This is a genomic window from Variovorax boronicumulans (assembly GCF_030812215.1).
Lineage (GTDB): Bacteria > Pseudomonadota > Gammaproteobacteria > Burkholderiales > Burkholderiaceae_C > Variovorax > Variovorax boronicumulans_C.
Genome location: NZ_JAUSSG010000002.1, coordinates 1 through 56611, shown reverse-complemented (window position 1 = coordinate 56611; position 56611 = coordinate 1). Strand labels below are relative to the sequence as shown.

At 62.9% G+C, this 56611-nt stretch carries 52 protein-coding genes and 2 pseudogenes (1 of these 54 cut by a window edge); 29 read left to right on the top strand and 25 right to left on the bottom strand.

Annotation, left to right across the window (positions count from 1 at the left end):
- The 4 genes in view from araD to J2W23_RS06420 are tightly spaced (at most 46 nt apart) and all read left to right on the top strand, a layout consistent with a single transcriptional unit that may run on beyond the window.
- On the top strand, positions 1–185 hold the 3' portion of the coding sequence (gene araD / locus J2W23_RS06435) for an L-arabinonate dehydratase (protein ID WP_307648123.1). Its footprint begins 1543 nt before the window's first position; the window shows 185 of its 1728 coding nt (coding positions 1544–1728); the start codon falls outside the window, past its left edge; its stop codon occupies positions 183–185.
- Positions 186–231: 46 nt separating this feature from the next.
- On the top strand, positions 232–942 hold the full coding sequence (locus J2W23_RS06430) for a ribonuclease activity regulator RraA (RefSeq protein ID WP_307648122.1): 711 nt from the start codon (positions 232–234) through the stop codon (positions 940–942).
- A gap of 35 nt (positions 943–977) precedes the next feature.
- On the top strand, positions 978–1958 hold the full coding sequence (locus J2W23_RS06425; RefSeq protein ID WP_307648121.1) for a Bug family tripartite tricarboxylate transporter substrate binding protein: 981 nt from the start codon (positions 978–980) through the stop codon (positions 1956–1958).
- A 33-nt stretch (positions 1959–1991) separates the two neighbouring features.
- On the top strand, positions 1992–3098 hold the full coding sequence (locus tag J2W23_RS06420) for an SMP-30/gluconolactonase/LRE family protein (RefSeq protein ID WP_307648120.1): 1107 nt from the start codon (positions 1992–1994) through the stop codon (positions 3096–3098).
- 77 nt (positions 3099–3175) lie between these two features.
- On the opposite strand, the gene J2W23_RS06415 is transcribed toward J2W23_RS06420, so the two are convergent.
- Both J2W23_RS06415 and J2W23_RS06410 read right to left on the bottom strand, forming a co-directional pair.
- Positions 3176–4693: a tripartite tricarboxylate transporter permease gene (locus J2W23_RS06415; RefSeq protein ID WP_176656875.1), complete on the bottom strand. Its 1518-nt coding sequence runs from the start codon at positions 4691–4693 to the stop codon at positions 3176–3178.
- Between the two features lie 16 nt (positions 4694–4709).
- Positions 4710–5198, bottom strand: a complete 489-nt coding sequence (locus tag J2W23_RS06410; RefSeq protein ID WP_307648119.1) for a tripartite tricarboxylate transporter TctB family protein — start codon at positions 5196–5198, stop codon at positions 4710–4712.
- A gap of 271 nt (positions 5199–5469) precedes the next feature.
- Here J2W23_RS06410 and J2W23_RS06405 point away from each other — a divergent pair, with 271 nt between their 5' ends.
- Entirely contained in the window at positions 5470–5886 is a 417-nt protein-coding gene (locus J2W23_RS06405) for a MarR family winged helix-turn-helix transcriptional regulator (protein ID WP_307648118.1), read from the top strand.
- Positions 5887–6046: 160 nt separating this feature from the next.
- On the top strand, positions 6047–7798 hold the full coding sequence (locus J2W23_RS06400; RefSeq protein WP_307648117.1) for a chloride channel protein: 1752 nt from the start codon (positions 6047–6049) through the stop codon (positions 7796–7798).
- Positions 7799–7873: 75 nt separating this feature from the next.
- Here the strand turns inward: J2W23_RS06400 and J2W23_RS06395 are convergent, their stop codons facing one another.
- Both J2W23_RS06395 and J2W23_RS06390 read right to left on the bottom strand, forming a co-directional pair.
- A complete protein-coding gene (locus J2W23_RS06395) occupies positions 7874–8068 on the bottom strand; it encodes a hypothetical protein (protein WP_307648116.1) in 195 nt (64 codons plus the stop codon).
- Positions 8069–8418: 350 nt separating this feature from the next.
- Positions 8419–10002 (bottom strand): tannase/feruloyl esterase family alpha/beta hydrolase, encoded by a 1584-nt coding sequence (locus J2W23_RS06390; RefSeq protein ID WP_307648115.1) that lies wholly within the window; start codon positions 10000–10002, stop codon positions 8419–8421.
- A gap of 101 nt (positions 10003–10103) precedes the next feature.
- Here J2W23_RS06390 and J2W23_RS06385 point away from each other — a divergent pair, with 101 nt between their 5' ends.
- Entirely contained in the window at positions 10104–10799 is a 696-nt protein-coding gene (locus J2W23_RS06385; protein ID WP_307648114.1) for a Crp/Fnr family transcriptional regulator, read from the top strand.
- Positions 10800–11460: 661 nt separating this feature from the next.
- Positions 11461–12321, top strand: coding sequence for a prephenate dehydratase (locus J2W23_RS06380; protein ID WP_307648113.1), 861 nt, complete (start codon positions 11461–11463; stop codon positions 12319–12321).
- A 131-nt stretch (positions 12322–12452) separates the two neighbouring features.
- Here J2W23_RS06380 and J2W23_RS06375 read toward each other — a convergent pair whose 3' ends face one another.
- Together J2W23_RS06375 and J2W23_RS06370 are read right to left on the bottom strand one after the other, a co-directional pair.
- Positions 12453–12746 (bottom strand): type II toxin-antitoxin system RelE/ParE family toxin, encoded by a 294-nt coding sequence (locus tag J2W23_RS06375; RefSeq protein WP_307648112.1) that lies wholly within the window; start codon positions 12744–12746, stop codon positions 12453–12455.
- A gap of 7 nt (positions 12747–12753) precedes the next feature.
- A complete protein-coding gene (locus J2W23_RS06370; protein ID WP_307648111.1) occupies positions 12754–13038 on the bottom strand; it encodes a ribbon-helix-helix protein, CopG family in 285 nt (94 codons plus the stop codon).
- A gap of 568 nt (positions 13039–13606) precedes the next feature.
- Here J2W23_RS06370 and J2W23_RS06365 point away from each other — a divergent pair.
- Positions 13607–14596 (top strand): annotated as a pseudogene (locus J2W23_RS06365) (NERD domain-containing protein); the annotation flags it as partial.
- Between the two features lie 377 nt (positions 14597–14973).
- Here the strand turns inward: J2W23_RS06365 and J2W23_RS06360 are convergent.
- Both J2W23_RS06360 and J2W23_RS06355 read right to left on the bottom strand, forming a co-directional pair.
- On the bottom strand, positions 14974–15795 hold the full coding sequence (locus J2W23_RS06360) for an alpha/beta fold hydrolase (RefSeq protein ID WP_307648110.1): 822 nt from the start codon (positions 15793–15795) through the stop codon (positions 14974–14976).
- Positions 15796–15980: 185 nt separating this feature from the next.
- A complete protein-coding gene (locus J2W23_RS06355; RefSeq protein WP_307648109.1) occupies positions 15981–16940 on the bottom strand; it encodes a LysR family transcriptional regulator in 960 nt (319 codons plus the stop codon).
- A gap of 98 nt (positions 16941–17038) precedes the next feature.
- Here J2W23_RS06355 and J2W23_RS06350 point away from each other — a divergent pair, with 98 nt between their 5' ends.
- From J2W23_RS06350 to J2W23_RS06320, 7 genes are all read left to right on the top strand, one after another.
- The gene (locus tag J2W23_RS06350; protein WP_307648108.1) at positions 17039–17710 is read left to right on the top strand and encodes an RraA family protein; all 672 of its coding nucleotides are present in this window, start codon (positions 17039–17041) and stop codon (positions 17708–17710) included.
- 47 nt (positions 17711–17757) lie between these two features.
- The gene (locus tag J2W23_RS06345; protein ID WP_307648107.1) at positions 17758–19107 is read left to right on the top strand and encodes an amidase; all 1350 of its coding nucleotides are present in this window, start codon (positions 17758–17760) and stop codon (positions 19105–19107) included.
- A gap of 48 nt (positions 19108–19155) precedes the next feature.
- Positions 19156–20133, top strand: coding sequence for a Bug family tripartite tricarboxylate transporter substrate binding protein (locus tag J2W23_RS06340; RefSeq protein WP_307648106.1), 978 nt, complete (start codon positions 19156–19158; stop codon positions 20131–20133).
- A 64-nt stretch (positions 20134–20197) separates the two neighbouring features.
- The gene (locus tag J2W23_RS06335; RefSeq protein WP_307648105.1) at positions 20198–21238 is read left to right on the top strand and encodes a Bug family tripartite tricarboxylate transporter substrate binding protein; all 1041 of its coding nucleotides are present in this window, start codon (positions 20198–20200) and stop codon (positions 21236–21238) included.
- Positions 21239–21919 carry a 5-oxoprolinase subunit PxpB gene (gene pxpB / locus J2W23_RS06330; RefSeq protein WP_307648104.1) on the top strand — a complete coding sequence of 227 codons (681 nt, stop codon included), beginning with the start codon at positions 21239–21241 and terminating at the stop codon, positions 21917–21919. It begins immediately after the preceding gene.
- Positions 21916–22938, top strand: a complete 1023-nt coding sequence (locus J2W23_RS06325) for a 5-oxoprolinase subunit C family protein (RefSeq protein ID WP_307648103.1) — start codon at positions 21916–21918, stop codon at positions 22936–22938. Before pxpB ends, J2W23_RS06325 begins: the two co-directional genes overlap by 4 nt.
- Positions 22935–23711, top strand: coding sequence for a LamB/YcsF family protein (locus tag J2W23_RS06320; protein WP_307648102.1), 777 nt, complete (start codon positions 22935–22937; stop codon positions 23709–23711). The genes J2W23_RS06325 and J2W23_RS06320 overlap by 4 nt, the downstream gene beginning before the upstream one ends.
- An 11-nt stretch (positions 23712–23722) precedes the next feature.
- Here J2W23_RS06320 and J2W23_RS06315 read toward each other — a convergent pair whose 3' ends face one another.
- From J2W23_RS06315 to J2W23_RS06305, 3 genes are read right to left on the bottom strand one after another with little or no spacing between them, the layout of a single operon-like run.
- A complete protein-coding gene (locus tag J2W23_RS06315; RefSeq protein WP_307648101.1) occupies positions 23723–24361 on the bottom strand; it encodes a 4-carboxy-4-hydroxy-2-oxoadipate aldolase/oxaloacetate decarboxylase in 639 nt (212 codons plus the stop codon).
- A gap of 46 nt (positions 24362–24407) precedes the next feature.
- Positions 24408–25388, bottom strand: coding sequence for a Bug family tripartite tricarboxylate transporter substrate binding protein (locus J2W23_RS06310; RefSeq protein WP_307648100.1), 981 nt, complete (start codon positions 25386–25388; stop codon positions 24408–24410).
- Positions 25389–25429: 41 nt separating this feature from the next.
- Positions 25430–26119 (bottom strand): RraA family protein, encoded by a 690-nt coding sequence (locus J2W23_RS06305; RefSeq protein ID WP_307648099.1) that lies wholly within the window; start codon positions 26117–26119, stop codon positions 25430–25432.
- 93 nt (positions 26120–26212) lie between these two features.
- On the opposite strand from J2W23_RS06305, the gene J2W23_RS06300 reads away from it, so the two are divergent.
- Positions 26213–27109, top strand: coding sequence for a LysR family transcriptional regulator (locus tag J2W23_RS06300; RefSeq protein ID WP_307648098.1), 897 nt, complete (start codon positions 26213–26215; stop codon positions 27107–27109).
- 26 nt (positions 27110–27135) lie between these two features.
- Here J2W23_RS06300 and J2W23_RS06295 read toward each other — a convergent pair whose 3' ends face one another.
- The 4 genes from J2W23_RS06295 to J2W23_RS06280 are packed head-to-tail and all read right to left on the bottom strand — an operon-like array spanning position 27136 to position 30121.
- Positions 27136–27537 (bottom strand): hypothetical protein, encoded by a 402-nt coding sequence (locus J2W23_RS06295; protein ID WP_307648097.1) that lies wholly within the window; start codon positions 27535–27537, stop codon positions 27136–27138.
- 30 nt (positions 27538–27567) lie between these two features.
- Complete coding sequence (locus tag J2W23_RS06290; RefSeq protein ID WP_307648494.1) at positions 27568–28788, bottom strand: pyridoxal phosphate-dependent aminotransferase; 1221 nt, start codon at positions 28786–28788, stop codon at positions 27568–27570.
- A 2-nt stretch (positions 28789–28790) separates the two neighbouring features.
- Positions 28791–29459, bottom strand: coding sequence for an RraA family protein (locus tag J2W23_RS06285; RefSeq protein ID WP_095744374.1), 669 nt, complete (start codon positions 29457–29459; stop codon positions 28791–28793).
- A complete protein-coding gene (locus J2W23_RS06280) occupies positions 29456–30121 on the bottom strand; it encodes an RraA family protein (RefSeq protein WP_095744375.1) in 666 nt (221 codons plus the stop codon). Before J2W23_RS06280 ends, J2W23_RS06285 begins: the two co-directional genes overlap by 4 nt.
- Before the next feature lie 105 nt (positions 30122–30226).
- Here J2W23_RS06280 and J2W23_RS06275 point away from each other — a divergent pair, with 105 nt between their 5' ends.
- A complete protein-coding gene (locus J2W23_RS06275) occupies positions 30227–31135 on the top strand; it encodes a LysR family transcriptional regulator (RefSeq protein ID WP_307648096.1) in 909 nt (302 codons plus the stop codon).
- A gap of 9 nt (positions 31136–31144) precedes the next feature.
- Here J2W23_RS06275 and J2W23_RS06270 read toward each other — a convergent pair whose 3' ends face one another.
- Positions 31145–32077 carry a LysR family transcriptional regulator gene (locus J2W23_RS06270; RefSeq protein ID WP_307648095.1) on the bottom strand — a complete coding sequence of 311 codons (933 nt, stop codon included), beginning with the start codon at positions 32075–32077 and terminating at the stop codon, positions 31145–31147.
- A gap of 104 nt (positions 32078–32181) precedes the next feature.
- Here J2W23_RS06270 and J2W23_RS06265 point away from each other — a divergent pair, with 104 nt between their 5' ends.
- The 7 genes from J2W23_RS06265 to J2W23_RS06235 all read left to right on the top strand — a co-directional run bounded on the left by J2W23_RS06265 (position 32182) and on the right by J2W23_RS06235 (position 39283).
- Positions 32182–32718: a thiamine pyrophosphate-binding protein gene (locus J2W23_RS06265; protein WP_307648094.1), complete on the top strand. Its 537-nt coding sequence runs from the start codon at positions 32182–32184 to the stop codon at positions 32716–32718.
- Entirely contained in the window at positions 32718–33314 is a 597-nt protein-coding gene (locus J2W23_RS06260) for a thiamine pyrophosphate-dependent enzyme (protein ID WP_307648093.1), read from the top strand. Before J2W23_RS06265 ends, J2W23_RS06260 begins: the two co-directional genes overlap by 1 nt.
- 38 nt (positions 33315–33352) lie before the next feature.
- Entirely contained in the window at positions 33353–34831 is a 1479-nt protein-coding gene (locus J2W23_RS06255; protein WP_307648092.1) for an aldehyde dehydrogenase, read from the top strand.
- A gap of 37 nt (positions 34832–34868) precedes the next feature.
- A complete protein-coding gene (locus tag J2W23_RS06250; protein ID WP_307648091.1) occupies positions 34869–35864 on the top strand; it encodes a Bug family tripartite tricarboxylate transporter substrate binding protein in 996 nt (331 codons plus the stop codon).
- Between the two features lie 29 nt (positions 35865–35893).
- Positions 35894–37339 carry an FAD-binding oxidoreductase gene (locus tag J2W23_RS06245; protein WP_307648090.1) on the top strand — a complete coding sequence of 482 codons (1446 nt, stop codon included), beginning with the start codon at positions 35894–35896 and terminating at the stop codon, positions 37337–37339.
- 75 nt (positions 37340–37414) lie between these two features.
- A complete protein-coding gene (locus J2W23_RS06240) occupies positions 37415–38575 on the top strand; it encodes an acyl-CoA dehydrogenase family protein (protein ID WP_307648089.1) in 1161 nt (386 codons plus the stop codon).
- A 111-nt stretch (positions 38576–38686) separates the two neighbouring features.
- A complete protein-coding gene (locus J2W23_RS06235; RefSeq protein WP_307648088.1) occupies positions 38687–39283 on the top strand; it encodes an alpha/beta hydrolase in 597 nt (198 codons plus the stop codon).
- 94 nt (positions 39284–39377) lie between these two features.
- Here J2W23_RS06235 and J2W23_RS06230 read toward each other — a convergent pair whose 3' ends face one another.
- The 3 genes from J2W23_RS06230 to J2W23_RS06220 form a co-directional block, all read right to left on the bottom strand.
- A complete protein-coding gene (locus J2W23_RS06230) occupies positions 39378–40400 on the bottom strand; it encodes a tripartite tricarboxylate transporter substrate binding protein (RefSeq protein ID WP_307648493.1) in 1023 nt (340 codons plus the stop codon).
- Positions 40401–40533: 133 nt separating this feature from the next.
- The gene (locus J2W23_RS06225; RefSeq protein WP_307648087.1) at positions 40534–41022 is read right to left on the bottom strand and encodes an aconitase X swivel domain-containing protein; all 489 of its coding nucleotides are present in this window, start codon (positions 41020–41022) and stop codon (positions 40534–40536) included.
- Positions 41023–41027: 5 nt separating this feature from the next.
- Complete coding sequence (locus J2W23_RS06220) at positions 41028–42269, bottom strand: aconitase X catalytic domain-containing protein (protein WP_307648086.1); 1242 nt, start codon at positions 42267–42269, stop codon at positions 41028–41030.
- Positions 42270–42469: 200 nt separating this feature from the next.
- Between J2W23_RS06220 and J2W23_RS06215 the strand changes: the two genes are divergently transcribed.
- Positions 42470–43369, top strand: coding sequence for a LysR family transcriptional regulator (locus J2W23_RS06215; RefSeq protein ID WP_307648085.1), 900 nt, complete (start codon positions 42470–42472; stop codon positions 43367–43369).
- 93 nt (positions 43370–43462) lie between these two features.
- Here J2W23_RS06215 and J2W23_RS06210 read toward each other — a convergent pair whose 3' ends face one another.
- The 4 genes from J2W23_RS06210 to J2W23_RS06195 all read right to left on the bottom strand — a co-directional run bounded on the left by J2W23_RS06210 (position 43463) and on the right by J2W23_RS06195 (position 46596).
- Complete coding sequence (locus J2W23_RS06210) at positions 43463–44440, bottom strand: Bug family tripartite tricarboxylate transporter substrate binding protein (protein WP_307648084.1); 978 nt, start codon at positions 44438–44440, stop codon at positions 43463–43465.
- A gap of 43 nt (positions 44441–44483) precedes the next feature.
- Positions 44484–45131, bottom strand: a complete 648-nt coding sequence (locus J2W23_RS06205; protein ID WP_307648083.1) for a 4-carboxy-4-hydroxy-2-oxoadipate aldolase/oxaloacetate decarboxylase — start codon at positions 45129–45131, stop codon at positions 44484–44486.
- A gap of 75 nt (positions 45132–45206) precedes the next feature.
- On the bottom strand, positions 45207–46103 hold the full coding sequence (locus tag J2W23_RS06200) for a LysR family transcriptional regulator (protein WP_307648082.1): 897 nt from the start codon (positions 46101–46103) through the stop codon (positions 45207–45209).
- 307 nt (positions 46104–46410) lie between these two features.
- Positions 46411–46596, bottom strand: coding sequence for a hypothetical protein (locus J2W23_RS06195; protein ID WP_307648081.1), 186 nt, complete (start codon positions 46594–46596; stop codon positions 46411–46413).
- A 362-nt stretch (positions 46597–46958) separates the two neighbouring features.
- On the opposite strand from J2W23_RS06195, the pseudogene J2W23_RS06190 reads away from it, so the two are divergent.
- The 3 genes and pseudogenes from J2W23_RS06190 to J2W23_RS06180 all read left to right on the top strand — a co-directional run.
- Positions 46959–47267: pseudogene (locus J2W23_RS06190) on the top strand (DNA helicase II); the annotation flags it as partial.
- 1004 nt (positions 47268–48271) lie between these two features.
- Positions 48272–51676: an AAA domain-containing protein gene (locus tag J2W23_RS06185; RefSeq protein ID WP_307648080.1), complete on the top strand. Its 3405-nt coding sequence runs from the start codon at positions 48272–48274 to the stop codon at positions 51674–51676.
- Positions 51627–53132: a hypothetical protein gene (locus tag J2W23_RS06180; protein WP_307648079.1), complete on the top strand. Its 1506-nt coding sequence runs from the start codon at positions 51627–51629 to the stop codon at positions 53130–53132. The genes J2W23_RS06185 and J2W23_RS06180 overlap by 50 nt, the downstream gene beginning before the upstream one ends.
- Positions 53133–53419: 287 nt before the next feature.
- Here the strand turns inward: J2W23_RS06180 and J2W23_RS06175 are convergent, their stop codons facing one another.
- A complete protein-coding gene (locus tag J2W23_RS06175) occupies positions 53420–54880 on the bottom strand; it encodes an argonaute/piwi family protein (protein ID WP_307648078.1) in 1461 nt (486 codons plus the stop codon).
- Between the two features lie 4 nt (positions 54881–54884).
- Positions 54885–56201, bottom strand: coding sequence for a DUF4365 domain-containing protein (locus J2W23_RS06170; RefSeq protein WP_307648077.1), 1317 nt, complete (start codon positions 56199–56201; stop codon positions 54885–54887).
- Positions 56202–56611 lie beyond the last annotated feature (410 nt).

Genomic DNA, 56611 nt, shown 5'->3' with positions numbered 1-56611 from the left:
ACCTGGAGATCAGCGACGACGAACTCGCGAGCCGCAAGGCGCTGTGGACGCCGCCGCCGCCGCGCTACGAGCGCGGCTACGGATGGATGTTCACCCGCCACATCAAGCAGGCCAACGAAGGCTGCGACTTCGACTTCCTGGAGACCACCTTCGGCAAGCCCGTGCCGGAGCCCGACATCTTCTGATCCGCCAGTCCTTCCCCATCAATTCGACCGAGAACGGAGACCCCACGTGAATCCCGCCACCCGCGAGCAGCTCATGAAGGTGAGCACCGCCACCCTGTGCACCGCCCTGTTCAAGCGCGGCCTGCGCAACCAGTTCATCCAGGACGTGCGGCCGCTTAACCCCGGCCTGCCCAACATGGTGGGCGAGGCCTTCACGCTGCGCTACATGCCGGCACGCGAGGACCTGAACCCGATCGGCGTCTTCCTCGACCGTGACCACCCGCAGCGCCAAGCCGTGGAGCAGTGCCCCGAAGGCGCCGTGCTGGTGATCGACAGCCGCAAGGACGCGCGTGCCGCCTCGGCGGGCGGCATTCTCGTCACGCGCCTCATGAAGCGCGGCGTGGCTGGCGTGGTCACCGACGGCGGTTTCCGCGACAGCCCCGACATCGCGAAGCTCGGCTTTGCGGCCTACCACCACCGCGCGAGCGCACCGACCAATCTCACGCTGCACCAGGCCATCGACATCAACGTGCCGATCGGCTGCGGCGATGCGCCCGTGTTCCCCGGTGACGTGATCGTGGGCGATGCAGAGGGCGTGATCGTGCTGCCCGCCCACCTGGCCGACGAGCTTGCCGCCGAGGCCACCGAGATGACGGTGTTCGAAGACTTCGTGCAGGACATGGTGATGGAGGGGCGCTCCATCCTCGGCCTGTATCCGCCCACGGAAGAACGGAGCCGCACCGACTTCGCGGCGTGGCGCCAAGCCAGGGGCCGTTGAGCACCATTCCCTTTCCACCTCGAGGAGACAACAACATGCGTTTCACCCGCCGCGCCGCCGCGCTGCTTCTGGCCGCGCTCGGCCCCGTGGCTGCCTGGTCTCAGGCCCCGGAATGGCCCGCCGCCAAGCCCATCGTCTACGTCGTGCCCTTCACGCCGGGCGGCTCCACCGACATCGTGGGCCGCACGCTGGCCCAGAAGCTGGGCGAGAGTCTCAAGCAGTCGGTGGTGGTCGACAACAAGCCCGGCCAGGCCGGCGGCATCGGCGCCGCCTACGTGGCCAGGGCCGCGCCCGACGGCTACACGCTCTTCGGCGGGACCATCAGCACGCACGCCATCAACGCCAGCCTCTACAAGAAGCTGCCCTACGACCCGATGAAGGACTTCGAGCCCGTCTCGCTGGTCGCGCGCCTGCCCAATGTGCTCATCGTCAACAGCCAGCTCGGCGTGAACTCGGTGGCCGAATTGGTGGCGCTGCTAAAGAAGGACGAGAGCAAGCGCATCTTTGCCTCCTCCGGCGCCGGCACTTCCACCCACCTGGCCGGCGAGATGTTCGCCGATCTCATCGGCGTGAAGCTCACCCACGTACCGTACAAGGGCACGCCGCCGGCCCTGACCGACGTGGCCGCAGGGCAGGTGCCCTTCATGTTCGACCAGGTGACGGCCGCATTGCCGATGGTCAAGAGCGGCAAGCTCAAGCTGCTCGCCGTGACCACCGGCAAGCGCATCGCGCTGGTGCCCGAGCTGCCGACCATGATCGAGTCCGGCATTCCCGGCTTCGAGATGTCGTCGTGGCAGGCGGTGTATGCGCCCAAGGGCACGCCCGCGCCGATCGTGCAGCGCCTCAATGCCGAGATCGTGAAGGCGCTCAAGCAGCCCGACGTGCGGGCCAGGCTCTCGGATCAGCTGGCGATGGAGATCGTCGGCAGCACACCGGAAGAGCTGCGCGACTTCATGGCCAGGGAAATTCCGCGCTGGGCCGAACTGGTGAAGAAGTCGGGCGCGGTGGCCGATTGATCGAATCTTCGCAACCCCACAAGGAGACCTCCGATGCAGAACGAAATCAACGATCGACGACGCCAGTTTCTGAGAACCGCCGCGGGCGCGGGTGCCGCGGCGCTCAGCGGCCTGGCCGGTGCGCAAGCCTTCGATTTCAAACCCAACCAGCGCTACCCCGATCCGTCCGTGCTGATCCTGGACCCGAGCTTCGCCAAGTACCGGATCTACAGCAGCACGGTGGAGCAGCTCGGCACGGGCATGCGCTGGGCCGAGGGCCCTGTCTACTTTCCCGAGCATGGATACCTGCTCCTGAGCGACATCCCGAACAACCGGTTGATGAAGTACGACGAGAAGACCGGCAAGTTCACCGTGCACAAGACAGGCGTCAACTACGCCAATGGCAACACCCGTGACCGCCAGGGGCGGCTGATCACCTGCGAGCACTCGGTGACGCGGCGCGTGGTTCGCACCGAGAGGGACGGGCGCATGACGGTGCTGGCCGACAACTACGAAGGCAGACGCCTCAATGCGCCGAACGACGTCGTCGTCAAGTCGGACGACACCGTCTGGTTCACCGACCCCACCTTCGGCATCAACGGCGAGTGGGAAGGCTTCAAGGCTGCGCCCGAGCAGGCGACGACCAACGTCTACCGCATCGCGAAGGACGGCAAGCTGACCGCGGTGATCACCGATCTGGTCAATCCGAATGGCCTGGCGTTCTCGCCCGACGAGAAGAAGCTCTACGTCGTCGAGTGGAAGGGCACGCCGAACCGCAGCATCTGGAGCTACGACGTATCGCCGGACGGCACGGGCGTTTCGAACAAGACCAAGCTGATCGATGCCGACGGGCCGGGCGCCTTCGACGGCTTTCGCGTCGACCGTGAAGGCAATCTCTGGTGCGGGTGGGGCTACACGGGTGCGCTGGCGACCGAGCCCAGCGACATCGGTGGTGGGATGAAGGCCTACCTGCCGACCGCCAGGTCGGAGGAGATGGACGGCGTGAAGATCTTCAATTCGCAAGGCAAGCCGATCGGCTTCATCCGCCTGCCCGAGCGCTGCCCGAATCTGGAATTTGGCGGGCCGAAACGCAATCGCCTCTACATGGCGAGCAGCCATTCACTCTATGCGCTCTACGTGGAGGCTCACGGCGCCGTCTGAACGGTGTCGAGTTTCGCGGACGCAAGCGCGAATGAAGGCGGCAGGCGGCGGCCCACACCAAGTCGCTACAAGCGCATCTAGGTCTCCTCCACGAACGCCTCTTCGCGTTTCGACCGGATGGACGGCAGCAGCACGACCAGCAGCAGCAGCACCGCCGCGATCAGCAGTCCCGCGGAGATCGGCCGCGACACGAACACGCTCCAATCGCCGCGCGACAGCAGGAGCGCACGGCGCAGGTTCTCTTCCATCATCGGCCCGAGGATCAGGCCCAGGAGCAGCGGCGCGGGCTCGCAACCGAGCTTGATGAAGGTGTAGCCCACGACACCGAAGATCGCCACCAGCCAGATGTCGAACACGTTGTTGTTGGTCGAGTACACGCCGATGGCGCAGAACAGCACGATGGCCGGAAAGAGCCACTTGTAGGGAATGGTCAGCAGCTTGATCCACAGGCCGATGAGCGGCAGGTTCAGGATCACCAGCATCAGGTTGCCGATCCACATCGAGGCGATCAGGCCCCAGAACAGTTCGGGGTTGCTGGTCATCACCTGCGGGCCGGGCTGGATGTTGTGGATGGTCATGGCGCCGACCATCAGCGCCATCACCGGATTGGGCGGAATGCCCAGCGTGAGCATCGGGATGAAGGAGGTCTGCGCCCCCGCATTGTTGGCCGCCTCGGGGCCGGCCACGCCGCGGATGTTGCCCTTGCCGAAGGGCACCTCGCCCGGCTTGAGCTTGATCTTCTTCTCGAGCGTGTAGGCCGCAAAGGCCGACAGCAGCGCGCCGCCGCCCGGCAGGATGCCCAGCGACGAACCGAGCGCGGTGCCGCGCAGCACCGCCGGGAACATGCGCTTGAAATCTTCCTTGGTGGGCATGAGGCCCGAGACCTTGGCGGTGAACACCTCGCGCTCGTCCTCGGGGCGGGCGAGGTTGGCAATGATCTCGCCGTAGCCGAACACGCCCATGGCGATGGCGATGAAGCCCAGGCCGTCGGTGAGCTCGGGAATGTCGAAGCTGTAGCGCGCCACGCCCGAGTTCACGTCGGTGCCCACCAGGCCCAGCAGCAGCCCGACCATGATCATGCAGATGGCCTTGAGCAGCGAGCCCGACGCCAGCACCACCGCGCCGATGAGGCCGAGGATCATCAGCGAGAAGTATTCGGCCGGGCCGAACTTGAAGGCGATCTCGGTCAGCGGCGGAGCGAACGCCGCCAGGATCAACGTGCCCACGCAACCTGCGAAGAACGAGCCCAGCCCAGCCGCCGCGAGCGCGGGCCCGCCGCGCCCCTGCTTGGCCATCTGGTGCCCGTCGATCACGGTGACCACGGAAGACGACTCGCCCGGCAGGTTGACCAGGATGGCCGTGGTCGAGCCACCGTACTGCGAGCCGTAGTAGATGCCCGCGAGCATGATGAGTGCGGCCACGGGCGGCAGCGCATAGGTTGCCGGCAGCAGCATGGCGATGGTGGCCGTGGGGCCGATGCCCGGCAGCACGCCGATGAGCGTGCCCAGCAGGCAGCCGATGAAGGCATAGATGATGTTCTGCAGCGACACCGCCGTGGCGAAGCCCAATGAGAGGTTGTTGATCAGGTCGGTCATGGTTCCGGCTCCTCGCTCAACCGCTGATGAAGGTCGGCCACACCTGGAACTGAAGCTTCAGTCCCACGATGAAGGTCAGGTAGCTGCCGATGGCGAGCACCGTTGCGAGGATCAACGAGAGCTTCATGGAGAAGTTCGCGCCCGCCATACAGGCGACGACCACAAGCGCATAGATCGCGACGATCAGGCCCATCGCAGGCAGGCCGAAGCTGTGCAGGCCCGCGAGAAGGATGCCGAACAGCAGGTTCGCGCCGATGATGAAGCCCAGCGGCTTCCATGCGATCTTTCCGACTGGCTCGCCGTCGGCGGTCTTGATGGTGAACGCGCTGGAGATCACCACCAGTCCCAGCACCGTGAGCAGCGTGCCGATGATCAGCGGGAAGTAGCCCGGGCCCATGCGCGCCGCGCTGCCCACGTTGTAGTTGGTGGCGCCGAGGGCGAAGGCCGCACCGACGCAGGTGAACATGACGCCCGAGAAGAAGGTCTTCTGGCTCTTGATCTGCATAAGCAATCTCTCTCTCGAATGGGAATGGGATTGGTAAGGAAGGACAGGAACAGCAACATCGCGGCCCGCGCAGTGACTCGAAGAGCGGCACGGACCCAAGGAATGCACATGGCAGGCAAAGGCCGGCGCGGTATCGCCGGTTCGCCGGTCAGGCTGCGGACAGGTATGTCATGTTATGAGGTTTATTACATCACATCGTGAGTAATAACCCTCTGAAGCATGGGCCCGCGCTGCTACATTGCCCTCCGTTCGCACATCACTTGGAAATGCAATGGCCAGCCAACGGGGAAGCATCGAAAAACAGCACCTGGAGGCGCTGTCCGATTTCAGATTCAGGCTTCGCAGCTTTCTTCGCTTCAGCGAAGACGCCGCGAGGGCCGAGGGCATCACGGTGCTCCAGTATCAGTTGATGCTGCACACCCAGGGATTCCCGGGACGGGAATGGGCCACGGTCAGCGAGATCGCCGAGCGGCTGCAGGCCCAGCATCACGGCGTCGTAGCGCTCGTCTCGCGTTGCGAGGAGGCCGGCCTCGTGAAGCGCAGACCCAGCACCACGGACCGACGACAGGTCGAAATCCACCTCTTGGCCGCGGGGCGAAAAAAACTGGAGAGACTCGCTGTCTTGCACAAAGATCAGGTTGCTTACCTGGCCGAGGTTGTCGCACTCGCAAGCAGAGGCGGCGCATAGCAGGGGCAGTGGAGAGTCGATTCCACATCTATCATGACGTGATATATTTGGTTTGCTTCATGTTTGGGTACACCCGTGACCGAAGGCAGAAGCTGCCAGCGTGTAGGCCGGGTCGCACGGCGCGGTCAAAGACGCTGCAGATCGACCCTCTTGAACCGCCATGTCCACACCTTCTCATCCTCCGCGCGGCGACTTCGCCCTCAATGCCCGCCTGCTGCGCATCACCGCCATGGCCATCGTCATCGGCGCCATCAGCACCGTGGCCGCGCGCGTGCTGCTCGACCTGATCCGCTTCTTCACCAACCTCTTTTTCTTCCAGACCTTCTCGCTGGCCGACCGCTCGCCGGCCACGCACACGCTGGGCGCCTGGGTCATCGCGGTGCCGGTGATCGGCGGGCTCATCGTGGGGTTGATCGCGCGTTATGGCTCCGACAAGATCCGCGGCCACGGCATTCCCGAGGCGATCGAGGCGATCCTGTTCGGCAAAAGCAAGATGTCGCCGAAGGTCGCGCTGCTCAAGCCGCTGTCCTCGGGCATCGTGATCGGCAGCGGCGGGCCGTTCGGCGCCGAGGGGCCGATCATCATGACGGGCGGCGCCATCGGCTCGCTGATCGCGCAGTACTTTCACCTCACCGCCGCCGAGCGCAAGGCGCTGCTGGTGGCGGGTGCCACCGCCGGTATGACGGCCGTGTTCGGAACGCCCGTGGCCGCCGTGCTGCTGGCGGTCGAACTGCTGCTGTTCGAGCTGCGCCCGCGCAGCCTCTTGCCGGTGGCCGTGGCCTGCGCGGTCGCGGGCTTCACGCGGCCGCTCTTGATGGATGCGGGTCCGCTGTTCCCGCTGCAGACCGCTGTGCCCGGTCCGCTCGCGATGCTCTCCTGCATCGTTGCCGGCCTCCTGTGCGGGATGCTCTCGGCGTCACTCTCGATCTCGCTCTACAAGGTGGAGGACCTCTTCGGCAAGCTGCCGATCCACTGGATGTGGTGGCCGGCCATCGGTGGCTTGGCGGTCGGCATCGGCGGCTACTTCGAGCCGCGCGCGCTGGGCGTGGGCTACGACGTCATTGGCGACCTGCTGCACAACCACCTCGCGCTCGGCGTGGTGGCCGCGCTGCTCGCGGTGAAGGCGATCATCTGGGTCATCTCGCTGGGCTCGGGCACCTCGGGCGGCGTGCTGGCGCCGCTGTTGATGATGGGCGCGGGCCTCGGCGTGGTGCTCTCGCACGTGCTGCCCGGCAACGACCCGATGCTGTGGCCGCTGGTCTGCATGGCCGCCACGCTCGGCGGCGTGATGCGCGCGCCGCTCACCGCCACCATCTTCGCCTTCGGGCTCACGCACGACAGCAATGCGCTGCTGCCGCTCTTGACCACCTCCGCCGTGGCCTACGGCTTCACCGTGCTCACGATGCGCCGCTCGATCCTCACCGAGAAGATCGCGCGCCGCGGCTATCACATCTACCGCGAGTACGGCATCGATCCGCTGGAGCGCCATTCGGTCGAGGAAGTGATGACGCGCGAGGTGCGCAGCATCGACGCCGCGCTGCCCGTGGGCGAGGCGCTTGCGCAGTATTTCGGCGAAGGTCAGGTGCATCGCGCCTACCCGGTGCTGCGCGGCAGCGCGGTGATCGGCATGGCCGACCGCGCTATGCTCGCGGCGTTCAGCGTGGGCACGGTGGGCGATGCCTGCGAAGGCTCGGCGCCGCTGCCGTTCGCGCTCGCGGGCGAGAACTGCCGCGTGGTGGCGACGCGCCTCGCGCGCCTCCGGTTGGAGCGGCTGCCGGTCGTGAAAGATGCGCAGTCGCTCGCGCTGGTCGGCCTCGTGGCGCGCAGCGACCTCATCAAGCCCTCGCTCGCGCATTTCGACGAAGAAGAAAAGCGCGAGCGCATGCGCGGCCTGCCCTGGCAGGCTACGTGAACCCTCCAACCTCGGGCTCGTCGACATCGGCCGAGATCCGACGGAGCGGGGCGGTCGCGCCTTTGCGCTTCGTACTCATCTTGGCGGCTGGATGTTGAACGTGACCCGCACCTGGTCGAGCCTGGCTTGCGCATTCCAGTAGCAAGCTGCCAACTGCTCCTGCGTCGGCTCAGGGTATCCATCTGGAGGGCGCAAAGCATTGCCTAGCCGCTCGAAGGCGGCTTCCCAGGCGAGCTTCGCGATCGCACGTCCATCCGGCGAAGTGGGCATCTTTTCCTCCGGCCATTTTTTGTGGGCCTGAAATCATAGACCGGGCAAGTCGCTGACCCCGGGTCCGAGGCCGGCGTTCCGCGCTTGCCAGCACTGTGATCAGAGCCAAGATGAGCTTCGCTGAATGCCGCGCCGCGGCGGCAAGTGGTCCAGTTCGGTCAGGACGGCGATGGATGAGCCCGGCGCGCGAACTGCTGATGTGGAGGACGTGCGTCCCTCGCAGGCGTTCCGTTCCGCGCAAGCGCTGTCGGATTCCGTGTCGAGCGCGTCCGCGCACACGTCGTAGACCGGCCGCGCGAGTCGGCGGCCGGACACACGGAAAGTGGGGCCAATTCAGCAAATGAAGACGCTCAAGAACTCTGGCAGCTGTAGCTGTCCGCCGAATTCACGTCGCCGCTGCCCTTGTATTTCGGAAAGGTCGGGTACTTGCACAAGGGGCGCGCAAGTATTGGAGCTTTGGTCGTCGAATCCAGCTTGGTCGCCACGATGTTTTGAGTGGAGGGCTTTGTGCCCCTCTCTCGCCACTTTGCGACTGCGTCCACAAGGTCGACGGTGTCAGGACCGACACCGCCGGCGCAATGCTGAACGCCGGGCTGGAGGAAGAACTCCATCGAGGCATCCCGCGTGGATGCGCCGCCGACCGCGGTCGCTACATCGGTGAAGTACTTGATCGAGCCCTTGTAGCTGATTGCCCAGTCGTTCGTTCCATGGGCAAGGATCATCTTGCCGCCCTGTCCGAAGAAGGAGCGAAGGTCCGGCGTCGCATCGAGCGTGGTGGCCGCGAGCCGCAGTCCCGCGGAGTAGAACTCCGGATCGAAGCCAAGCACATTGAAGGCAGGATCGCCCGTGACCCAGTACTTAACGAGGCCGCTCCCGAACTGGAACTGGAGGCCGGTGCCGCCTATGGCGGAGCCCGTCACCCACAGGGGCCAGCCCTGGTCTTCGCCGCCAGGTCCCCAGCCGGGGTAGACGGTCGTCCCGTCCTTGCGCTTGAGTTCGGAGTAGATTGTGTTGGCAGTCGCGATCTGTGGGTCGCTCAGGCATGTGTCCGCATCGCCTGCCGTGCAGCGCAACACTGCTGGGTTGAACGTGCAGGCTTCCTGGTTGCTCACGATGCCATCGGACACACCATCCAGCGCGTCGCACTGCGCGGTGACGGTCTTGCCGATGAGCGAGACCTTCGCATCGCTCAATTGCCCGCCCGGCGCGGCAAGCGCCTTTCCGTTCGCAACAAAGGCCTGGAACAGTTCGGTGAAAGAGTAGGCCGGCGCACGCACGACGATGCCGTCGAAGTCGTTCGGGAAGCGCGTGGCCTGGATCAATGCCTCCCTGCCGCCGTTAGAGCAGCCCTCGAAATAGCTGAACTCGGCATCCGAGCCATAGCGCTTGCGAACGATCTCCTTGGTGACCTCATTGACCGAATGGATCGAGAGATAGCCGAAGTCCGCCTGAGCCGTGGGATTGTTCAAAAAGACTGAAGCGTCCAAGCCGTCACCCTGGCGCCCGCCATCCGAGGCCACGAGTACGTAGCCGGCAGTTGCCCCACTTGGTGAGACGGGCGTGATGCTGATGCTGCCGTCCCAACCGCCGCCGCCGGCATACAGGAGCTTGTTGTTCCACACAGTGGGCAGATGCACTTCGAAGTTGAGCGTGCCGTGCAGGGTGCCCGTGATCTTGCAGTACTCCGCGGCTCCTGCTGCCGCCGGGACGAGCGTCGCCTCTTTGAGCGCTGCGCCGGCAAGCGAAGCGCCGGCGAAGATCGAGCACTTCTCCTGCGCCGTCGCAACTGGTGTCGGCGGTGGTGTTTGCGTTGGCGCCGGTGTCGGGAACAGCACCGGCCAGTTGCCTGCCCTGTCACTTCCGCCTCCGCAGGCGGTCAGCAGGATGGGAATGCTCAGCAGCGCGTAGCCTGCCATCGATAGAGGGTTTCTCATGATTTGTCTCCTGTTCGTACTGCCACATAAACTCAGACGACTCAGGCCGTCGCCTGCGCAGTGCATGCTAGGCACTAAGGCCGAGGAAGAAAGTCTTTCCGATGACAAATCACGCGCAGACCATCTCGATGTTGCGAGCGGCTGCTTGGGCCGGCGGACTGACGCGCGAGCAACTTCAGCGCGTCGAACTGGAAACGCAGGACCGCTTTTATTCGGCTGGTGAGATCGTCTGCCGCAAATCAAGCGCGGCGACGCACTGGATCGGGATCGTCGAAGGGATGGTCAAAGTGGACGTCCTGTCGGCGGACGGCCGAAGCACCACATTGACCGGGGTCACCAATGGCGGTTGGCTCGGGGAAGGTTCCGTGCTCAAGGGGGAGTTGCGTCCCTACGGCGTTGTCGCGCTGCGTGACACCCGCATTGCGTTGATGCCGAGCCAGACCTTTCACTACTTGGTCGCCAACAGCTTGAGCTTTTGCCATTTCATGATCGATCAGCTCAACGCAAGGCTCGGTCAATTCATTGCGCTGGCCGAGAGCTATCGGATGCACGACATCAGTTCGCGCGTGGCAGGCTGCCTGGCTGAACTCTTTAATCCTCAACTCAACCCCCAGACCCATCCAGTCCTGCATATATCGCAGGAGGAGATTGGCCGGCTGGCCGGAATTTCCCGCCAGGTCGCCCATCGCGCCCTGCACGAGTTGGAGGAGGCGGGCTTGCTTCACATCCGCTACGGAAGCATCGACGTCTTGAACGTCGATGGCCTGCGGGTGTATGCGCGCGAGCACTCGGAGTAAGGACCTCGTGCAATTCGATGTAAGCGCACGGTGAAGTCATCTTGATTGCCTGAGAGTCGGCAGGCATCGTGTCCGCGCTGAATGATGTGGATGCAATAGATGGTGTGGTTAAGCGGGCGACCCGTCGCAAGCACAGCGCGCGGTTCAAGGCTGAGGTCCTTGAGGCTTGCCGGCAGCCGGATGCTTTTGCCGCGGTGATCGCGAGGTTGACAGCGCGCCTGTGGCCTGTGGAGTGGCGGACGGGCCACTCAGCATGTCATCGCTGCGGAGGGGAGGGCGCGTGGGTGCCAACCAGGCATCGTGCTTTTCTCCTTGCTCCGTCCGCCAGCGCCCTTTTCGGGCTGCAGCCAGCCGCGTGATCGGGGCTCCGTGCAAGCGTGGCCTTCGCGAGGTGCTGCTGCCGGCGCTGCCTTCGCATCTGTCTTGCCGCGGTTTTGCGCAGCACGCAACGTGGTAGCCGGCGGCGCTCGCAATCCTGGGCACGGCAGCGTGCGAGAAAGTGCATGCCGCGCACGCGTTGCCGAGCGCGCCCGCCGTCTGGATCATTGCGGCCTCCGTCGTGAAGACGTGCAGGCCTCCAACGCCGCGATCTCGATGCGGCGTGCGCTGGAGACCCGTGCGCTTCTCTCCACCGTTGTTGTTGCCCGTGCCGTTCAAACTCATGAAAACCCTTTCCCTGTGCGCCGTCACGATGGCCACGCTTGCCATGGGCGTCTCTTCGATCACCAGCGCCCAGATCGCTTACCTGGGACCGGCAGGCAGCTGGACCCACCAGGCCTGCATGGACCTGTTCGGCGACGCGAACCTGGTCGCGCTCGACAGGCAGGCGCTCTTCAAGGCCCTGCGCGCGAAAACCGTCGCCAAGGCCTGCGTGCCCGCCACGACGTCGGTGGTCGGGGCCACGCCCTATCTGGACGACGTGCTGGCGCTTGAGACCGTGCATGTGGTGGGCGAGTACCCGAAGGCACTGGGCTACAGCCTGCTGGTCAAGCCCGGCACCCGCAAGGAGGACATCCGCACGGTGCTGGCGCACCCCGTGGCGCTGGAGGAGGTCGAGCCCTGGCTCGATTTGGAGATGCCAGACGTCGAACGCCAGCCGGCGGCCAGCGGAGGCGCTGCGGCGAAGTCGGTGGCGGAAGGGGCAGCGTCGGGCATGGCCGCCATGGGACCGCCCGGCGCGGCCCGACTCTATGGCCTCGTGCCGATCGTCAGCGGCATCGAGGAGGGGCCTCACAACACGACGCGCTGGTGGGTGCTGGGGCATGCGATCCCGGCACCCAGCGGCCATGACAAGACGACGCTGCTGCTGACCGTCGACGAAGAGGGCTTTCAGCGATCGCTGCAGGCGCTCGCTAAATCGGCCCGGGTCCTGGCCGTCTACGAACGCCCGGGCAGGCGATCGCTGGATGGACACCGCTATGTCATCGACGTCGTGGGCCATGCCTCACAGCCGGAGATCGCGAGGTTGCTGGCGGAGCATGCGGAGTTCCGGCTTCTCGGCTCCTACCCTCGAAGATATTGAATATCCCGGGAGGCGCGCGCGCCGTGTGTGGGATCTCGACTCGGTCGTGCGTCGCCTGGGTCGAGGCGAGAGCGGGAGGGGAGGGTGAGCGGCGTTCGAAGCGCGAGGTCGAGGCGCAGGCAGGCCGCCCTTCAGTGCTTGAACCCGGACTCGCGCTGGGCTCGCAGTGCCAGGATGAAGACGGTCTCGATCCCGGCGAGGTAACGGTACAGCGCCACATAGCCGCGGTTGCCCTTGCCGATGATCAGCTCGCGCTTTCCGCCTGCGACGGGGCAGCCGATCAGCGGGCTGCGCGCAAGGATCTGGATGGCCTCGAGAATCTCCGCGACCCGGTTCGCTGCATCGGCGACCTGGTGCTGTTCCAGATGGTCGATGAAGCGGTCGATGTCGTCCAGAACCTCTGGCGCCAGCTCGATGCGGACCATGGGCCGGTCAGATCCCCGGCCTGCGCGCCAGAGGCCGGCGAGGTTTCTGGCCGGCCGCGCGTGCCTTCAGGTAGGCCGCAGCATCCTCCCAGGCGACCGATTCGCCAGTGCGCTGCAACGCAGCCCATCGCTTGTCTGCGATTCGATGCAGTTCCTCGTCCAATTCGCTGCGCTCGACCATGTCGGACAGCGCGTCCAGGATGAACGCATGCGAAGACCTGCCCGACCTCGCAGCCGCAGCCGCGATGCGGGCCTTGAGCTCATCTTCAAGGCGGATGGTCGTTGTCGACATGTTGATGGACCTCATGACATTGGCAGTTGCGCATACTGTAGCACACTTGTAGCACATCGGACCTTCAACTGCTGTGCCGGTCCGGCCGCGACAGGCTGGATCATCTGGGGGGCTGCGATCGCAGCCGGAGTGCTGGAGGAGCATGCGGAGTTCCGGCTTCTCGGCTCCTATCCGAGGCGGTATTGAACGCGCGCACGGCGCCGCAGCGCTTTGCGGGGAGTGTCTGCCCGGCGACGATTGAGTGGAGGCCCGGTCGCCTCGCATCGTTCTTGCGCCCTACGGGCCACTTCTTGGATGGTGATGGGAAGCACTCCAAATCGTCGACGAGCCATGTTGGCGCCGCGAACGAAGCGCAGCGAGCCGCATGCGAAGGCTTGGATCAAGTCGATGACGCTGAGCTGGGTGTCTCGGATGAGTGGCTGGCCAAGGCCTGCGTCATCATGCGGTGCCAGCCTCGCCTCGGGGCTGCGCAGAGGCGCAGGGCGAACATGGTTGACTGTATCTAGCTGTTACGGGAGGTTGTGGCCTGGCCTTATCCCAGTCAACCTACTACGCGACCGTATCGTCCATGGCTGCACTGATCCCTGCGTTGAGCAGCTGCGTCGCGCGGATGACCTCGGGCGAGCGCCGCTTGGCGGAGCGGCTGCAGCAGAAGCTCGACGAAGACTACCTGCTGTGGTTTGACGTTCCGATCAGGCCCAAGCAATGCCATCCCGACTTCGTGGTGCTGCACCCGCGTCGCGGGTTGCTGATCCTCGAAACCAAGGATTGGCGCCTGGAAACCATCCAGAAAGCCAGCCGCGGTGACTGGTTGAACGCACCCGATGGCGTTCCCAAGAGCGTTCCCAATCCGATCGAGCAAGCCCGACATCAATCCCTGCAGGTTGTCGATGCCCTCAAGCGCGATGCGCAGCTGATTCAGCACGAGGGCAAATGGCAGGGCATGCTCACCTTCCCGTGGAGCTACAGCGTCGTTTTCACCCGCATCACGCGCAAGCAGTTCGACGCCGCCGGGCTTGGAAGTGCGATCGAGCCGAACCGGGTTGTCTGCTCCGATGAGATGCTGGAGGACGCCGAGCCCGAGGCCTTCCAGAGCCGGCTCTGGGACATGTTTCCGCAGTTGATGCGCGGCGCCCTGTCGTTACCCCAAATCGACCGGGTGCGTTGGAACCTGTTTCCCGAGGTGCGCGTCCCCGAGCAAGGCGCGCTCTTCGACGATGCGGACGACAAGGCGACGATTCCCGACTTCCTGCGCGTGATGGACCTGCAGCAGGAACAGCTGGCACGCAGCCTGGGCGACGGCCACCGGGTCATCCACGGCGTCGCAGGCTCTGGCAAGACCACGATCCTGGGCTACCGCGCCGAGTACCTGGCCAAGGCCTCGACGGACCTGCACAAGCCCGTGCTCGTCCTTTGCTACAACGAGCCGCTGGCGGTCGAGTTGCACGCCACCATGCAGGCCAAGGCATTGGCAGACCGCGTCCATGTCCGCCACTTTCACAAATGGTGTCGGGACCAACTCGTGGCGTTCGGTCAGCCGTTGCCGCCCAACGGCCTTGCCGTGGGTGCCAAGATGGACGGGGGCTTCCACCCAAGTCGCGGGTCCTTCCTGGGAGTGCGCTGCACGGGTAATTCGAACCGCGAGTGCGGACTGTTCGGCGCGCCTCCCAAGGGGGTTAAGTGAAGATCGGCTAGCGCGGCAGCAAGCCAAGCCCAATCCGCATCAACATCTGCGCGAGATTAAGAACGTTGATGGTAGGGCGCCCTCCTGAATTGTCTTGCGTTGCTGCGCTTCATTGGCCTCTCGCGCATGACGAGCCAAGCAAAGCCGATTTTTTTCGCTTGGCGGCATGGTGGAAATGGCGAGATACAGCGATGGCAGATCGGTGAAGTTCAATACAGAACAACCAGCGTGCGGTTGTTCTCTATGAGCCGTCATGAGGTTGACCCAGGGCGGACTAGAAGCACAGCTATTTCCTTCCACATTGCAACCGGATTGGAGTACATCGGAAAGTGACCACAAGCGCCGATCTCGCTCAGTCGGACGCCATGTCGCTCGATGTGCGACAGGTACGAAAGCGAGGCGTTCTGCTCGCCGTACATGAACATCCTGGGGCAAGGCAACCCAAGAAACTTCTTCATGAGATCCGCGTTGTCCGAAAGCTCAACCATCGAGCGAAAAATCGGGCCGACCGCGCCCGCTCTTACCTTGTGACGCAGGCTAGCTGCGTAGAGGGCGCTCGCATAGGCTGGCGACTGCAGGGTGCGTGCAATGAACTCGTCGAAGAAGTGCTCCGCATCGTCGGCCGGATAGTGGGTGATCTGCCGGCTCAGGAAGCAATCCTCGGGCGCAATGTTGCCTTCGATATCCACGAAGCTGAGCACCCGATCGGGGTGGCGATCCGCCAGCATCAAGGCCGTCAGGCCGCCCATCGAGTGGCCAACGAGGTGAAATCGATCGATGCCCAAGCGATCCAGCATCTGCTCGGCAGTCTTCACCAGGAATGGAATGGAGACTCGCGAAAGATCACTGCATTCGCTTGCTCCGCAACCGGGTGCGTCGTAGGCGAGAAAGGGATGCCCATCGAACGCAGCGTGCCGCACGATGTCGGCGTAGTCTTCCTTGGTCGATCCAAATCCATGCAGGAAGACGATCGGAGAAAGATGCCCCTCGCGATGGATCGCGGCGACACTCAACTCGACGTCATCGACCGGGAAATTGAAGTGGGTATGGATGAATTCCTTGTTCGCGCTCACGGTATGCACTGCTCTGTCGATCAGCAAGATTGCTCGAAGTGCACTCTGAGGCTTCGTTCGCGCTTTGTATATTTCGAACAGGCAAACGAATTCATAGGCCAAACGTATGGCTGCCCGAACTGGAGCGAGCGTTCAATGAACTGCCGGAAGATACGCAATGGCGCGCGGCAGATTCATCGAGACCATCAGGGCAGGCGAGCGGGCATCGACCTCGTGTCGCCGGCGGCAGAGGGCGGGTTGTCGACAAAGAACTGCGCCGACGCAAGGACCGCCTTGACGAGATCGACGACGACCTCGACGCCCGCCGGTTGCTTCTCGACAAGGTAGGAGACGTAGTAAGCAATGGACGGAAGCGGGGGATCCGATTCGATCAGCTTCAGCGTTCCCTGCTTCAGGTTTTCCATGACGACCGGAACCGGCAGCGCAGCGACGGCGTGGCCGTCTCGCAGGATCTTCATGATCATCACGAGCGAGTTGCATGTGTCCAGGCGATGCAGATCCGTACCGGCTGCACTGAGCCAGTTTCTTGCAACCTCGTGCAGGATGGAGGGCTGGGGGTTCGTCACCAGCGGAACGGACGCCGCGTCGGCCGGCGAGAAAGGCAGATGCGCAAGCTCCACGGATGCACTGGCCACCCATGCGACCTGAACCCACCCAAGCAACTCGTCGATCACATGGGGGCGTGCGGAGGGACTGGTCTGCAAGGCGATGTCGAGCTCGCGCCGGTTGAGTTTTTCGTGGAGCACCTGGCTGCGTTCGATGCGCAGCTCGACCCTCAAGGCGGGATAACGAACCTTCAGTTGACGAAGAATCTCCGACACCGCCACGGCCGCCGACGACTCGTCTGCACCCATTCGCAACACACCATCGAGCGGCGGAACGTCGTGCTCGCTGCACTTCTCCAGCTCCGAGCCGGATGTCAGCAAGCGCTTGGCGTGCTCCAGAACTTCGCGCCCGGCTGGCGTCAACTGGACGCCTTGCTGGCTTCGGCTGAGCAGGGCCATGCCCAGCACTTCTTCGAGTTCCTTCATGCGCGCGGTAATGGCGGGCTGACTGACGAACAAATGCTTGGCCGCCGCATTGACCGTGCCCAACGTCGCAGCCCAGTAGAAGGCTTCGAGCTGCCTGAATGTGATGCGCAACATCAATTTAGTTTATAGCCCTGGGTCGAGATTTGTGTCTTTTCGCGCCGGCGGGTGCCTCCTAGAGTTCGCTCCATTGCAACCGACCACTGGGAATCAATGTGTTTGTACTGAATCACCTTCCTCCGCCTGTCGACCCGGCACTCCTCGAACTGCTCGTGCGCGCCGAACCTGCTGTCATCGGCCACTTCCGGCATACGGGTTTCATGGTGCCGGCGATCCGGGCTCATTTCCAGGACCGCCGCGTCGCCGGCACGGCCATCACGGTCCGGGTACCGGGAATGGATGGCGCCATGGTTCACTACGCGATCGGCCAGGCGCGGCCCGGTGACTTCATCGTGATCGATCGTTGTGGCGACGAAACCATCGCGACCCTTGGCGGCGCGGTGGCCTACGCGGCGAAAGTGGCCGGAGTGGCGGGCATCGTTGTCGATGGACTGGTCACCGATCTCGGCGAACTCCGGCAGTACGGCGTCCCGGTCTGGTCCAAGGGCACTTCGGCCGTCACCGTCAAGAGTCTGGGCCTGGGCGGCGAATTCTGTGTGCCGGTGACCTGCGGCTCTGTGGCGGTGACGCCGGGCGACGCCATCCTCGCGGATGAGAACGGCGTCCTCGTCATTCCGGTTGCCGACATAGAGGCCAGCGCACATCGCGCTCTGAAGATGATGAGCGATGAGAAGCTCACGCTGAAGCGGCTGGATGGTGGCGAGAAGTACCCTGACATCATGGGAACCTCGGCGCTGATCGCCAAGGCCATGGGAGCGCAGGCATGACCGTCGCTTCCCAGATCCTTGCCGAAGGCTTTCCGAGCGTGGTCTCCATGGGCGAGATGCTGCGCTCTGGCGCCTGCACATCCCTGGACCTCACCGAGTACGCATTGCGGCGGATCGACGAGCTCGATGGGCGGCTGCACGCCTTTGTAGAGATCTACGCGAAAGAGGCACTGCTTGCCGCCGAGGCGGCGGACCAACTGATCCGAGCCGGCCACTGGCTGGGGCCTCTGCACGGCATACCCGTCGCATTGAAAGACAACATCGACGTCAGGGGGCGCCCAAGCACGGCCGGTTCGACACTGCTCTCGGACAACACGGCCAAGGCCGACGCATGGATCACGCAGCGCTTGCTCGAATGCGGTGCCATCGTGGTCGGAAAGACCCACATGGTGGAGTTTGCGCTCGGCGCATGGGGAGCAAACGAGTTCATGGGCGCACCCCGCAACCCCTGGGGCCGCGGCGCGCATCTTTCGCCGGGAGGCTCCAGCAGCGGCTCCGCGGTGGCGGTAGCGGCCGGCATGGTGCCGCTGAGCGTCGGCACCGACACGGGTGCGTCGGTGCGGGTACCCGCGGCGTTGTGCGGCGTGACGGGCTTCAAGCCCACCATCGGACGTCTGCGAAGCGAGGGTGTGGTGCCGCTGAGCACCACGCTGGACAGCGTGGGCGTTCTCGCGCAGACCGCCGAAGACGCTGCCCTGATGTTCGCCGAGCTGACTGGTGATCGGCATGCGTTTCCGACATCGCAAGTCAACGCTGGCGCTACGCCATCTCTGGAGGGGTTGCGCGTCGGCTTCCTCGATGCAGCCGATCTGGATGGTCTGCAGCCCGAGATCCATGTCGCGTACATGCGCGTGCTGGATACGTTTCGCGCGCAGGGCGCTCATCTGCGCAAGCTGGTGTTGCCGACCAGTTTCGACGACTTCGCCGATGTGGCGAGCACCATCCTGCTGTCCGAAGCGGCCGCGAGCTGGGGGCATCTCGCCGCGAACTCGTCTTTGCAGATGGATGCGTCCGTGCGTCCCAGAATTCTCGCCGGCGCCAGGTTCACCGCGGCGAAGTACGTCTCGGCCTGCAGAAGGCGTGAGGAACTGCAGGCGCAGTTCGCCGATTCGCTCGGCGACCTCGATGTTTTTCTCACGCCGACCTCGCAATGGACGGCCCGCCCTTTGAGCGATGTCGACCATGCGAATCCACCCGTGCGCTATGCACGCATCGGAAATCTCCTGGATCTCTGCGGCATCTCCGTGCAGGCGGGGGAGGACGAGAACGGACTTCCTATCGGTCTGCAGATTGCAGGTCCCACGAACGCCGACGCTCGCGTGCTCGATGCGGCGCGCGGCTACCAGGCATGTACCTCGTGGCACCAGCGACGCTGGAGCCCCGGAAGCGAGCGCTGATCGCCAGCGCCGACGCCGTCTTTTTTTCAACTCACGTCCGCAATCATCATGAAGACCCTCATCCGAACACTCGTCGCAACCTTCGCGGTCGGTGCGACTCTTGGGCAGAGCGCGATCGCAGCCGAGGATTTCCCTTCCAAGCCGATCCGGATGGTGGTGCCATTCCCTCCGGGCGGAAGCATCGACATGGTGGCGCGGTTGATCGGCCAGAAGCTGTCCGATGAGCTCCACCAGCCAGTCATCGTGGACAACCGGCCCGGCGCCAGCGGGAACATCGGCATGGACGCGGTCGCCAAGGCGCCCAAGGATGGCTACACGCTGGTGATGGCGCCGTTCAGTGTGGCTACCAATGCGCACCTGTTCCTGAAACTGCCGTTCGATCCCCTGAAGGACCTCGCGCCCGTCATACGGGTGGCAGACCAGCCCAACGTGCTTGTCGTCAACTCGACGAACGTGCCGGTTCAGAGCGTTGCGGAGCTGGTTGCACAGCTGAAGGCCAAGCCGGGAAAGCTCAGCTTCGGCACATCTGGCATCGGCAACCCGCAGGACCTGTCCGCCCGGATCTTCATGAGTGCCACGGGAACCGACATGGTCAATGTGGCCTACAAGGGCGGGGCGCCCGCGCTGGCCGATTTGCTGGGTGGGCATATCGACCTCATGTTCGAGACGTCGCCCACGGCCGTTCCTTACGTGAAGAGCGGCAAGCTCAAGGCGCTGGCGGTGACCAGCGACAAGCGTCTTCCCTCGCTGCCCGACGTTCCCACGGTCGCCGAGGCGGGTGTCCCGAACTACAAGGCGATCTACTGGATGGGCCTGCTGGCCCCGAGTGGCACGCCCGCACCGATCATCCAGAAGCTCAATGCGGCAACGCAAAAGGTGCTGGCCACACCTGACGTTCAGAAGCAGCTCAGCGACATGAGCTTGTATCCCTCGGGTGGTTCGTCCGCGGAATTCGCGTCATTCATCCAGGCGGAGTCGGCGTTCTACGCGAAGCTGATCAAGGACCTCAACATTCCGCAGCAGTAGCAGCGCTGTCGCGCGCCTTGGGCCGAAGACCGGCCCTTCATGTTTCAGCCCGGCTCTCCTCGAAATGCGACGAGCCGCAGACTCGTCGCGAGCGAGCGGTGTCGACATTCGTCTCCATTTTCTGGATCGCATCATGATTTCCATTGTTCGCCGTGCCATCGCCTCGTTGCTGCTCGTGTGCGTGCCGTTGGCATTTGCCAGCGATTTCCCGAGCAAGCCTCTTCGCATCGTCGTTCCTTACCAGCCGGGCGGCTCGACGGATTCTCTGGCCCGGCTGCTCGGACAGAGGCTCTCCGAAGGTATCGGCCAACCGGTGCTCATTGACAACAAGCCTGGCGCCTCGGAGCAGGTTGCCGCCGCGAGCGTTACCAAGTCACCCGCCGACGGCTACACGCTGATGATGGCCACGACGATCGGGCTGGCCATCAACCCGTCGCTGTTCAGCCGGCTGCAGTACGACCCGGCGAAGGACTTCTCGGCCATCTTGCCGGTGGCCCGGATCGCCAGCGTCGTGGTGGTCAACCCGCGTCTGCCGGTCAAGACCATGGAGGAGCTCACCGCCTACCTGAAGGCCAATCCGGGAAAGATCAGCTACGGATCGGCGGGAAGCGGCGCACCCAGCCACCTCGCCATGGAGCTCTACAAGCGCGCCGCCGGGGTCGAAGCAACCCATGTTCCGTACAAGGGCGGTGCCCCTGCATTGCAAGACCTGATGGCCGGCAACATCGACGTGATGATCGCCCTTGTTTCCGAGGCCATGCCTCTGGTCAAGGCGGGCAAGCTGCGGGCGCTCGCCGTCACTTCGCCGGGACGCAACCAGCGCTATCCCGAACTCACGCCTGTCTCGGACACCCAGGGCATGAAGAACTTCGAGATCTACCTGTGGTACGCCGTGGTGGCACCTGCCGGCACGCCCAAGGAAATCGTCGGCAAATTGAACCAGTCTTTCAATGCAATCCTGAATGACAAGGAAACGAAGGACAGGCTGATCGAGATGGACATCGAGATCGCAGGCGGGGCGTCCTCCGCCGTGAGCGCGATCATGGGAGCGGAAGGCGCCAAGTGGAAGAAGGTCATCGACGATGCGGGGATCAAGGCCGACTGAATGCCTCGCCAACTTCCGATGAAGCCTCGTGTTCAGCCCTGCGGCGCGGGCGGGCTCCTGCTGGATGTTTCCAGCGGACCGTTCAGTCTTCCGGCCCAGAGACGCCTGTGGGCACTGGTCGGAGAGGCTGGGCCACTCTTGCGCTGGGAATGCTTGCGCAGCGTGGTCCTCGGTGTGAACAACCTGCTCGTCATGTTCGATCCGCTGCGCACGCATCCGCAGGCGCTGGCCCTCGAGCTTCTTCAGGCGTGGAAATCTGCACGTCCGAGCAAGGAAAGCGGACGCATGATCGAAGTGCCGGTGGTGTACGACACCTCGCGAGACTCCGAGCTGGAAGGCGTTGCCAGGCACGCGGGTCTTGGCGTGGATGAAGTGATCCGGCTTCACACGTCGGCGACATATCACGTCGCGTGCATCGGGTCTGTACCGGGGTTCGCATACCTTGTCGGCCTGCCTTCGGGCCTCAGCACGCCGAGGCACACGACGCCGCGCCCCCGGATCGCCAGGGGCACAGTGGCGATCGGCGGGGCGCAGACGGGCGTGATCCCGATGGACATGCCCTCCGGATGGCACGCGCTCGGCGCGACGAAGCTCGACATGTTCGATCCCTCGCGTGCCCGGCCTTGCCTGCTGGCGCCAGGCGACCAGATCCGCTTCATCGCGCGGGACGCGAGGCGATGATCGAGGTCCTCAGCAACGGCGGCTTGAACCTGGTGCAAGACCTGGGGCGACCGGGGCATCTTGCGATCGGCGTTTGCGGCGCCGGTGCGATGGATGCGCCGGCGCTCTCGATGGCGAACTGGATGGTCGGCAATGATGCCGCTGCGGCTGGCATCGAGATCAGCATCTTTCCGTTCAGGATTCGGTTCCACCAGCCCCTGCGTTTTTCATGCACGGGCGCGATCACGACGCTCGAGATGCGGGCGCGAAAGCTGCCGAGCTGGTGGGCGGCCTCGGTCGATGCCGGCGAGGTGCTGACCATCGCCGCCCCGGAGCGAGGCGCCAGGGCTTACCTGGCGATCGCTGGTGGCATCGACGTGCCCCGCGTCCTCGGCTCGTGCTCGACGGACCTGAAGAGTGGTTTCGGTGGGCTGGAAGGTCGCGGGTTGCGCAAGGGGGACCGGTTGGCGCTGGGGGAGGGCGGGCGTTGCGACGCAACCGACGTCACCCCGTTCGGCATCGGGCCGGCATCGCGGTTTGAATTCTTCGGCCAGGTGGCTGCTGGCGCGGCGACGATCCGCGTGCTCGCATCGGCCGAGTACCCGCACTTCACTGCGGATGCGACGCGAACCTTCCAGCAAAGCGAATATCGGCTGACCCCGGATTGCAACCGGCAGGGTTTTCGGCTTGACGGTCATGCCTTGTCGACCCGCAAACCGCTGGAGCTCCTGTCGCACGGCATCGTGCCGGGGACCGTGCAGGTTCCGCCTTCAGGTCAACCGATCGTTCAGATGGCCGAGGCCAACACATGCGGCGGCTACCCAAAGATCGCCAACGTCATCGAGCCGGACCTCTGGCGGCTTGCCCAGCTTCGCCCCGGGCAGCGCATCCGGTTCGAACTGGTCGAGCATGAAGCAGCCGTTGCAGCCATCCGCGACCAGGAGCACGAGCAGGCGCGCATCCGGCATGGGCTGGCGCTCAAGCCGTGTCCTGTGGCGAGAAAACCCGTTCAACCCAACCTCGAAAGGAAGCCCCCATGAATTCGACAAGCGTCCCGCGATCCGTGGATCTGAACTCCGACCTCGGCGAAGGCTTCGGCGCCTGGAAGATGGGGGACGACAACGCGATCCTCGAGATCGTGAGCTCCGCGAATGTCGCTTGCGGAATGCACGCCGGAGACCCGCACATCATGGCGCGGACCTTCGCGCGCGCCAAGGAACTGGGCGTGGCCGTCGGAGCCCACCCGGGTTACCCCGATCTGTGGGGATTCGGCCGCCGGGAGCTGCCATTTTCCCCCGTCGAGATCGAGCAGTTCGTCGCCTACCAGGTCGGGGCCGCAATGGGCGTGGCGGACCTCGTGGGCCATCCGATCACCTACGTTAAGCCGCACGGCGCATTGGGCAACCTGTCGCAGGTCGATGCTGCTGTGGCGGGTGCCATCGTGCGAGCCATCGCCGCGGTGGATCGCAAGCTGGTGTTGCTCACGTATCCCGATGGTCACGCCACACGCATCGCGAAAGAACTCGGCATGCGCACTTGTGCAGAGATCTTCGCCGACAGGGCCTACACCATCGACGGCCGATTGGTCTCTCGCAAGCTGCCCGGTGCGGTCTTGCATGACCCCGAAGAAGTGGCTGCGCGCGTGCTACGGATGGTCGAGGCCGGTGGAGTGGAGACCGTCGAAGGCGCCTTGCTGCGGATGGAGATCGGATCGATCTGCGTGCATGGCGACAGTCCCGGCGCCATTCAGATGGCGAGCACCATTCGCACGCGGCTGAACGATGCGGGAATTGCGGTCAAGGCCTTCACCTGACCGCGGGCCGGTCACACCAGGCCGAAGCGCTTCAACGTGTCGGCCAGGTTGAGCAGATCGATGGTGGAGGTACCTTCCTGGATTGCCTTGCGCTGTTGCACCTCCTTGGCTTCCCGCGCAAGACTCGTGGCGATTGCACTGCCGACTTCGGTTTCCGGAACCACGACGATGCCGTCCCGGTCTCCCACGACGATGTCGCCCGGATTGATCTGCACGTCGCCGATCAGAACAGGCACGCCGACCTTGCCCGGCTGGTTCTTGCCGGTCCCCTTGATCGACAGGCCGCGGCAGAACACGGGGAAGCCCAGCTCGATGATCAGGCTGGCGTCGCGCACGCAGCCATTGATGACGAGGCCGGCGATGCCGACCTTCATGGCCTGGATCGTCAGAACGTCGCCCCAGGGGCCAGCTTCCATGAAAGCCTTTGCATCCACCACGAGCACGTCACCGGGTCTGGCCTTCTGCACGGCATAGTGCAGCATCAGGTTGTCGGCAGGGCGGCAGTCCACCGTGTACGCGGGGCCAGCGAGCTTGACGGATGGGTCGATGGGCTTGACGCCGTGGTCGAGCGCTCCCTTGGCGCCTTGCGCCTCGTACACGGTTGCTGCGCCGAGGTCGCGAAGCTGGTTGATCTGTTCAGAAGTGACCACGAATACTCTCCGGAATTGAAACTGATGGGGTTTGGCGGGCGATGGCTCAGTCGACCTTGGCGCCAGAACGCTTGACGAGCGATTCCCAGTAGGGAAGCTCCTTGTCGATGAACTGGGCGAACTGCTCCGATGTACCGGAGACGTCTCGCGACCCCATGTCCGCCAGGCTTTTGGAGGCCTCGGCGCTCTTCAGGACCTTGCGCAGGTCGCGGTTCAATCGCGCCACGAGCGCAGTCGGTGTCTTGGCGGGAGCGAAGATGCCGTACCAGTTCTCGATGACGAAGTTCGGGTGACCCAACTCCTTCATGGTGGGAACGTCGGGAAGGTTTTTCGAGCGCGCGCTGCCGGTGGTTGCCAGGGCTCGAATGCGTCCTCCCCCCAGCTGTGATGCGATCGCCGTCGTTGTTTCGAAGGCGACGGGCACCTGGCCGGCAATCACGTCGGCCATGGCCGGCGCTTGCCCCCGGTACGGAATGTGGGTCATGTCCAGGTTCATCTCCAGTTTCAACAACTCGCCCATCAGATGCTGCGGACTGCCGCTGCCACCAGATGCGAAGCTGTACTTTCCTGGTTTCGCCTTGACGGCTGCCACGAGCTGATCAAGCGTCTTTGCCGACTCGGTCGCGTTGACGTACAGGACCAGCGGGACGGAGGCGACTTCGACGACTGGCGCGAGCGACTTGATCGGGTCGAGGCGAAGCTTGTACAGGTTGCGGTTGATGACCACGCCCGTGTTGTTGCCCAGGAGCAGCGTGCATCCGTCGGGCGCCGCGGCCGACACGAACTCGGTGCCAATGTTGCTGCTGGCGCCGCCCTTGTTGTCCACGATGACGTTGGTGCCCAGTTCCTTGGCCAGGCCCGGTGCGACCAGGCGCGCGAGGATGTCGGTGGTGCCACCGGGCGGGTAGGGCGACACGAGCTTCACGACCTGGCATGGATACGCCGGCTCCGCGAAGGCGACGCCTGCGAGGGCGTTCAGTGTCAGGCCGACGGCAGCCGCGCCGATCAGGGAAGGGATCGATTTCATATCTTGTCTCCGTTGCTTCTTGATATCTCAGGGGGCTGCAGTCAAGCCTGGCTCGCAAGCGTGGTGGGCGAACGCTGCAGGGTGTGATAGCCGAACTTCTTGCGCGCTTCGGCCAGCGGCATGCCTGCCAGCGCCGCATCGAGAATCTGCACCTCGACGACCCGGGTTTCCAGTGCTTTCGTGAGCACCTCCTGCATGCGCGCGTGAGGCACGACCACCACGCCGTCGTCGTCGCCGATGAGGAGGTCGCCGTTGCAGACGCGCACGTCGCCCAGGCTCACAGGCTGCTCGTAGGCCTCGACCTGGACGCGATCCTTGCCGGTCCGCATGAACTTGCCGGCGGCGTACAGGGGGTAGTCGGCTTCATCGGCTTCCGCTGTGTCGCGGCATACGCCGTTGATCACAGTCCCTCCGATCCGCTTGTGCGCGGCAAGCCGGCTCAGGATGCCGCCCCAGACCGTGCAGTCGAGCCGGCCGGCGTTGTCCAGCACGACCACGCTGCCCGGCCGCAGGCGGTCGATGTAGTCGCCCACGGTGCCCGGCTGGGCGCGATCGATCGGAGCGAAGCGGATCGTGAAGGCCTGACCGAAGAGCTTGGCCGGGCCTGCGATCGGGCGGATGCCCAATGCGCTTCCCGGCAGGTTGAAGAAGTCCAGGGCGTCGGACACTTCGGCCGTGGAGAGCGTGCGGGCCTGCGTGAGCCATTCCGGCTCTTTCACATCGGATGTCAAGGTTGTCTCCAGTAGCGGGTGAAACAAGCCTCAATGCTCAGTTAACGAAAGAGCGAATGCAATCAACGAGTTTTGACTCTAAGATCAAAAAATATGAATCTGAGAGCATTGCGCTACTTTTGCGAGGTCGTGGAAACCGAGAGCGCCAACCTTGCGGCCAGCAGGCTGCACGTCGTTCCTGCCGCAGTCAGCATGCAGATCGCCCAGCTGGAGGAGCAGCTTGGCGGAAAGCTCTTCGACCGCGCCACGCGCCCGATGAAGCTCACGCCGCTCGGGCGGTTTCTCTATCCGAAGGCGAGAGCGCTGCTGTCTGACACGCAGCGCATGCTCGAAGAAGCGAAAGAGCTCTCGCTCGGCCGTTCAGGCTGGCTCAGCATTGGGTTCACGCGCTCGACTATCTTCTCTGTGCTCCCAGATGCCGTGCGCGCGATGAAAGCAAGTGCTCCGAAGGTGCGCATCGATCTGACCGAGATACTCACCGAGCATCAGGGCGAGGCGCTGCGCAACGGCTTGATCCACGTCGGCCTGGCGCGGACCATCGGCCCGTTCGTCTCAGAGGACGATCTGGAGTGCATTCCACTGTTCAGCGAGCCGTTGCTGGCCGCGTTGCCGTCCGTCGATCCTCTGGCCCGCCGCAAGGTACTCAACCCGCGAGATCTGAACGACGCTTCTTTCATCAGCTATCCGAAGGACCCCAACAGCAGCTTCGCGCGGCATACGCTGCAGGCGCTGGAAGCCGCAGGCGTGAGGCCGCGGATTGGCTATGAGGCCAAGGAGATCCATACCGCGCTCGGTCTGGTCGCGGCGGGGCTGGGCTTCACACTGGTCGGCAAGTCGGTCGCGGACAGCAACCGCGGTGATATCCGGTTTCTACCCGTCAGGGGCGTCAAGACCATGGCCAACGTCTTTGCCATTCGTCGCAAGGGCGTTGCGCATCAGTTGGCCGATGTGTTCCTCGACATCGCATCGATGCAGTCGCTGACCCGCTGACGAAGCGGCTCATCCATCCAGCGGCATCAATTGACGATCAGCGACGTCTTCACGCAGCGTGCCCTGTGATCGACGTAATAGCCGCCGTATTCCGTGTAACGAAGGACCACCAGCTTGCAAGCGACACAGCGATAGACATCGCATCGATTGAACGGAAAGAAATCGATCGCGACGGGCGCATCGGACGAGTCATAGCGCGTACCGGCGGGGTGGAACTCTTCGAAAGTCGGCTCATGGAGTTCCGCATCACGCAACGTGCCTTGCAACTCCATGAGGTCGGCAGGCCAGCGTTCGTCGGGGATGCTTTCCCACCCCACGGCGTGGAGTAGCCGACAAGAGCAATTCTTGTCGGCGCCAAAGGCATCCGCCTCCGCCGTCAGTTTTCTGAGGTCGGCAGCCCGTAGCCGAGGGGGCGTTTCATGTGCCATGAGTTCACTCTAGCATCGGCACCCAAGGACTCAGTTGCAGGCCGAGGCGAATCGAGAAATGGCATTGCAAGCTTGCTGCAGAGCGCGGTCGTCCAGTGCATAGGCGATCCGGATGTAAGGTCCCAGGCCAAACGCACTTCCGTGAACAACGGCCACATCCGCCTCATCGAGGAGTGCGAGCGCGACGTCCTCGTCCGTGCGCAGAAGCGCACCGCCTTGCGATCTCTTGCCGATCAGACCCTCACAGGATGCGAACGCGTAGAACGCGCCGGCGGGGGTATCGCAACGAAGCCCGGGCGTGGCGTTCAATGCCTCCACCATCATGTCTCTGCGCGCCTGGAAAACCCGGCGGCTGGACGCGATGAAATCCTGCGGACCGGTGAGCGCGGCGAGGGCGGCGTGCTGCGAAATCGAACAAGAGCCGGACGTCTGCTGGCCTTGCAGCTTCTCCATGGCGTCGAGCAGCCAACGCGGCGCCGTGCAGAAGCCGATCCGCCAGCCCGTCATGGCGTAGGCTTTCGATACGCCATTCATGGTGACCGTGCGTTCCGCCAGGCGCGGCTCGACCTGGGCGATGGTGCAGAACTCGGCGCCGTCAAAGATCAGGTGCTCGTAGATGTCGTCGGAAAGCACCAGGACATGCGGGTGCTTCAACAGCACGTCGGCCAGCGCGCGCAACTCATCGCGCGAGTAGACCGCGCCCGTGGGGTTGGACGGCGAGTTGAGGATCAGCCAGCGCGTCCTGGCGCTGATGGCCTGGGACAGCTTCTCCGGCGTGAGCTTGAACCCCGAGTTGTTGTCGCAGGTCGCGATGACGGCCCGGCCGCCGCAGAGCTGGACCATCTCGGGATAGCTGACCCAATAGGGCGCCGGCACGATCACCTCATCGCCGACGTTCAGCGTCGCGGCCAGTGCGTTGTAGATCACCTGCTTTCCGCCCGAGCACACGATGGTGTCTTGCCAAGTGCAGGCCAGTCCGTTCTCGAGCTGGAACTTGCGTGCGACCGCCTCCCGCAGCGCGCGCATGCCGGCCACCTGGGTGTAGCGCGTATGCCCCGCGCCGATGGCATCGATCGCCGCGGCCCGGATGTGTGCTGGGGTGTCGAAGTCAGGCTCGCCTGCCGACAGGGAAATCACCTTCGCGCCTTCGGCGCGCCGGGCGGCAACGCGGTCCATCATCCGGTAGGTGGCCGAGGGCTGAGCGCTGGCCAGGTGCACGTTCAGCCGCTGAAGGTACGGATCGCTTTTCATCGTCACGCCGCACCTCGTTGCTGAAGGGTGTGATAGCCGAGCGAGGCGCGGGCTTCTCCGAGCGACTTGCCTTGCGCGATTTGGTCGCGAATGCTCGCCTCCACGCCCTCGATGCGGCGCGCCACTTCCGCGACCTCCCTGGCCCGGCTGCGCGGCACGACGACGACACCGTTCGCGTCCGCGACTACGATGTCGCGTGCCACGACGCGCGCCGTTCCGATCGACACGGGAACGTTGACTGCCTCCACCTGGACCCTGTCCTTGCCCGTGCGCATGAACCGACCCTTGGTGAAGAGCGGATAGCCGTCTCCCAATGCCTTGGACACGTCGCGGCAGACCCCGTCGATCACGGTTCCCGCAATCTTTCGGGCGCCGGCGTACTGGGTCATGATGTCGCCCCAGACCGTGCAGTCGGTGCGGCCGTCGTTGTCGATCACCACGACATCGCCCTCGGCGACATCGTCGATGAAGTCGCCCACGGTTCCAGGCGGCGTGCTGGCCGAGGCGTACTTGACGGTGAAAGCCGGACCGACGACGACGCTCCTGTAGTTGTCCAGAGGCATCACGTTCATGCACTGGCCCGGCAGGCCCAGCTTGTCCATGGCGTCGGAGACGCCCGGGGTGTCGAGCCCGTGAAAGAGTGCGACGAGTTCCTTGTCTTCGGCGTTCATTTGGCGGGCCCCTGGTTGATGGCTTCGAATTCCTTGTCGTGCATGACGTCGGCGACGGAGCGGCCGCGGCGCACGGCCTCGACCATGCCGTCCTGGCGGCGGGCGATCTTCTCTGCGAGATCCAGTACTTCGATGATTCGGGCGGCCGGGATGAAGACGGTGCCGCAACGGTCGGCGATCAGGTAGTCGCCTTCGTCGACGTCCACGCCGGCGATCCTGACGCGGTGCCCCGAATCGATCTGGATCACGCGGTTGCGCGCACTGATCATGGTGACGCCGCGCCCGTAGACCGGGTAGCCGATGGACTCGCTGCCGTCGATGTCCCGGCTGAGGCCGTCGATGACGGAGCCGCGGACCTTGCGGACCTGTGCGGCGTTCGCGAGGATGTCGCCCCAGCAGGAGATGCCGTCCTGGCCGCCCGCGATCACGAGGATCCGATCGTCCGTCGTGATCTCGGCGATCACGGGAGAAATCAGGTGAACCGTGGGCTTGGCGTCGGTCTTGGGACCCAGCTGGATGGTGCTGGCGCGGCCAACGATCTTGGGGCAATTCCACAGCGGCCGAAGGCCGAACGTGGCGCCCGGGAGGCCGAGGAAGTCGAGCGCATCGGAGACCGTGTTGGTATCCAGCGCGGCGAGGCGGTCAAGGGTCGATGTGGGCATTGGCTGTTGCGGTCGGGGTGGAAAGATTTGACTTTCCGTGGATGCCATTCATATGTAAATTCCGAAGATTGAATGGTTGTAATACGCCAGGGCTATGGAAAGAACATGATCAACTTCCGTCTCATCCGCCACCTGTGGCTCTTTCTCGCGGTGGCAGAGGAAGAAAACTTCAGCAAGGCGGCGGCACGGCTCGGCATGTCCCAGCCGCCTTTGACCGAGCAGATTCAGGTGCTCGAGCAAGCGCTGAAGCTCAAGCTGTTCGAGCGCTCGCGGCGCGGCGCCAAGCTCACGCCGGCGGGCGCGGCGATCCTTCCGGCGGTGCGCAAGTTCGCGCAACAGCTCGAGCGGCTCGAGCTGGCGGTGCGGGAAGCGGCGGCAGGACAGACGGGCCTGCTGACGATCGGCGCGATCAGCTCGGCGATGCTCGATGTGCTCCCGCCCTTTCTGGCGACGCTCAAGAAGCGCTACCCGGACCTGACCGTGTCCGTCAGGGAGATCGACAGCGCGGAGGCCATTCCTTCTCTCGAATCAGGCGACGTGGATCTCGCGTTCGCAAGGCTGGAAGGCGACCTCGGCGAGTCCATCGACAGCATGCCGCTGAAGCAGGACAAGCTGGCCGTGGCGCTTCCCAAGGGGCATCGCTTTTCCAGAATGGCTCGCATCCGGCTGGCCAGCCTGGCGGACGAGGACTTCGTGATGTTTTCCAGGCGCGTGAGCCCCGTCTATTTCGACGGCCTCACCGCGGCGTGTCTGGCGCACGGCTTTTCGCCGAGGGTGATCCACGAGACCCGCAGCGTCTCGTCGCAGGTGGCATTCGTCGGATGCGGGCAGGGCATCGCGCTCGTGCCCGCATCGATGAAGAAACTCGCGCCGGAGAGCGTCGTGCTTCGTCCGCTGAAGGAGAGCCTGCAAGTCGTCACCACTGCCGTGGCATGGAGCAAGACGAGAAATTCGCCGCTGTTGCAGGAGATCACGGCGCTGTTGGGCGCTGGCGTTCCAGCGCGCCTTGCCTAGAGCGGCACCTTAGTCCGCCAGCCAGCGTCCTTCCGGCCAGGCACCGGACTCGACCGCCGCACGCGCCTGTGCCACCAGGAGGTCGACTGCGCAACGCACATGACGACCCGACGGGCGATTGGCCGGCAGCGCCAGCACGATCGTCCGTGCGACGGGCGGATCTGCCAGCGGAGCGCCGGACAGCTTGCCGCTCTGCAGGTCTTCCGCCACGGCGATGGGCGGCAGGATCGTCAGGCCGTGCCCGCCGAGCACCAGGCTGCGCTGAACGCTCAGCGCATTGGTCTCCGCCGAGATGTCCAGGGTGACGTTGCTCACGGCGCATGCGTGCTCGACCAGCGTACGGATGCCGTGCGGGGCACTTGGCAGCACCAGCTTGCGGCCCACCAGGCTGGCGAGGGATATCGGCTTGTTTCGCCGAAAGCCCTCCTTCCTGGGGCCGACGACCCATAGCGGCTCTTCGATCAAGGGCGTGGCCTGCACTTCGGAAGAACGCTCGGCGCCGTAGAGCAGCGCTGCGTCCACTTCACCGGAAACCAGCCAGCGCATGAGCGTGCCGGCGTAGCCCATGGCGATCTGGATGCGAATGCCTGGGTATTCGTGTGCCAGTGCGGTCACCAACGGCCCAGAAAGCGTGTCGATGGTGCTGGGGAGAAGTCCGAGGGTGACCAACCCCGAAACGCCACCGCCGGTGCCCGCGATTTCCACGCGTGCCCGGTCCAACTCGAGCAGCGCGCGGCGCGCATAGCCGACAAGGACGTGGCCGGCTTCGGTGAGCGCCATGCCGTGGCGTTCTCGGTCGAACAGCGCGGCGCCCACATCCTCTTCCAGCAGCCGCAGCTGGCGTGACACGGCCGGTTGCACCAGGTGCAGGACTTCGGATGCGCGCGTGACGCTACCGGTTTCCGCAACAGTCAGGAATGCGCGAAGGTGCTTGAGGTCCATGGTGCTATAGCGCCCTGTGATGATGGAATGCCAAATCTCTATTTCAGATCTGATTGCATCAAATTTTATGATGCCTCATCGATCCACTCCAGATCCCATCCAGCATGAATCACTCCACCGCCTCGGCGCCTGCATGGCAGGAGGCCGTCTTCAAGGTCCTCAAGGAGGGCGGCGTCGACCAGATCGTCTACGTTCCCGACGCAGGTCATTCGCACGTGATCCGCAGCGCCATTGCAGATCCCGACATCGAGGACGTCGTCCTCACGACCGAGGAGGAGGGCGTTGCCGTGGTCTGCGGCGCGTGGCTCGGCGGCAAGCGCTCGGTGCTGCTGATGCAAAGCAGCGGCGTGGGCAACTGCGTGAACATGTTCTCCCTGCTGCAGGCGGCGGATTTCCCGTTCTTCACGCTCGTGACGATGCGCGGCGAATACGCCGAGTTCAATCCCTGGCAGGGCCCGATGGGCAAGGCAACACAGGCCGCGCTGGAGCTGATGGGCATCCACGTCTTGCGTGCATCCCACCCCGACGAGGTCGAGGAAATCGTGAGTGCGGGCTACGACGCCGCCTTCGAAGCCGGCGAAAAGGTCGCCGTGTTGCTGGGACAGAGCCTGATCGGCCGCAAGAAGTGGGAGCGCAAGTAATGAACCCCATCGCATCGAAGTCGCGTGCCGATCGCCGCGCATTCGTCGCCAAGCTGCTGTCGACCGTGCCCGACGCGCTGGTTGTCACGGGCCTGGGCTCTGCGGCCTACGACGTGTTCGCCGCCGGCGACCGTGACCTGAACTACTACCTCTGGGGCGCCATGGGCGGCGCCGCCGCGCTGGGCCTGGGCCTGGCGCTGGCGCAACCCACGCGCTCGGTCGTCGTCATCACGGGCGATGGCGAGCAGTTGATGGGCATCGGGAGCCTGGCCACCATCGCGGCCAAGCAGCCCAGGAACCTCAGCATCGTCGTTCTCGACAACGGGCATTTCGGCGAAACCGGCATGCAGCGCAGCCACTCCAGCCTGGGGACGAACCTGGTGGCGGTCGCCAAGGGCTTCGGCATTGCGGATGCGTTCGCGGTCGACAGCCTCGAGGGATGCGACGAGGTCTCGCGCCGCGTGCTGTCGCGCGACGGCGTGTCCTTTGCACAAGTCTTCATTGAAGCGAACGAGCCGCCGCGTGCGCTGCCGCCGCGCGACGGTCCGTTCATCAAGAACCGCTTCCGGTCTGCCCTCGGCCTCAAGCCGTTCTGAGACCCCAGTGCGCCCGAGCCGGCAATGAAAGAGAAGGCATGAAACGCTACGCACTGCACATCGACGGCCAGGCACGAGAGCCTCGAGGCGGCCAGTGGTTCGATACACAGAACCCCTTCACTGGCGAGACCTGGGCGCAGATCCCGCGCGGCGACGCTCGCGATGTCGACGACGCCGTGCAGGCTGCACACAAGGCATTGACGCAAGGCCCCTGGGCCGACTGCACGGCAACGCAACGCGGAGCCCTGCTTCGAAAACTTGCGGACCTCATCTCGCGCGATGCCGTCAAGCTCGCGACAACGGAAGTGCGGGACAACGGAAAGCTGCTGGCCGAGATGCAGGGGCAACTGAACTACATCCCGCAGTGGTTCCATTACTACGGCGGCCTGGCCGACAAGGTGCAAGGCAGCACGCTGCCGCTCGACAAGAAGGGGTATTTCGCCTTCACGCGGCACGAGCCGGTCGGCGTGGTGGCAGCCATCACGCCCTGGAACTCCCCGCTGATGCTGTTGAGCTGGAAGATCGCCCCTGCCTTGGCCGCCGGTTGCACGGTGGTGGTCAAACCGTCGGAGTTCACTTCAGCCTCCACGCTGGAGCTGGCGACGTTGTTCGATGAAGCGGGCTTTCCTCCGGGCGTGTTCAACGTGGTCACGGGATTCGGTGCCGAGGTCGGTACGCCGCTGGTCGATCACCCGCTTGTCAGCAAGATCAGCTTCACTGGCTCGGACAGCACGGGCCGGCTGATCAACGAGAGGGCAGGCCGCAACCTCAAGCACACAGCCATGGAGCTGGGCGGTAAATCACCCAACGTGGTGTTCGATGACGCGGACCTGGAGCAAGCCGCCTTCGGCGCCATTTCCGGCATCTTTGCCGCGACGGGGCAAACCTGCATCGCGGGCTCGCGCCTGCTGGTGCAGGACAGCATCCACGACGCCTTCGTGGAGCGGTTGCTTGCGGTGGCGCGCACGGCCCGCATGGGTGACCCGATGGATCCGAACACGCAGGTGGGTCCGGTCACGACGCCGCCTCAGTACAAGAAGGTTCTGGAATACATCGACATCGCACGCAGCGAGGGGGCCACGGCCGTTCTGGGTGGTGCCGCCGGCGACGCGCCCGAGTGCGGCAAAGGCTGGTTCGTGCAGCCGACCATCTTCACCGGCGTTCGCAACGACATGCGAATCGCACAGGAAGAGGTGTTCGGCCCGGTGCTGTCGATCATCCGATTTCGCGACGAGGCCGACGCACTGCGCATTGCCAACGATGTGCGCTTCGGCCTGGCGGCGGCTGTCTGGACGAACGACATCGGGCGAGCGATACGCATGTCCGAGAAGTTGCAGGCGGGAACGGTGTGGGTCAACACGTACCGCGCGGTGAGCTTCATGGCCCCGTTCGGTGGCTACAAGGATTCCGGCCTGGGGCGCGAAAACGGCATCGACGCGATCCGCGAGTACCTGCAGACCAAGTGCGTGTGGATCAACAGCGGCGCCGTCGCGGGAAACCCCTTCGTCATGCGCTGACACGGACGAATCAACAAAGAAGAACGGAGACAAGACGATGAGCAACCCGAAGCTATCTCGACGAGATCTGATCAAGTGGGGCCTGGCTGCTGCGCCCTGCAGCCTGGTGCAGCCCGTGTTCGCGCAGGCGGTACTGCCGAAGGGGCCGATCACGCTGGTGGTTCCCTTCGCGGCGGGCGGGGCAACAGATGTCGTCTCCCGCCTCGTTGCGCAAAAACTGTCGGAGCGCATCGCCCACAGCGTTGTGGTGGAGAACGTCGCCGGCGGTGGAGGGGCCATTGGTGCCGCGAAGGTGGCGAAGGCCGCAGCCGATGGCAGCGTGTTGCTGATGGGCACCGTGGCAACGCACGCCATCAATCCGCTGTCGACTCCGCCTGCGCCCTACGACGCGCAGCGGGACTTCGCCCCCATTTCGCTGGTCGCGACCGTTCCCAACGTCCTGTTGGTCAGCGCATCCGTGAAGGCTCAGAACGTTCGCGAGCTCATCGCCATGCTGAAAGCGGCACCGGGCAAATTCAGCTACGGCTCGTCCGGTGTGGGGACACCCCCGCATCTCTCGGGTGAACTGTTCAAGTCGATGGCGGGCGTGGACATCGGCCACATCCCCTACAAGGGCGGCGGCCCCGCCATGACCGACCTGGTCGGCGGCCACATCCCCATCCTGTTCGACGTGTTGACCGGTGCTGCGTCGCACATTCGGGCCGGCTCCGCGCGCGCGTTGGCCGTGACCACCAGCAAGCGCTCTGCCTCGTTCCCAGACATTCCGACCCTGGCCGAAGCAGGCGTCCCCGGTTTCGAAACCTACACCTGGAATGCCATCTTCGGCCCCTCGAAGCTGCCGCAGCCGTTGGTCGATTTGCTGAGCACCGAGCTGCAAGCGGTGGTCGCGCAGCAGGACGTGCAGGCCAAGCTGAAGGATCTGAGTGCAACGCCGGTGGGATCGACGCCCGAAGCGCTGGCGTCGATGGTCAAGACAGAGCTCGACAAGTGGGGGATGGTCATCAAGTCGATCGGTGGCCTCAAGAGAGATTGAGCTGCACGTACCGTACCGAAAGAGAGCGCATGAATCCGGACATCCCTGTACTGCTGGAGCAAGTCGCCCAGGTCGTTGGGGCGGCGCGCGTCTTGACCGATCCGTCCCAGACAAGCCCGTATCAGGCGGACTGGCGTGGCCGCTACCAAGGTTCTGCCTTGGCAGTCCTGATGCCGGGCAGTACCCAGGAGGTGGTGGAGCTCGTGAAGACTTGCGCCCAGCTGAATGTGTCGATCGTTCCGCAGGGCGGCAACACGGGGCTGGTTGGTGGCGCTGTCGCGGGAGCGGAGCGGCCTTCCGTGATCCTCAATCTTTCGCGCCTCAACCGGATTCGGGAGATCGATGCGCAGAGCAACTCGCTGACAGCCGAGGCCGGCTGCATCCTTGCCAATGTCCGCGAAGCGGCCGAAGAAAACCAGCGGCAGTTTCCGCTGCTGCTGGGAAGCGTCGGGAGTTGCGAGATCGGTGGGCTGGTGTCGACGAATGCCGGCGGCACCGGGGTGCTGCGCTACGGGAACATGCGTGAGCTCGTGCTGGGCCTGGAAGTGGTTCTGCCCGACGGCACGCTCTGGAATGGGCTTCGCGCGCTGCGCAAGGACAACGCCGGCTACGACCTGAAGCAGCTTTTCATCGGCGCCGAGGGGACGCTGGGCGTGGTGACCGCGGCGGTACTGAAGCTCTTTCCCCGTCTCAATGTGTCGGCGACCGCCATGGTCAGCCTGAGCGGCGTGAAGGAAGCTGTCGATCTGCTCCGCTTCATGCAGGAACAGGTGGGCAACCGCATCGAGGCCTTCGAGATCATGTCGCGCCGGCAGATCGAGCTCGTGCTGCAGCACGGTCACGGACTTCAATCGCCGATGGAACTGGACAGCGAGTGGTACGTGCTGATGGAGATCGCGGACAGTTCGCCCCGATGGGACGCAGTCAGCGAGTTGCAGAACACGCTCGAGACCGCTTTCGAGCAGGACCTGGTGACCAACGCGGTTGTCGCCACCGATGTGGCCAAGGCGAATCGCATCTGGGAGCTTCGGCACAACATCTCCGAGGCCAACAAGCGTGCCGGCTTCACCGTCTCGAACGACACATCGGTGCCGATCTCGAAGCTCCCGCTTTTCATCGACCAGGTCACGGAGCGCATCGAGCGGAACGTGGCGGGGGCCGCGGTTTGCCACGCGGGCCACATTGGCGACGGCAACATCCACGTGATTGCGGTGCTGCCGCGCTCGGTCTACGGAACGTCAGTCGAGTGCGAAGCGGCCGCGGCGCGGATCAACCTGATCGTGCATGAGGCCAGCGTCGAGCTCAATGGAAGCATCAGTGCGGAGCACGGCATCGGAAAGATGCATGTGGAGCGCTTGGAGCGGTTCAAGCCGGCTGTCGATCTGCAGATGATGCGCACGATCAAGGCTGCCTTCGATCCGTCGAACCTGATGAATCCCGGAAAGATTCTGCGCGACCGGGCAGAGAAAGAATGAAGCGCGTTGCGGCGTGCAGGGGCCATCTGGCCATGCACGCCGGCGCAATGTTGGCTTAAGACAAGGAAAGCAAGGATGTTCAACGAGACCGACGACCACCAGGAAATCCGCGATGCGGTGCGCGGGCTGTGCAAGCAGTTTCCCGACGAGTATTTCCGCAAGATCGACGAGCAGAAGGCCTATCCCGAGAAGTTCGTCGATGCGCTGATGCAAGCGGGCTGGCTGGCCGCCATGATTCCCGAAGAATATGGCGGCACCGGCCTGGGGCTGACGGCTGCCAGCGTCATCATGGAAGAAATCAACCGCTCGGGCGGCAACGCCGGCGCCGTGCACGGCCAGATGTACAACATGGGCACGTTGCTTCGCAACGGCAGCAAGGCGCAGAAGGACAAGTACCTGCCGGACATCGCCGCCGGCAGGCTGCGTATCCAGTCGATGGCCGTGACCGAGCCCACGACGGGCACGGACACCACCAAGATCAAGACCACCGCCGTCAAGAAGGACGGCCGCTACGTCGTCAACGGCCAGAAGGTCTGGATCTCGCGCGTGCAGCACTCGGACCTGATGATCCTGCTGGCGCGCACCACGCCGCTGGCGGAGGTGAAGAAGAAGTCGGAGGGCATGTCGATCTTCATCGTCGACCTGCATCACGCTGTGGGCAATGGCCTGACCGTGCGGCCCATTCCCAATCTGGTCAACCACGAGACCAACGAGCTGTTCTTCGAGAATCTCGAGATTCCGGAAGAGAACCTCATCGGCGAGGAGGGCAGAGGGTTCAAATACATCCTCGATGGCCTCAACGCGGAGCGCACGCTGATCGCGGCCGAGTGCATCGGCGACGGCTACTGGTTCATCGAGCGAGCACGCAACTATGCCAACGAACGGGTCGTGTTCGACCGCCCGATTGGCAAGAACCAGGGCGTGCAGTTCCCCATTGCCGATGCCTTCATCGAAATCGAAGCAGCCAATCTGATGCGATTCGAGGCAGCCCGCCGGTTCGACGCCCACAAGGACTGTGGTGCCCAGGCCAACATGGCGAAATACCTTGCAGCGAAGGCGAGCTGGGAGGCTGCAAATGTCTGCATGCAGACACACGGTGGCTTCGGTTTTGCCAACGAATACGACATCGAGCGCAAGTTCCGCGAAACGCGGCTCTACCAGGTCGCGCCGATCTCGACCAACCTCATCTATGCCTATGTCGCCGAGCACGTGCTGGGATTGCCACGTTCTTTCTGAGCGGGGGAACTGCCCGACCCCGATGCGTGGGCGCCGTGGCCTTGAGTCATGACGAGCAGGATAGATATGGCGCTCGGAGGTGCCCAGTTGGTGGATGGCCTGGCAGGCGCGATGGAAGTCCTGATCGACCTCCCCAAGGGCAGCGCACCGAGCGGCATCGCTATCGTGTGTCATCCGCAGCCGCTGCTGGGCGGGCATGCGATGCACAAGGTGCCGCATCTGCTGGCGCGCGCGCTGGGCGAGGCCGGCTGGTTCGTGGCAAGGCCCAACTTTCGCGGCGTGGGCCGAAGCGCCGGGACGCACGATGCTGGCGTTGGCGAAACAGAGGATGTACTCGCGCTGCATGCACAACTGTGCGCCGAACGACCCGGCGCACGCGTGGCGCTCGTCGGTTTCTCGTTCGGTGCGTTTGTGCAGGCCAGGGTGGCGCATGCGCTTACCCAGCGCGGCCAACCTGCCTGGCGCACATGCCTGGCCGGCATGCCCTCAGGTGAGGTCGAGGGCCAGCGCCGCTACGAGACGCCGGTGGACCTGCCCGATGCACTCATCGTGCATGGCGAGCTGGACGACCGAGTGCCGCTGGCCGCGGTGCTCGATTGGGCCCGGCCCCAGAGCCAGCCCATCGTCGTGGTGCCGGGGGCCGATCACTTTTTCACAGGCAAGCTGCCCGTGCTGCGCAGATTGGTGCTGGTTCATCTGGCAGGCTGATGCCGCATTCGTTGAAGCGGCTCACATGCCTCGATTGTTCGGGTTGCGGTACGTCTCCCTGATGTCGAGCGTCGATCATTGGCCGCGCCCGTTCTCAGTCGACGTTCGCGCCGGAGAGCGTCACCAGCGCGCCCCATTTGTCGATTTCCCGGGCCAGGATGTCCTTGAAATGTGCCGGTGAGTTCCCTACAGGTGTCGAGCCTTGGTCGGTCAGCGCCTTGCGGACGGCCGGGTCCTGCGCCACCTTCTGGATCGCCGCGGCGAGCTTCTCGATCACGGGCGCAGGCGTGGCCGAAGGCGCGAGAACGCCATTCCACAGCGCAACCTCGAAGCCGGGCAGCACCTCGCCGATTGCGGGCACATTGGGCAGGCGAGTCGATCGACCTTTGGTCGTCACGGCGAGCGCGCGCAATTTGCCGCTGTCGATGAACGGCAGCACTTCCACCATGGGTGAGAAGACCGCCTGAATCTGCCCGCCAATCAGGTCGGTATTGGCGGGGGCACCGCCCTTGTAGGCGACGTGCACCATGTCGCCCTCGGCCATGCTGTTCAACAGCGCCCCCGACAGGTGCGATGCCGATCCGCTGCCCGCGGAGCCGTAGTTGACGGGCCCCTTCTTCTGGCGCACATAGTCGACGAACTCCTGCAGCGACTTGACCGGCAGATCGTTGTTGACCGTCAAGACATTGGGAATGAGGGCGAACTGCGAGACCGGGATCAGGTCCTTGCGCAGGTCGAAGCCCATGTTCTTGTAGAGCGTGACGTTGGTGGTGATCGTGCTTGTCGCAAACAGGATCGTGTATCCGTCTGGCGTGGCCTTGGCTGCAAACGCCGCGCCCAGGTTGCTGCCGGCACCCGCGCGGTTGTCGACGATGACCTGCTGGCCGATCTCCTTGCCCAGCTTGTCCGCCAGGAGGCGCGCTGTCGCATCGGTGCTGCCGCCCGCTGCGAATGGCACCACCAGGCTGATCGGCTTCTTGTTGGGCCAGTCCTGGGCGTGGGCTGCAAGGCCGGCGGCGGCCAGATAGGCTGCGAGCGGGAGGCGAAAGAGATGGCGTCGGATCATGATTGTCTCCATAGGTTGGTTTTTCGAGTTGTTGCTTTGCGCGGCCAGCACCGCGCGCAACACTCTTGCAAGTGCTGGGTTCGAGAAAACGAGGGCGGGGGAGCGCAGCGGAGTCGAGGGCGCATCGATCTCCCGCAGCAGGTTCCAAAGCTGGAACCGGCCGGGCCGGCGGCGCTATTCCTGTCTAGGACAGGTTCGGATCGAACGGCCGTCGAACTTCGTCGGCCGCGGGCCGGTTGATGGCGAGATGTAGATCTCGAGGTGTCACTGACACGATGCCGGCGTCGGCGTCCATGTCGATGAAATCGCCGCTCGCGATGACGACGGTGGGATCCTGGTCCAGGTGTGCCACCACGGGGATGTTTCCGATGATGGCGCCGATCGTGGTCACGCCTTCGGGTTTCACCTGGACGAATGCGACGGGTGCCGTGCCGCGAGAAACCATGTCGTAGATCTTGTAGGACCCACCGGTAGATCCCTTGCCGGTGAGGAACACCAGCACCTTCCCGGCGATGTTGACACCTTCGAGTTCATGGCCGGGCTCCGTGACGATTCCCGTCATGTTGTCGACGCCGCCATTGAAGCTGATGGCCTCCTTCGTGACCACGGCCTCGCCGCCGGCCTTGCCGGTGACAATCTTGCGTCCGTTGAGGATGAGCTTTTCTGCAGTCATGGGGCTTACCTCCAGACGCCGTTGATGGCGGCCTGCATGACGCGATCCAGGTTCCCATAGTGAGTGGGCAGGCCGAACTGGCCGGGCGCGTAGAAAGCCATCTTGGCCGAGTTGGTCGTCAGGGTTTTGTAGCCTTTCTTCGGCGCGATCACGCGGCTGCGTGCCAGGAACGGACAGGTTTCCCGTACAACGACCCCACCTGCTTCCTCGATGGTCCGGATGTAGCCCATGCGCTCGGCCATGGCATACATCGCACCCGCCGTCGTCACCCAGAGCGCGACGTCCTTGTGGACCTTCTTGCCTTGCAGCGCGTCTGCGACTTCGCGAATTTCCTGCACGGAAGCGTTGGGACAACCCACGAGGATCCAGTCCACGTGATCCGATGGTTCCTTGTTGAGCGCGGCTTCGGCCTTTTCCTTTTCGGCCTGGTCGAAGACGAGCACCTTGTCCGGCTCGCCTCCGCCGAAGGCTTCCTCGACTGTGGGTGCTTCCGGGGTCACGCCGACTGCATGGAACATGCTGACGGCGCCGGAAGAGGCGAGGGCGGCACTCAGCGCCTTCAGTTGCTCCAGCGTCGGATCGGTGGGAATGCCCGTGAATACCGGCGTGTCTTGCCCTGCGATCTTTCCCGCAAAGTACCCGAGCGTGCCGTAGTCCGTCATGTCGTTGAGCGGCGTTTCCACCTTGATCAGGAACTTGCCGTAGCGGTTTTCCTTCAAGTGGAACCCGTACTCGGGGGTGCGAGCGGTCAACGCAGAGGCGAGTCCGCTCGGCCCTCCCTCCCGGTTGGTTCTGGCACCGCAGACCGAGTTGGCAAAGACCACCGCCGACGACTCGCCCCAGGCCATGTGCTCGCCGAAGCGAGGGGCATTGCCCACCAGGTAGGGAATACAGGTGTTGCACGTGTTGGCGCCCATTCCCGCGTAGGCATCGGTCAGGCGCGTCTGCAGGATGCTGTCGGACTCGGGGATGCCGATCTCCTCCCACCGCACCGGGTCCACCGCCGTGGGATTCGTGGTGACCCTGGTGATGAAGGTGCCACCCAGTTTCCTGATGTCTTCGACGAACCGGGTCCCGGCCTCCTCGGCGACCAGCACGGACGAACCCGCCATGTGGACGTTGTTGATCGGAACGAGCCTCTCGGCCCCGAAGCTCTCGCCCAGCGCGACGAGGATCTGCATGGCCTTCTGGACAGCGGGACCCTTGTCTCCGTTGAGCATTCCTGTTTCTTCTTCGGTCAGAAGCACTGTTGATTCTCCATCTGGTTGTTGCGCCGACGGTGGGGGCCGGGTGAAGTCGTCATCAAGTCCACGCGTGGATTCGAGTTCGTCGTTCGCCTGTCGGGTTGGAAGAATTCTTGATCTCGCGGTCGATCAAAAAAAGCGATAAATTGGAATAGACATATATTCCTCGCCACGATGTATTGCGAACTGGAGATACGGCTGTGATGACGTTCAAGCAACTCGAAGCGTTCTTCTGGGTGGTGCAGGCGGGTGGGTTCGCGCAAGCGGCGATCCGGCTTCACACCACCCAATCGGCGGTGTCAAAACGCATTCAGGAACTGGAGTCCCTTTTCGATACCGCGCTGTTCGATCGGTCGATGAGGTCCGCACGGCTGACGGAGAAGGGCGAGGAGATGTTCATGCAGGCCAAGCGGCTGCTGGACCAACGGGACGCGACCGTCGAACTGCTGCAGCGGCCGGAGGTCCTGGAGCGGCACGTGCGAATCGGAGTGACCGAGCTGACGGCGATGACCTGGTTGCCTCGCCTTGTCGGCGCCATAGAAGCCAACTTTCCGCGGGTGATCATCGAACCCCGTGTGGATGCGAGCGTCATGCTTCGAGACAAGCTTCTCGACGACGAGGTGGACCTGATGATCGTTCCGGAGATGTTCAACGATCAACGTTTCGTGTCCAAGCGAGTCGGTGTGGTCGAGCACGCGTTGATGTGCAAGCCGGGACTCGTGGGCCGACGCCGGCGACTGCGTACGGACGATCTGACCGCGCATCGCCTGCTGACACAGGACGATCGTTCGGGAACGGGCCAGCTCTATAACCGGTGGCTTCGTTCGATCGGCGTGAAAACAGCAAACACCGTGTTCAGCAACAGTCTCGTCGCACTCATTGGCCTGACGGTTTCCGGGATGGGCATCAGCTACCTTCCCAGGAAGTGCCTTGCTCCTATGGTTGATTCAGGCGCGCTCGAGGTGCTCAATGTCTCGCCGGCTTTGCCATCGGCAGCTTATGCGGCGGTCTGCCGGGGGGATCGCCAGAGCGGGCTGGTGGCTTCCATCGCTCGGTTGGCTCAGGAGCATTGCGACTTCGGACAAATCTTTCAGACTCAGTAAAAGGGAGCTTTCGGGCATGGCCCGAATCGCGCAGTTTGAGTTCGACCTGGCGGCTGCATCCGAGAAGCTCAAAGGGCGCGGCGGCGCGCCGCGTCAATCCAATGATGCGCCAGTGAGTTTCACAAGACCGGCGTAGCGGCTCAGTTCGGATGTCCAGAAGGCCGCAAAGCTGGCCGCGTCGCCGGGGCGCACCTCTGCGCCGATGTCGGCCAGGCGCTTGCCCAAATCTCCGGCCTTGAAGGCTGTCTGAACTGCAGCGTTGAGCCGGTCCACCACCGGCTGCGGCGTGCCGGCCGGCGCGGCGAGGCCATACCAGGCGTTCATGTGCATGCCCTTGATGCCGAGTTCGTCGAAGGTTGGCACGCCGGGCAGCATCGGATGGCGCTTGTCCGACGCCACGGCGATCGCGCGGATCTTCCCGCCCTTGACCTGCCCGTAGGCGCCGGTGTCGAGCATGAAGTCGAGCTGGCCGGCCATTACGTCGGTGAGCGCTGGCGCGCTGCCCTTGTAGGGCACATGGACGGCATCGATGCCCGTCTTCGCCTTGAACAGCTCGCCCGCCAAGTGTGCCGAGTTGCCCACACCACCAGAGCCGTAAGAGAGGGTGCCTGGCTTGGCCTTCGCTGCGGCGACGATGTCGTTCGGCGTCCTGTAGGGCGACGCAGCCGCCACGACCAGCACGCTGGGAATGACCGCCAGCGAGGCAACCGGCGTGAAGTCCTTGATCGGATCGAAACCGGTGCGCTTGTAGAGATAGGGGTTGGCGGCGTTGGTCGAGCTGGTGGCCAGGAGCAAGGTGTAGCCGTCGTGCGGCTGCCGCACGAACTGTTGCGTGCCGATGTTGCCACCCGCGCCGGCGATGTTGTCGACGATGACGCTCTGCCCCAGTTGCACTCGCAGGGCCTCGGCCACCGCGCGACCTACAGAGTCCGTTGCGCCACCCGCTGGCCAGGGCACGATCAGGCGGATCGGCTTCTGCGGGTAGGCCTGTGCGAAAGCAGTGGGCACCGGTGCTGCGATGGCTAGCGCCACAGCCGAAGTGCACAGGGCAAGAAAATTTCTCTTGTTCATGGGTGTTGTCTCCAGTCGATGTTTTTGGGCTGACGTACGCGGGTCAGTGCAGGCCGAGCCGGTGCAGCGTGTCGCCGAGTCCCAGGAGCTCCGCAGTTGAGGCGCCGTTTGCGATGGCACGGCGAAAGCCGGCTTCTTTTTCTTCGCGAGCCTGCGCGCTCGCAAGCACGCGGTCGACATCGTCGCGAGCCACCATCACCAGGCCGTCGCGATCACCGACCACGATATCTCCAGGGTGCACCACCGCATCGCCGATGCACAGCGGCACGTTCAGCCGCCCCGGCTGGTGCTTGCCGGTGCCCTTGATCGACAGTCCCCTGCAGAACACCGGGAAACCCATGCGAACGATCGCGTCTGCGTCGCGCACGGCGCCGTGGATCACGAGGCCTGCCACTCCGCGCGCCATGGCTGCTTCGGTCAGCACATCGCCCCAAGGGCCTGCTTCCAAGAAGCCCTTGGCGTCGACGACCAGCACGTCGCCCGGCTGTGCCTTGAGCAATGCGTAGTGCAGCATGAGGTTGTCCGCGGGGCGCAGGTCCACAGTGAGGGCCGGGCCGACCAGGCGGTTTGCGGGGTCGAGCGGCTTCAGTCCGCTGTCAAACGCGCCGTGCGCGCCCTGGGCTTCGTAGACGGTGGCGGCACCTAGTGCGCGCAGGCTTTCAAGGGCACTGCTGTTTGCTGGTTGTCTCATGGGGCGGATAATCACCCGATGAACAACTGAACAAAAGTTCAGAATTTTGAAAATGTATGCAGATATTCTGAAGTTCTAGCGCGCATACGGAGCTAGCAGCGTCTTCAGCATCGAAGCGACAAGCGGGCCCTCTTCGTCGACACGGGTCACCGCTACCACTGAGGTGCAGGCCTTCAGCGCCGCCAGCCGAACGAACGCTACGTCGCTTTGCGCGCGCTGCGCGACCGATGCGCCAACTACCGCATAGCCGAGCCCGGCCGCCACCAGGCTGAGCGCGGTATGGATCTCGATGGCTTCATGCCCCACGCGCGGCTGCACACCTGCTTCATGCAGCCGTGCAAGCACATGCTGCGCGAACGAGCTCTGCGGGTCCTTGGGGTAGCTGATGAGCGGCAGCTTCGACAGCTCGGCCAACGACACCGAGCCTCGCTTCGCACCACGGTGATCGGTCGGCACCGCCACGACGAAAGGGTCGTCGAAGAGCGGCACGTGCCGCAGGTCCGCGGGTGGTGATATCTGCTGTTCAGCAAATCGCGAGAGACCGATGTGGATGCGGCCGCTGCGCAGGTGCGCCGGCTGATGCTCCGAAAGCAACTCGACAAGGTCGAGTTTCACGTCGGGATGCTTGAGCCTGAAAGCGCGCACGGCTGCCGGCAGGACCGAGTTGAGCAGCGAGCGCACGAAACCGATACCCAGCCAACCGCTCTTGCCGCTCGCCACGTCGCGCGTGTCTTCTTCGAGGCGCTGCCTGTCGGCGAGCAACTCACGTGCCCGGGGGAGGAAGAAGCGTCCCAGCGGAGTCAACGTCATCGGCTTGACCGCGCGGTCGAACAGCGCGCCGCCCAGCCCTTCCTCGAGTTGAGAGATCTGCATGCTGATGGCTGTAGGCGCGACAAAGAGGCGCTGGGCCGCGCGCGCAAGAGTGCCGCTGTCGGCGACTTCGCAGAAATAACGCAGCTGACGGAAATTCATTGGCTGCACATCGTGCCATGATTGCTCTGGTCGTCTATGCCTATGCCTGAACTCAAGCGAGAGCACATGGAGGGAAACTCGCCCGGAAGGATGACCTGCCTATGGAGTCTGGGCCAACAACGATGAGCTTCCGCATGAGCCGACGGACTCAAGGTTCACCTGAGGGCTCTAAGTCTGTGGGTAACAGTTCTGGAGAGATCTTGGATGGTCGAAGTCCAGTAACTTTTACTCACCTAGGGGTGAGGAGGCCCGGTTGCTGACACAGTTACTGCAAAATGCCTCGGAAGCACCCGGACTGATGCGGAAGCTAGTGCAATGAAAAAATCCCTAGGGAGTTGACACCGACGCGTTCGTAGTAGTGCGGGTCGTCGACCAAGGTCTGATGTGCTCTACCGGCAGCCTTGATGTCAACCACGAACACCCGGCCGCCTTCGATGGAGATCTCTTCGATATCGAAGTCATGAAATCTGTGGCTCGCATGATCGTGAATCATTGAGCTGAGCCATTCCCGGGGCCGTGTACCGTCGACCATCGGCGCCAAATCTTCGGCGGCAGCGACGCTGCCGACCGGCCGGCTTTCAGCGATTCCCTAAATGATGCGCACACTATCGGCGTTCGCGAGGTCGGTCTCGTCCTTGACGAGTTCTGCGCGCTGATCTGCCGACCAAGAGCGTCATCCCGTTTGAACTTCAGATAAAGCGACTCCTGCGTGTGCTCGTCGATGAGGCGTCGGACCTCTTCAGCATTCGTGTGAGCATCGAGTTCTTGGAGTTTGTGTCTATGGCGGGTTCAATGGTGGGTAGACGCAAAAACGGGCCACAAAGGCCCGCCGTTGCTGGTGAAATGGTGGAGAGGATGGTGCACAACGTTATCGGCGGGGTGGACCGCCAGATAATTCCGTCGGGCCAGTACCTGGCGGTGCTGGTCGACGAGGGCCACGACTTTGCGCCCGAGTGGCTCAAGCTGGTCACTCAAATGGTCGATCCCACGACCAACAGTTTGCTGCTGCTGTACGACGATGCCCAGAGCATCTACGACAAGCGACGTGGCAAGCCCTTCAGCTTCAAGAGCGTTGGAGTCCCGGCGCAGGGCCGCACGACGATCCTCAAGATCAACTACCGCAACACCCGGCAGATCCTTCAGACGGCGAGTGCGATGCCGGCCAACCACCGCGAGCTCTTCGACCTGGCTGTGTTGCGTTTGCTCGACTACAAGCATCACCTGGAGGACGGCAACGACAGCACTGCCAGCGTGGTGATCAACGCCGAACGAGAGACCGTTCTCCGAAACCTGATCGGCGCTTGGTGCAACGACCGTGCGCGCGGGCGATACGTGATTCCGCAGGAACTGAAGCTGCCCGATGCGAAGAGGCCCGACCTCTGGTGGACCTGTACTGCTTTCAACGGCCCTGTGCCGACAGAGCTGAAGATCGCCGACAACTGGTCAGGCCCCGAGCTCTTCGAGCGACTGGAAAATCAGCTCGCGGACGACTACCTACGTGACGACGCGTCCGTCCGTGGAATCTACCTGTTGGTCTGGCGTGGCATGCAGAAAGGCTGGCAGCTACGGAACAAGAAGTGGGTCAACTTCGCTGGGCTTGTAGAGGCCCTTCACAATCACTGGTCGTCGGTGACCCGTGCGCAACCCCGCGTCGAAGAAATTAAGGTCGTCGGCATTGACTTGACCAAGCGCGCGATCGCCCCGGCTCTTGCCAAGAAGGCTTCGACGAAGAAGGCTCCGGCCAAGTAGCCAGGTAAGCCAATCCACCTCAACGTTGGTGACCGGGGTCGAGCGCATTGACCTACCTTGGAAGATGCGTTACCCATTGGTGACGCGCCGACAAGATTCGGGTAACAGGCCGCCGATGGCCCAAGAACTGTCGTTCTTGCGATGCTCACTGGATGGCAGTAACCGCTGCGCAGCAGCATTCGTAGGCGGGCGCTTTAGACTGATTTGAGTCATTCGAAGGCCAGTGCATGAACGGCCGCAATCACGCGCACCGGCTGTTGAGGGTTGCTGATACAGAGCGACAGAGCGGCAACGTCATCCTTGAAACCGGTGGCACGCCAGCGGGGCGAACTCAAGCGCAAAGGCAAACCTTCTCTTTCGTCAGTAGAACTGAGAATTCGATCCCCAGTGCTACTATGATGTGCAAGGAGTGAGGCCGAATGAACAGCGATAGTCTGGAAGGACAAGTCCTGTGCGGGCGCTATAGGGTCCTGGAGACCCTAAAGCCTGGGGGGATGGCTCGGGTCTACAAGGTTGTCGACAACACGTCCAATCGCACCCTCGCGCTCAAGCTTCCCACCTCATCCTCAAATGAGGCATTAGCGGTCTTGGCCTTCAATAGAGAGCGAGAGGCTCTCGAAAACCTTCAGCATCCGAGCATCGTTGAGCTTGTCGATGCTGGCAGGACTGAGCAGCAAGAGTTCTATCTAGCCCTCGAGTGGCTTCCGGCCTGCTTGAACGAACAGCTGACGGCAGGCAATCGCTGGAACTGGGAGGACTTCTACGCAGACGTCGGAGCGCCTCTCATCTCCGCGCTTGCCGCCGCCCACAGGCGTGACATAGCTCATCGCGACATCAAGCCGGAGAACCTAAGGTTCGACGAGTTCGGCCGCTTGAAGGTGACCGACTTCGGCATCGCGAAAGCGCGGTCGGGCGTTCAAATCGGCGAGACGTTCAAGGCTGCAGGCTCGCCTCCGTATACGCCCCCAGAGGTCGATGACGGCACCAACTCATACGCTCGCGACTCCTTCTCCTGGGCAACCGTGGCTCTTGCATGCCTGTCCGGCAGAACGTTCGCGAATCTTGGCGAGGTTCAGGACAGCCTTGCGGCGCTTGTGAAGGAGGAGGCGCCTATCCCGCTGCTGGAGAGCTGCCTCTCGCTAACTCCAAAAGACAGGCCGGCGAACGGCTCCGACTTGCAGGGCCAGGTAGAAGCGTTCCATCGGAAGTACATAGACCGGAGGCCCTTACAAATCACGGTCCAGCTCAGCCCTCAGGCTCTATCCGAGCTTGCGCAGAAGCTCGGGGATCGCCGCCCTGAGGAATGCGTCAGCTTTCTGCAGGGCGACCTCAGCAGGTCACTTCACGGCTACATCGTCAACGAGCAGGATCGCTCCGTCCGCTTCATCGGCGCGACGTTGGACATCACATGCAAGGCAGTCGACAACAGTGAGCTTTTCCGGGTGATGAGCGCGCGCGTTCTAGAGCTCGACCGTGCGGAGAGCGAACGCCGGCAAGCGTCGGAACTACACGCAATCACGTTGAATGTTCTTGCGCCCTTGGCGCCCGCGCGCGGAGCGGCAAATCAGCGCGCCTTCTGGCTTCGCCTGCAGACTGAAGAGTCGCATCGTCAGCGAGAAATTGATAAGGCTGAACGAGAGATGTGGTTCGACTGCTGGGCCGCAGTGCTGCGCGAGAAAGACCGCATCCAGCGCACGCGAAAACTCAGCATCCCCTTCGTAACCATGCGCACCAAAGGCGAGAAAGCTGTGGCGGTTTGCGAAGGCGAGCTCTCTGAGAGCCGGCTTCCGGATCGCCTGGTGTTTCGGCCGGCGTTCGGCAGACCCTTCCTGTTTGAAGTGCTGGACGTCTTTGGCGACGAGATAACCTTGAAGCCGCTCAACTTGGATGTCGCGGAGCTTCCAAAGGGCTCTGGGGTGCTGGAGTCAAATGAACATAGTCAAAGCCAGCCGGTGGCAAGGCAACGGGTGGCCCTCGAGACAGTACGCCGAGAACGGGCCGCTTCTCCTGCGCTGAAGTCGATAGTTTGTGAGCCTGAAAACGCTCGGCTCCCAGAGCCGGGTGGCATACCGTCCGGCTATGCAAATGGCCTGAATGGAGAGAAGCGAGAACTCATCGAGCGTGCGCTGGGCCTCAATAGCATCCTGATGGTTGAGGGTCCCCCAGGCACTGGCAAAACCACGTTCATTGCGGAGCTCATCGCCTTGTACCTGCATGTGTTTCCTGCAGCCCGGGTACTTCTCTCCTCGCAGACCCACACAGCCCTTGACCACGTGCTTATCAAGCTCATCGAGAAGGACCTCAGCCAGGAGATTGTTCGCATCCATGGAGAGCGAATCGAGAAAATTGACAACCTTGCCCGTCCTCTCATCCTTGACCTGAAGACCAGGTCCTGGATTGAGCGGGTTGAGGAGCGCGCTCGCGCGTACGTCAAGGACAGGGCCGAGCATCTCGGGCTGAACACCACAGAAGTTGAGGTGGTTGTGCTGGGAGAGCAGCGTCACATCCTCCTTGAGGATCTGCGGTCCTATGAAAGAGACTTGGCCGCAGTCCTCAGTGACAGCCCGGCTTCATCTCGCGGTGAAGGTGAGGCTAGCGATGAAGAGACCGTCAACAAGACATCCACGCTGATAGACGAGCGAGAGCACTTAGATGACCAAATCAAGGCCATCAAGCGGCGTTTAGCCAAGGTTGAGGGCAAGCTGAGAGCACTAGGAGAATTTGGCGAAGCGATTGTCTCATCGTCCGACGAGATTAGCCGGGAGTGGATGGATGCCTTGAGCAAATCGCACGTCCACGGGTCACAGTTCTTGAAGAGCCAGGTCGGCCTCCAGCTGGAGTGGTTTGCGCGCTTGGGCGTATCACGCGACTTTCACGGCGCCGTGCTCGGCGAAGCTCGGGTCGTTGCAGGCACCTGCGTTGGTCTAGCGAGTGTCCCAGCCTTCAGTGAGTTGGAGTTCGACCTTTGCATCGTTGATGAGGTCTCAAAGGCAACTCCCACAGAGACGCTCATACCAATGAGCAGAAGCAAGCGCTGGGTGCTCGTGGGCGACCCACAGCAACTTCCACCTTACTCTGAGCTGGACAGGAAGAAGATGCTAGACCAGCGCTATTCAATCGAGCAGGCAGAAGCAACGCTCTTAGATATCCTGACACCGCGGCTACCTGATGCCTGCAAAGCGCAGCTCACAGAGCAACGTCGCATGGTCACCGCCATAGGAAACTTGGTGAGCGACGTTTTCTACGAGGGCAAGCTTGTCACCATCCGAAATGCTGAAGACCGAGACCCGGTCACTGCGAAGCTGCACCCAAGGGCTGTTGAATGGCATACGACCTCCGCCATTGGCAAGCGGCGAGAGCAGGAGATGACTGGCCGAACTTACCGAAACGCATGCGAGGCGGCCATAGTCCATCAGATCCTCGAGCGACTCAATGCGGGAAATCGCGGGCGCCAACCTTTGAATGTCGCGGTGATTGCCGGCTATTCGGCGCAAGTCAACGAACTTGGACAGCGCATTCAAGGTGCTGCCAAGCCTCTGCAGAACTTGAAGATTGTCATCAACACCGTTGACGCATTCCAAGGCAAGGACGCCGACATCTGCATCTACAGCGTCACGAGGTCCAACGGCGAGCACAGGCTCGGGTTCCAGCGAGAAGTCCAGCGTCTAAACGTTGCGCTCTCGCGAGGTCGAGACTCACTGATCATCGTTGGCGACGACATCTTCTGCCGCGGAGTCGCCTCAAAAAACCCTTTTCTCAAGGTGCTCGCGCACATTGACAACCACCCTGACGAATGCGGGTTCGTTCGCTATGACCGAGTTTGATGCAGTTGCAGAGCAGCACCAGGCGATGGATGGGATGCCGTTGGTCGACTACCTTCCTATCGCTCTGCCCATATACCTATTACAGATTGAAGCGCTGATCGCGGAGAAGCGCGAACTTATGCCCGTGGAGGAGTTTGCCCTCAAAGCCGTCAGCATGGGTGTTCGCTCGAGCTCGGATGTGCTTGGAACATTAGGGCTCGGGGCTGGTTACGGAGAGAAGCTTCTTCAATCTCTGGCTGACGATGAGTACATTGCCCAGAGGCCGGAATTGGTGATTCGTCAAAAAGGGGCAAATGCATTGGCAGAGGCCGGCGAGCGCAGGGTTTATGAGAAGGTTTTGACCGTAGCCTGGAATCCGGTGACGCAGCAGGTAATGCGCGACAAGCACGCGCTGAAGAAGTCCGGGGAGATGAAGCTCGGCAGGGTGATACGGGTTGTTCCTCCAAGCACCAAACTGCCTCCCCTCGACGAACTGCCACTGGAGCGCATGCCCGCATGGCAGCTCGACAAAGGGGAGCAAGTCATTCGATTCTTGGAAGTTCAACGTCGGTCGCTTCTCTACGTGCCCGCGGTGCTGCTCATCTACGGCAGAGGTAAAGGTGGCGAACCTCTGGCTCGTGTCGCGATTGACGGAGTCATAGATTCAACAAGCAGCGTGGCCATTGCTCGTCATGAGGTGCTACCGCGCTTGGGCGTCGACGGCCTGTTTGCTCGGCGCATGGGCGCGACCGCCGTCGAACCCCGTGTTAAACCGCTTGGCGTGCTGCCTGGAAACGAATCCCTTGCCGACCTCCTGAAGCTCAAGAGCACGCTGCAGTTGGGTATTGAGGGGCTAGAACGTAAGGCCTCTCCCGAAGCGGCCGCCAAGCTTGATGCAAAGAAGTCCGAGCTAGCTACAGCGCAGCAGAAGCTAGCGCAATTTCCGGTCCGCGCATTGCTGCCCTTTGAGGTTCCCCAACTCGTTGACGTGGCACTTCAGAAGGCCAAGAACGACATCGTCATCACAACTACGCTGCCAATCGGCGAACGGCTCACTTCGCTGAGGCTGCTCCTCCTTGAGCAGGCGCTGAGGAAAGGCGTCAAGGTGCGAATCCTTATCTCAGACCGCCCCACTGAGGACGAGTTCGCTGTGAATGATGGCCCTGGGCCCATCCTTCGAACGCTCAACGACATGATGGCGGTGCACGCCAACTTTGACGTGTCCTTTCTTCGGGACACGGACAGAGTCGTGTTCGAGGTGCGGATGGACGACACGCTTGTCGGCGTGTCGAACGAGCCCCCCCTCGGAGCTCGGTCTCGCGAACCCCTTGCGCGAGTCTTTTCTGGGTATCAGCTGTCCGGCACAAAGCCGGTGCGAGCCTACACGGAAAGCCATATGTCCGCACAGCATCTGGCCGTCGTCGGGAAGATCAAGTTTCCTGCGCCCAATCGCAAGCCACCCGGAAAGACCAAGTAGCCTCTGCGAGTTTGAGCACGAGCTCGCTGCGTAGCAGCCTTTGTGGGTGGCCATTGCAGACTGCAAACGGTAGGTGGCGACCCAGCCATCCGAAGTCCGCCTACAGAGGAACCGGTCATTCAGCTTCTGCGTCGAGGACTGGCCAGCGGTGCGCACTTCAATCCCGTAGCCAGTTTCCACTCACCTACAGACGCAGAGGTTCGTGAGTAGAAACCGTCGGGAACAGGCCCGTACCTACTGTTCTACAAGGACGGCTCCGCACTCAAAGCCGCACCTCGCCGTTTGAATTACATATAGAAGCTATATTTTGGCTGAACAACTCCGTCGGCCGCGACGTATTTGAGGACCTTCCCGACTTGGCGAGCAACTCGCATAGTGATCGGCTCTCCCCCATCGAACTGTGTGTTGTTCCAGTTAAGTTTAGTTAACGCCAAAATCTCCTCGGCAAGTTTGCGAGGGCTTTCGTCGCCTTGAGCAATTTTGAATCGAAGGGTGCGTGGAACATACATGCCCGGGAACGTGGAGTAGTAGGGAATGCTTCCTTTTGTGTACAGGACATGATTGCGGTTATCGAGACTCAGCAGCGTCCCTCGCAATGGCGGATAGCTGCCCTCCCGAAACAATCGCGTGAAACTCTTCTCTACCACTAGGAAGTCAGCAGTATCGAGGCGCTGATCCTCGACTGCTCGATTGAAGCCTGACAACTCTTCCGCGCTAAAGTTCGAGCTCTTGTGCAGCACTAGACGGGCAGGTGAATGCTTATGCTCCCGCCGATACTCGGTGAGGGCATGGACGATCAGCGTAAAAGCATCCTCGCTGGAAAGGTGCGGAATCGGATCGTCCTTTTTCAGGGCTACCGGTTTTCCACGCACGATCACGCCTTCGCCCCGTTCGTCGTAGACCTGGGCCATGCTGGTCACGAGGTTGACCTTGTCCAGGGAGCGATAAAAGTTGATGCCGACAAAGCAAGTCTTTAGATCGTTCGGGTTGCGCACCATCCGCCAGGGCCGATAGTTGGCCTTGTAATACAGGGCGATATGCAGATTCCATGCACGGGTGGCTTCATCTTGAAGCTTTCGCTTTCCATCCAGCTTGTCTGCCTTCGCCTTCGCGGTGGGGTCGTAGGTGATCGGCAGAACGATCTGGATTGGCTGGCCGAACTTCATCGCTTCGGCCTTCAACATGTGATGAAGATCCAAGTCGGTTCCGTAAGCCAACTCCTCCTTCTCACCCTGAGGTGCGTCCTTGGTCTTCGCTTCCTCGCGGTCGTCTTCGTCGTCATCCAGTCCTACAAGTTCGGTAGGCAGCGCGACCAGCACGACAGCAGGCCTGATCTCTTCGGACAAGGCTCTTATTTCATTGGCTAGTAGCTCCACGCCACGAATCAGCGCGCCGTAGTGGGCGTGTTCCGACAGTGCCCGGAGTTCTCGTGGCGGAATGATTCGGCACGACGCATCGTCAATCTCAAAGGACGCTCGAAACGGCGAACTATCTCCAAAGCCAGGGAAGTCTGGAAAAAGGTTTGGCTGGCGACTTTTCTTGGCCTCAACTCCAGTTGCACATCGCCCTAGCCAGCGACGCAGCCCGTCAATAGTCTGCTGAGTACCGACGATTCCGATTCGTATGCGCCGCACGTCGTCATCTACGGTATCGAGAGGGCCATACAACTTTAGGCCTTGCCTGATGTCCACGTGGCGGCCGTGCCGACCGAACTCGAGCTCTGGCTCTTCAAGGAAATCTAGCTTCATATCTCTAGAAGAGGCCGAGGGGGAGTTCATTACCGGCAAGTGGAGCTTCTTCGTCCCCTGCAGTCCAAGCGGCGTCGTCTAGGCCGCGCTCCGACTGGAACGTCAGCGGCTCCCCAAAACTGAGGTGAGGATACGGTTCGGCAAAAAGGTCCGTTGGTGGATTCAGGAATTCGGCCCACATTCCCAACTGACCAAGTACTGCGTTGTTGCGTTCGAGGCGCTTTATGCCTGTGGTCCATTCGGCCGCGTACTTACTTGGCTTCATGGCGTCAGGCCCTGTGAAGTAATAGGTGGGACTGACCTCCAGATACCAAGAATCGCCATACCTGACGAATTGGGCATTCATGGCCGAGTGCCTGTGGCCCATGACGTGCCCTTTCTTTTTGTTCACCAATACCTTCACGACCTCTCGTGACGTGAGCTTCTTCTGCGCTTGATAGCTGAGCACTGTCGGGGTGCCAGCCTCTTGCGCAGGGAAGAAATAGACGCCAGAGCTCTTGTCGAACAAAACCCTTCCCGGCGAGGTTCGAAGGAACTGGCGCAAGCAGCTATTCAGCAGCCACACAAATTCGCGCTGAACTACTGGGTCATCCGATGCAGACCACTGCTCGACAGGGAAGTCCTCAACTGTTCCTCGGTCACACAGGAATGAATATTGAGGATCGGTCAGGTCGCGCACCGTCAATACCTGCTTGCTGCGGACCACGTTCTCAAATGTCAGCTCTCGGCCCTTCAGGGCCTGCCCCATCGCTTTGGGTTGATGGTGCGGCGTCTCAGCCAGGAACAGACGGGCCGGCAGAGATCTGACCGCAATCAAGTTGCTGATGAGACGCTCTGGGCGTTGCAGTGCAATCCCTCGGGTGCCTTGAGCCTGTGTCCTGACAAGCTCCGCAAGCCCCACGGCCGCGCTGGCGTCGAGCCGGTTCTGGCTCTTGACGAAGTGGAATTTTCGCTCTCGGACCCGCCCAGAGGGATCGCGAACAGGGAGCCAAAAAACCTCGTCGGTGCGAGGTCTCGACACGACAAGGATTACGGGGACGTTGTGCTGCAGCCAGTAGTCCACGTCTCGCTGCTGCGCCAAGTATTCAAAGCCCTCGTCGGTCTCACGTTCGAAGTTCGAGACGGCCTTACTCTGAACCTTGACCGACAAACCCGAAACCACGCCTGATGCTGCGTCTCTGATCTCAATCTCACCGTCAATGCCTGTGTCGTGCTGAGACGTCGGTCTCCAGACATATCCCATCCTGGAAACGGCGAGGCTGATGAGGGAAGTTCCTTGTTCACCGAGCAGTTGTTGGTCCGTCAGCTTCTTGTCCGACATCCTCTTTCCGTTCCCCTAGCTGGTCGCTGATAGGCAGCTGCTCCCAAGTAGTTAGCGAGGCCAACACACTCCAGAAGCAAGCTATAGGCTCAATCCAATGCATAGACGAGCAGTAGCACCTATGCTGTATTTCCTCAAATTATGCACTGCCATGCACCAACAGTAAGTCCAATGAACCACATACCGTTGGCTAGCGACAAATGACAGCGGTTGGCATCGAGGCGTTCAATCGTGCGAAATGTTGAGCGCGAACTCCCGCATGCCCTTCTTGGAGCCCAGTAGGGCGCCGTATTGATGGTCTTCGAGTCGAAGGGTGTATGCGACCGGCGAAGTCGTCTTGACCAGCCGCTCCGATTGCTATCCTACGTTTCTTGTGGTGCAACAAGGTGTCGAACATGCTTGAAGGTGAA

Excerpts from the sequence above, each read along its gene's own strand:
- J2W23_RS06425 (WP_307648121.1), top strand. The coding sequence starts at position 978 with ATGCGTTTCACCCGCCGCGCCGCCGCGCTGCTTCTGGCCGCGCTCGGC.
- J2W23_RS06420 (WP_307648120.1), top strand. The coding sequence starts at position 1,992 with ATGCAGAACGAAATCAACGATCGACGACGCCAGTTTCTGAGAACCGCC.
- J2W23_RS06415 (WP_176656875.1), bottom strand. The coding sequence starts at position 4,693 with ATGACCGACCTGATCAACAACCTCTCATTGGGCTTCGCCACGGCGGTG.
- J2W23_RS06410 (WP_307648119.1), bottom strand. The coding sequence starts at position 5,198 with ATGCAGATCAAGAGCCAGAAGACCTTCTTCTCGGGCGTCATGTTCACC.
- J2W23_RS06405 (WP_307648118.1), top strand. The coding sequence starts at position 5,470 with ATGGCCAGCCAACGGGGAAGCATCGAAAAACAGCACCTGGAGGCGCTG.
- J2W23_RS06400 (WP_307648117.1), top strand. The coding sequence starts at position 6,047 with ATGTCCACACCTTCTCATCCTCCGCGCGGCGACTTCGCCCTCAATGCC.
- J2W23_RS06395 (WP_307648116.1), bottom strand. The coding sequence starts at position 8,068 with ATGCCCACTTCGCCGGATGGACGTGCGATCGCGAAGCTCGCCTGGGAA.
- J2W23_RS06390 (WP_307648115.1), bottom strand. The coding sequence starts at position 10,002 with ATGAGAAACCCTCTATCGATGGCAGGCTACGCGCTGCTGAGCATTCCC.
- J2W23_RS06385 (WP_307648114.1), top strand. The coding sequence starts at position 10,104 with ATGACAAATCACGCGCAGACCATCTCGATGTTGCGAGCGGCTGCTTGG.
- J2W23_RS06380 (WP_307648113.1), top strand. The coding sequence starts at position 11,461 with ATGAAAACCCTTTCCCTGTGCGCCGTCACGATGGCCACGCTTGCCATG.
- J2W23_RS06375 (WP_307648112.1), bottom strand. The coding sequence starts at position 12,746 with ATGGTCCGCATCGAGCTGGCGCCAGAGGTTCTGGACGACATCGACCGC.
- J2W23_RS06370 (WP_307648111.1), bottom strand. The coding sequence starts at position 13,038 with ATGTCGACAACGACCATCCGCCTTGAAGATGAGCTCAAGGCCCGCATC.
- J2W23_RS06355 (WP_307648109.1), bottom strand. The coding sequence starts at position 16,940 with ATGTTGCGCATCACATTCAGGCAGCTCGAAGCCTTCTACTGGGCTGCG.
- J2W23_RS06345 (WP_307648107.1), top strand. The coding sequence starts at position 17,758 with ATGGGCGAGATGCTGCGCTCTGGCGCCTGCACATCCCTGGACCTCACC.
- J2W23_RS06340 (WP_307648106.1), top strand. The coding sequence starts at position 19,156 with ATGAAGACCCTCATCCGAACACTCGTCGCAACCTTCGCGGTCGGTGCG.
- J2W23_RS06335 (WP_307648105.1), top strand. The coding sequence starts at position 20,198 with ATGCGACGAGCCGCAGACTCGTCGCGAGCGAGCGGTGTCGACATTCGT.
- pxpB (WP_307648104.1), top strand. The coding sequence starts at position 21,239 with ATGCCTCGCCAACTTCCGATGAAGCCTCGTGTTCAGCCCTGCGGCGCG.
- J2W23_RS06325 (WP_307648103.1), top strand. The coding sequence starts at position 21,916 with ATGATCGAGGTCCTCAGCAACGGCGGCTTGAACCTGGTGCAAGACCTG.
- J2W23_RS06320 (WP_307648102.1), top strand. The coding sequence starts at position 22,935 with ATGAATTCGACAAGCGTCCCGCGATCCGTGGATCTGAACTCCGACCTC.
- J2W23_RS06310 (WP_307648100.1), bottom strand. The coding sequence starts at position 25,388 with ATGAAATCGATCCCTTCCCTGATCGGCGCGGCTGCCGTCGGCCTGACA.
- J2W23_RS06300 (WP_307648098.1), top strand. The coding sequence starts at position 26,213 with ATGAATCTGAGAGCATTGCGCTACTTTTGCGAGGTCGTGGAAACCGAG.
- J2W23_RS06295 (WP_307648097.1), bottom strand. The coding sequence starts at position 27,537 with ATGGCACATGAAACGCCCCCTCGGCTACGGGCTGCCGACCTCAGAAAA.
- J2W23_RS06290 (WP_307648494.1), bottom strand. The coding sequence starts at position 28,788 with ATGAAAAGCGATCCGTACCTTCAGCGGCTGAACGTGCACCTGGCCAGC.
- J2W23_RS06285 (WP_095744374.1), bottom strand. The coding sequence starts at position 29,459 with ATGAACGCCGAAGACAAGGAACTCGTCGCACTCTTTCACGGGCTCGAC.
- J2W23_RS06280 (WP_095744375.1), bottom strand. The coding sequence starts at position 30,121 with ATGCCCACATCGACCCTTGACCGCCTCGCCGCGCTGGATACCAACACG.
- J2W23_RS06275 (WP_307648096.1), top strand. The coding sequence starts at position 30,227 with ATGATCAACTTCCGTCTCATCCGCCACCTGTGGCTCTTTCTCGCGGTG.
- J2W23_RS06270 (WP_307648095.1), bottom strand. The coding sequence starts at position 32,077 with ATGGACCTCAAGCACCTTCGCGCATTCCTGACTGTTGCGGAAACCGGT.
- J2W23_RS06265 (WP_307648094.1), top strand. The coding sequence starts at position 32,182 with ATGAATCACTCCACCGCCTCGGCGCCTGCATGGCAGGAGGCCGTCTTC.
- J2W23_RS06260 (WP_307648093.1), top strand. The coding sequence starts at position 32,718 with ATGAACCCCATCGCATCGAAGTCGCGTGCCGATCGCCGCGCATTCGTC.
- J2W23_RS06255 (WP_307648092.1), top strand. The coding sequence starts at position 33,353 with ATGAAACGCTACGCACTGCACATCGACGGCCAGGCACGAGAGCCTCGA.
- J2W23_RS06250 (WP_307648091.1), top strand. The coding sequence starts at position 34,869 with ATGAGCAACCCGAAGCTATCTCGACGAGATCTGATCAAGTGGGGCCTG.
- J2W23_RS06245 (WP_307648090.1), top strand. The coding sequence starts at position 35,894 with ATGAATCCGGACATCCCTGTACTGCTGGAGCAAGTCGCCCAGGTCGTT.
- J2W23_RS06240 (WP_307648089.1), top strand. The coding sequence starts at position 37,415 with ATGTTCAACGAGACCGACGACCACCAGGAAATCCGCGATGCGGTGCGC.
- J2W23_RS06235 (WP_307648088.1), top strand. The coding sequence starts at position 38,687 with ATGGAAGTCCTGATCGACCTCCCCAAGGGCAGCGCACCGAGCGGCATC.
- J2W23_RS06225 (WP_307648087.1), bottom strand. The coding sequence starts at position 41,022 with ATGACTGCAGAAAAGCTCATCCTCAACGGACGCAAGATTGTCACCGGC.
- J2W23_RS06215 (WP_307648085.1), top strand. The coding sequence starts at position 42,470 with ATGACGTTCAAGCAACTCGAAGCGTTCTTCTGGGTGGTGCAGGCGGGT.
- J2W23_RS06210 (WP_307648084.1), bottom strand. The coding sequence starts at position 44,440 with ATGAACAAGAGAAATTTTCTTGCCCTGTGCACTTCGGCTGTGGCGCTA.
- J2W23_RS06205 (WP_307648083.1), bottom strand. The coding sequence starts at position 45,131 with ATGAGACAACCAGCAAACAGCAGTGCCCTTGAAAGCCTGCGCGCACTA.
- J2W23_RS06200 (WP_307648082.1), bottom strand. The coding sequence starts at position 46,103 with ATGAATTTCCGTCAGCTGCGTTATTTCTGCGAAGTCGCCGACAGCGGC.
- J2W23_RS06195 (WP_307648081.1), bottom strand. The coding sequence starts at position 46,596 with ATGATTCACGATCATGCGAGCCACAGATTTCATGACTTCGATATCGAA.
- J2W23_RS06185 (WP_307648080.1), top strand. The coding sequence starts at position 48,272 with ATGAACAGCGATAGTCTGGAAGGACAAGTCCTGTGCGGGCGCTATAGG.
- J2W23_RS06175 (WP_307648078.1), bottom strand. The coding sequence starts at position 54,880 with ATGAAGCTAGATTTCCTTGAAGAGCCAGAGCTCGAGTTCGGTCGGCAC.
- J2W23_RS06170 (WP_307648077.1), bottom strand. The coding sequence starts at position 56,201 with ATGTCGGACAAGAAGCTGACGGACCAACAACTGCTCGGTGAACAAGGA.